The following is a 57,671-nucleotide window of genomic DNA, read 5'->3' as shown; positions in this document are numbered from 1 at the left end:
AAAAGGAGCGAGTGGCAATGTCGCAACAGAGGACGTGCTTTATCTGTGTGAGCAACTTGGTATTGAAACGGGCGTTGATCTTAACGCTGTCAATCAAGCAGGCTGGCAAATTTGCCGAGCACTAGGTAAACCCCCAGCCTCAAAAGTGGCTCTTGCACTTGGCGATCCTAGAAGCCTTTAAAATGACAATGCAGTAACTCAGGGTAATCTGGCGATGGAAGCCAGCCAACCTGGGTTACTGCATCATAGTCAGTCTAATCACAAATCTACAAATTACCCGACCCAACGACTCCAAAGTGGCTGAGTTTGTGCTAACTCTTCCGCCGCACTTGAAGCCTGCGCACTGAGGTGTGGCGTTCGATATTTCTCCATCTCAGCATAGCGATGTAATAGCGCCAACGTGTCTTGTGGTGACTGACGTAATGCCTGTTGCATGCGCTTACACCAAACCTGATGTCGCGACTGATGATAGCCTTTTGGCGACTCTACTGCTTCTCGGCGCAATTTTTCAACACACTGACCAAGCATCAGAAGCCCGAGCCCCGCGCGACCATGCTGCGGCCAGTCCAGACTGGTTTTGCGTGTCATACTCGTTAGTCTGACAACTCTGTGTTTCATGCGCGCCTGCCAAAACGGGAAAGACGTGGTATCTGAAGCTAGAGCGGAAAGAGAACGCCACATCGCCTGCATGAGCACTTGTTGTCTGCGAATCAAGTTTGTTGGAAAGATAAGCTTAAATGCCAATAGTGCCAGTGTCGGTCCGGCGATGATTGCGACGCCTTTGATAGCCATTTCGCCTGCATCAGGGGTATAAGGTAAACCTGGTGTCGAGAGCAACAAAAAGATCATCACATAATCCATCGATCCTGACATCACTTTAGGGTAAGCAAACGGAAGTGTAATGAGCAAAATAAACGGAACCATCATGACTAGCATTTGCCATTCCGAGTTCGCTAATGGCCACAACAACAATTGACAGATAGCAGTTGCAGCGACTGCAACCACTTGCCATAAGGTGATGTGTTTCATAATAAGTGCTGGACTCTCAAAGGTAGAGAACAGCGTCACCATTACAGATGTTCCGAGTAAAACGTATGCCCCAATCGGCGAGCCGGTAACTGCCCAACCTGAACCCGCGATAAGGATAAGCGCACTAGTGCGATACATAGCCTGCAAAGCACTTACCCAATCACGATGAAGTACAACGTGATAAGGCGATTGTGTGGTTGTCATTCGGCCGTGTTGATTAAATGCGTACCTACCAGATAACGCTTGTTTCAGTTCAGCCAGTCCGTGAGCGACATGAGGTATGTTACAGGCTTGAATAGCATAAGTCAGGTTAGATACAACTTGCTCAAGAGGAGATTTCAGCTCATGCGCATCAATGACTTTTTGTAAGTAATCCGCCAGCTCCTCATTGCGAAGAACAGGACGATTTTCGGCCAGTATCGTTAAGAGGGAAACATGCGCAAATACCACAGCACGCATGGATTGGACGGCACGACGAGAACGAAGTGAGCCTGCGCTGTGTGGATCTAACGCTTCTTCAATTTGTGAAGCTTCCAATAGAAGTTGTTCGACAGACTGAGAAAGCGGCTCTTGTCGAACCTGTTGCTGCAATGCACGCAACACGGATACCGTCAGAGTTCGAAGTCGCCAGATTAGCGCGTCCTCGTCACTTCGATGGGCAAACACAAGGCCGACCACAAGTGCCACAATGACACCAGTGAGAACAGTAAGCAAGCGGTCGGCACCTAGCGACCAGATACTTTGGTGGTTAACCTCGCTTAACAGCACCACCAGCGAAGCAGAATAACCGGAAAGCAAAGTACAATAACTAAACAAACCATGAATGACATTACCAGCCCCTGTACATAGACCAACCCATAATGCTAAGCCGATAACCAGCAAAAATAACTGGTCACCGCAAAGATGCATTAATGCCAACCCAACTAGCGTACCGATAAGTGTACCCAGAATACGGAATAGCCCTTTCTCTATCAGCATTCCCCGCCCTGGCTGGGAGGCTGCCCAAACAGACATCGCCGCCCAGGAAGGGTGATCTAACCCGAGTAACCATCCAATAAATAACGCCACACAAGACGCAACGGCCGTCCTAAACGCAAAACTAAGACGGCTGGTATCGAACCCCCAGTGTACTAATCTCTCCAGCATTCGGCTTCTCACTACTTAACTTTTAAAACGTGTGGTTAATTTACTCAATACTCCCAGCATAGTGTTTATCTCCTCATCAGAAATAGCAGACAGCATATCTTCTTCAATTTCTTGCAAATGGCCACGTAACACCGACACCTGCTGGCGACCCTCACTCGTTAAATAAATTCGTTTCGTCCGACGATCATGTTGGTCAGCTTGGCGAGTGATATAGCCTTTCTTTTCCAAGCTATCCAGAAGGCGAACCAGTGATGAGCCTTCGATGCCAACAGAAGATGCCAACGCTTTTTGGCTGATACCATCACCAAACTCGTCTAAGTGCAAAAGCGGTGACCAACTCACATCGGTAAAACCTACCTGAGCTAGTCGCTGGTCGATGTGTCTTCGCCATAAACGGGAGGTAATCGAAAATTGAATACCGAATTTTAATCTGCTCATAATAACTTCAATTAATATAATTTGAATTCAAACTATTTAAAATGATAACAGCATTCTTGCAGAGATCAATCTCTCTGTCGTGATCGTCGCGCTTGGGACTAACGTGCTTTGATTAAGCAGATGTAACACTGAAAACAAGAAAAATTGTTGAGCCTTGCCCTCCTCTCTATGCCACACCATGAATATTTTTCATGTGCCACATTAAGTAAAAGCGTTTTGATTCCTATCGCACGAAGGGTATAAAAAACACTCTATCTATAACTCAAAATAATATTGAATTTGAATCTCTACTCGATTTTTTGTCACTAACAACAGACATAACGTCAGAAAAATAAATTTAGAAAGTACAGAGAAAGCTAGGAATAAGTTCAGGTTTACCTTAGGTATAGGATGTCAGCTCAAAATGAATAAAGACTTTACATTTACGATTAATAGCATTTGCTTTGATGAAAATTATCAGCCTTCTGATAATACGCGTATCACAACAAACTTTGCCAACTTGGCCAGAGGAAACAGCCGCCAAAGTAATTTACGTAACACTTTAAAGATGATTAACAATCGATTTAATTCCCTGGCGAGCTGGGATAACACCGCTGGCGATCGTTATTCAGTAGAACTGGAAATAATTTCTGTTGATCTGGATATTGAAGGCAATGGTCACCCCTTCCCTTCAATTGAAGTATTGAAAACGAATGTTGTTGATCATAAAACCAACGAACGCATTGAAGGCATTGTCGGCAATAACTTTTCTTCTTATGTACGAGACTATGATTTTAGCGTATTACTTTTAGATCATAACAAGAACCAAACTCAATTCAGCATTCCGGATAACTTTGGCGATTTACATGGCAAGATATTCAAGAGCTTTGTAGATTCAGATGTTTACAAGAAAAACTTTAAAAAAACACCCGTTATCTGTCTGAGCGTTTCGGACAGTAAGACCTATCAAAGGACTGAAAATCACCACCCTGTATTAGGTTTTGAATACCAGCCAAACGAGTCTTCTTTGACAGAGCAATACTTCAGGAAAATGGGCTTACAGGTCCGCTACTTCATGCCGCCAAACAGTGTCGCTCCTTTGGCCTTTTATTTCTTTGGTGATTTGCTTAACGATTACACCAATCTTGAGCTTATTAGTACGATTAGCACGATGGAAACCTTCCAAAAAATATATCGTCCTGAGATTTATAATGCGAATTCGACAGCAGGAAAACGCTATCAACCCAATTTAAAAAACCTCGATCATTCACTAACTCAAATCGTTTATGACCGAGAAGAGCGCAGTCAATTAGCTATTGAACAGGGTAAGTTTACTGAAGAAAACTTCATCAAGCCCTATAAAACGATTCTTGAGAATTGGTCAGTTAACTACGCTTTATAATCAACGAATATAGACAGCAGCCTTTATTATGAAAAAATTATTACCTACTTCGACGTCAGGCAGTTTACCTAAACCTTCTTGGCTTGCTCAACCTGAAACACTTTGGTCACCTTGGAAATTACAAGGTGAAGAACTTACGGCCGGCAAACAGGATGCATTACGTATCTCTTTGCAAGAACAACAATTCGCAGATATTGATATTGTTAGCGATGGTGAACAAACGCGACAACACTTTGTAACGACGTTTATTGAGCATCTCAGCGGCGTTGATTTTGAGAATCGCAAAACGGTTAAAATTCGTGATCGCTATGATGCAAGCGTTCCAACCGTAGTGGGCCCTGTTTCTCGCCAAAAGCCAGTTTTTGTCGAAGATGCTAAGTTCTTGCGCCAGCAGACCGATAAACCCATCAAATGGGCATTGCCAGGTCCTATGACGATGATCGATACGCTGTACGATGACCATTATAAAAGCCGTGAAAAACTGGCCTGGGAATTTGCCAAAATACTCAACCAAGAAGCAAAAGAACTCGAAGCTGCGGGTGTGGACATCATCCAATTTGATGAGCCTGCGTTTAATGTGTTCTTTGACGAAGTCAATGATTGGGGCATCGCAGCATTAGAAAGAGCCATTGAAGGTCTGAAATGTGAAACGGTTGTCCACATATGCTATGGCTATGGCATCAAAGCCAATACCGACTGGAAAAAAACCTTGGGTTCTGAGTGGCGTCAATACGAAGAAGTCTTTCCAAAGCTGCAAAAATCTAACATCGATATCATCTCATTAGAATGTCACAACTCTCGAGTTCCTATCGAGTTACTCGGGCTGCTTCGCGGTAAAAAAGTGATGGTGGGAGCAATTGATGTCGCTACCGATACGATTGAGACCGCAGAAGAAGTCGCCAATACACTGCGCAAAGCTCTTGAGTTTGTTGATGCCGATAAGCTTTACCCTTGCACCAACTGTGGCATGGCACCGTTGTCTCGCCAGATAGCGAGAGGCAAACTTAATGCCTTAAGTGCCGGGGCTGACATCGTTAGAAGAGAACTATTGGCTTAACAGGCCTACCCGCTCAACCTAAAGTTAGGGTTACCTTTGCGACTAGATTGGATTTGCCCCCCATAGTCAAACGGGTAACCCTTAATCAAGAGAGATTGTAGGACTCTCGGGCTAGTATCAGCGAAAAATTGTTTGATATTCTCCCGTTTTTTTATTGATCACATGCTGCTCTCTCACTTGCTCGGTGCCCTTTTCATTAATGTCATCGACCCAGTAGCCGTCGTAACTATTAACGCAAGTGATTGAGTCACCACTGTTCCACGAGTCGTGTACCGACACGTTATCCACCCTCATACCGTGCCCTTTCAGGATATCGGCGTATTTTGCCCCAAAATCTAAACAAAACTTTATGCGTTCATCGATAGCAGCTTGACGTTTAGCCGCCTCTTCTTGTTCTCTTTTCTCACGCTCTAAATTTTGACGTCTTTGCTGTTCTAGTGCTACTTGCTGGGTCAGGCTATCCAACGTTGCAGTCTTATTGTTGCCACTAAACGTTCGGTGTAGATAAATCTCTGAACTCTCATCATAGGCAATGGCATACCCAGTATCATTAACACCGGCGACGCTACAGGTCAGAACACCGTCTTGAAAATCTTCAGCAACAACTGGCAATTGATTTAAAACAAGCGATGACACTGACATTGATGGTTGGAACTCTTTATCTTGGGTGACGATTAGCCTACCGAGCTCTTGACACTTTTCTACGTGCACATCCGATAAAACAGGATTACTGGTAGTTGTCGTAACACACCCTGCTAGGCTAATTAACACAGCCAAGGAGATAATTTTTTTCATATACAGTCTTTTACTCAGCGCTACTCGCACAAATATTGAAGCTCGAAGGTATTACATCAGTCTTTAGCGAAGATGTATAGTTGGCTTTCCGTTTCATACACGGTTTTTAATCAAGTCAGCCAAAGCAATCGATTCCCCGAGACAAAGAACTAAAATGCACTATAAGTCAGCAGCATTACTACCTTTGCCGATGTAATTTTACCTTCTTTACATAATCGTCGCCGTCATCTTATCAACATAGTTGCAACTTAGGGAGTACTGAACGCCATTTTTTAGCTCTAACAACCAGTTAACTTATAAAAAGAACAATATCCTACAAAATGAAATGCAAAATTGCTTTCAATGCGGCTCCTGCACTTACGATACCTCATCATCATTTGACCATTCGGAGCCAATACATTCGAAGTCAATAAATGGTTACAAGAAATTACCAGTCCCTCCGAGGGCTAAACCAAGCGTCACTAAGCTAAGTCATAAGATCAGGAATTCGCTCTCGCCAAAATAACAAAAAAGCCATGGTACTTGACCATGGCTTTGAACGAGATAAAAGTTAAACAGTAGATAAAAGTACGGCTGAAGTATTATCCCCATACACCTTCTGCCGGCTCGACTACGCTCTCGCGATAGTTGAGCGCTGGTGTTCTGTCTTCGGATAACAGCAACGGACCATCAATATCGACCCACCGAGCTTGTTGAGCGAGAAGCAGTGCCGGGGCCATGGCGAGAGAGGTACCAATCATGCAGCCGACCATCACTTCAAAACCCATCTCCTGCGCATCTTTAAGTAGAGCCAATGCTTCTGTCATACCACCAGTTTTATCCAGTTTAATATTCACCGCCTGATAACGTCCTTTCAGAGCGGCTAGCGAGGAACGATCAATACAAGACTCATCAGCCGTAATAGGTAACAACGGCGTGATCGTTTCCAGTAAGTGCTCTTCTTCGAACGACAACGGCTGCTCAACCATTTCGACACCGAGTTCAGCCAGAACTGGCAAGTACTCACACAGCTGTGCAAAGCTCCAACCGGTGTTAGCATCAATCACCAAACGTGTATTTGGTGCCGCCTCTCGTACCGAACGGACACGTTCTAAGTCACCGTCACGACCAAGTTTTAGCTTCAGAATTGGGCGATGTTTTTGCGCGGCAGCCGCTTTGCCCATTTTTTCAGCACTATCGAGTGATAAAGTGAATACCGTTGTTACTGGCTGAGGTGCGTCGCTAAAACCCGCCATTTGCCATGCAGGTTGTTGTTTTAGCTTGGTTTCCAATTCAAATAAAGCACAGTCAACGGCATTGCGTGGCGCTGCAGATGGAAGCAATTCACGTAGTTCTTCACGGCTAATGCCTGACTCTACCGCTTGAACAACAGACTCAACATCGGCCAAGACATCGTAAGGGTAATCGGGCTCGAAGACGTTCATCCGTTCACACTCGCCACGCCCTACGAGTCCATCTTGTTCAATCTCAACCACCACGACTTCACCATGCAACATTGGATCCATGCGTGAAATGACAAATGGCTCATGCAGTGGCCACCTTTCAACGCGCACACTCATCTTACGCATAGCAAACCTCTTCGATGCCATCGACGATTTTCGCCACGCCGATACGGACTGGGTCGACCACAGGTACACCAAATTGTTTCTCAAGGCGTGCGATTTCAGCGAGTGCCTCTTCTTCACTTAAATTCACCGTGTTCAGCGCTATACCGCCCAGACGAATATTCGGGTTGGTCACACGGCCCATGGTAAGGTTAATGTCGATAACCGTTTGTAAATCCGGAACGCTGAAACCTTCCATTTCATCCATTTGGGTGCGACCAGCCTCATGACATACGATGATCACATCCGCTTGAGCACCATGTAACAAGCCCAAGCTTACACCCGCGTAAGCTGGATGCATAAGTGAGCCCTGCCCTTCGATAATGTCCCAATGTTCCGGTGCGTTATCTGGAGAGAGCGTTTCAACCATGCCAGAAATGAAGTCAGAAACCACAGCATCCACAGGCACACCGCTACCTTCAATAAGAATACCGGTTTGGCCAGTGGCGCGGAACGTTGCCGGAATACCGCGTTTTTCCATCTCATGATGAATCGCCAGAGTCGTAAACATTTTGCCCACGCAGCAGTCGGTACCAACACTTAACAAACGTTTACCTGCACGAGGAAGACCCGTGCCACATACCATTGGTCCTTGTGGTACACGAACATCTAACAATTGCTGTCCAGTGCGCTCAGCAGCGGCAACCAGTTCAGGAACGTCGTTTAGACGCATGTGAAGACCGCTTGCTACGTCCATACCTGATTCCATCGCTTCAATTAGAATATCAACCCAAGCCATCGGCAACGTGCCACCTACTGGCGCGAGACCAAGAATAAAGGTTTTCGCGCCGCACGCAGCCGCCTCACGCGGTGACATTTCCGCGATGCCAAGGTCTGCCTTCGCGCCCGGAAGTCGGTATTGCGCCAGACATTTCTCTGGTCGCCAGTGAGCCACACCTTTGGCTACTTTCGCCATCAGAAGATCATTTGCATCGCCCAGAAACACCAAATAAGGCGTTTTCAATTCAATCTTGTTCATTGTGTTGATCCTTTTATAAAGTCAAACGAGCCCACAAGAGTCTTTGCTCCTGCTGCCATCAGGTTGTGGTAGGGTTGATAAATCAGGTCGTAGCGACAGTCGCTGGCTGTGTACCAGGCGCTCGCTGGATCTGATGACGATAGAGGTAACGTTCTGCCTGACGCCAGGCCATTACAAATACAGTGGCAATGACCAAATACATCGCTGCCGCCAGAAAGTACGTCGAGATATCAAAAGTCTGAGAAAATGCGCGGCGAGTTTGCCCCATCAAGTCCATCACGGTAATCACACTCGCGACCGCGCCGCCTTTAAGCATTAGAATGCACTCGTTACCCAAGGCAGGAAAAGCAATACGATACGCAAGCGGCATCACAATGTGTCGGTACAACAAACTATTATTCATACCCATTGACTTAGCCGCTTCTATCTCACCCGCGTCTACGGACTGAATCGCACCGCGCAATATCTCGGTCTGATAAGCCAGTGAGTTGAGGGTAAACACCAAAAGCGCACAGTTGACTGGATCGCGGAAAAAGCCCCACATCCCCATTTCCATTAGCCAAGGACGAAACTGGCCTGAGCCGTAATAAAGCAGAAATAACTGAGCAATCAGCGGCGTTCCACGAAAGAAAGAGATAAATAGCTGTACTGGCCAGCGATAGAACCGCGATGATTGAACACGCAAGATTGACATAGGTAATGCCAGCAAAGCCGCTATCGAAACTGAAATAAAGGTGATTTTCAGCGTCATCCATGCCCCATCGATCAACATCGGAGCCACCTTAGCAATAAAATCTGTCATAGCTTTCTCCTTAGCGACTCACTCGAATACCACGTTTTGAGTGTTGCTCCATGACTGCCAATAATCTTTCGCAGCACAAGCACACCGCCCAATAGGCCAAACAAACCGTCAGGTAGAACAAAAATGGCTTTTTAGTTGCACCTACAGCGATGTTCGCTGCACGCATCAAGTCATCGAGTGCAATGACCGACACCAGAGCGGTATCCTTTAATAAGTTGATCCACAAGTTACCTAACCCCGGCAGAGCCAAACGCAGTAACTGTGGGCGCTCGATCAGCCAGAATATTTGAAGTCTGGACAACGCGAGTGCATATCCTGCCTCACGCTGACCTTTATCCATTGCCTTCCAGGCACCACGTAGCACTTCCGCCGCGTAGCCGCTAAAAACCAGACCGAGTGCAATCACACCTGCACCAAACGGATTGAGTTCAAAAAAACCGTTACTCGGGTCAAGCCATTTAAGTGTTTTGTTAATCAGCAGACCGACGCCATGGTAGATGATAAACAGGGTTAACAACTCCGGAAGACCGCGCAGAACCGTGGTATAAACATTGGCAAACCAACGGTGGCTCTTGTGTGTACTTATCGACAGCGCGGCCACGCCCGTTCCCAAAAATAATCCCACAGGTAAAGCACACAGAGCTAATCCCAGAGTCACCACTATGCCTTTAAGCAGCTCGTCTCCCCAGCCAGTGTCACCCAGACTCAGATACATCAGATAATCCATCGCGTCGCTCTCTTTTTGATTTACTACTTAGTGGCGACATAGGCCGCCACATTTGATCTGACTTATTTCAGAGTCAGTAAGTTAATCGAGAAGAACTCATCGTTTATTTTCTGGTAAGTACCATTTTTGATGATGTTCACTAACGCCTGATCTAAACGTTGGCGAAGTTCCTGATCCTCTTTACGAAATGCGATACCCACGCCATCTCCAACGTATTGACGATCCGTGATCAGGTTGCCGGCTTTCTCACAACACGCGCCATCTTCAGAGCTTAGCCAGTCCGTCATTGGCATGATGTCGCCCGCTTGAGCGTCAATACGGCCACTAACCAGATCGAGGTTCACCGCATCCTGAGTAGGGTATAAACGCACTTCAGAATCTGGGTATTTCGCCAATAGATACTCAGCCTGTGTTGTTGAGCCCTGTGCACCAATGATCATGCCTTTCATCGCCTCTGGAGACACATCTTTAATACCTGACTGTTTATCGACAACAAACGTCATCGCAGACGCCTGATACGGAGCGCTAAAAGAAACTTGTTGTTTGCGCTCATCGGTAATAAACATGGAAGCCAGAATCATGTCGTATTTACCCGCCAAAAGCGCCGGAATAATACCGTCCCAATCCTGAGCGACGAACTCACATTCGACTTTCATCTCGCTACAGAGTGCTTTACCAATTTCGATATCGAACCCGGCTAGCTGGCCATCAGCGGTGTAGTAATTAAACGGAGGATAAGCGCCCTCTGTACCAATTTTGATTGTTTCTGCGTTAACGCCCGCTGAAGCAGCGACGGCCACGGAGGTAGCAAGCAAAGCACCTAAAAATTTTCCTTTTGACATCATGGATTCCCTTCTACTTTTGTTATCGTTTCATTCCAGATTCTCGCTCGCTAAGAAGACATCTCCCTTCTACTTCAGCAAACGGTCACAAAGACAGTAATGAGTATGTAAAAAAAGTAGTTAAAAGCCATAATGATGAATTAGTATGATATACATAGCCTATCGCTATGGGGTATTCGCTCAAGTAACCATTCAAGGAAAGAAGGACATGCTCAACCCTAAAGACCGCCTTTTACGTAATCTCGACTGGAACTTACTGTATACGTTTTTAACCATTGTTAACGAAGGTGGTATCAGTGCTGCTGCGCGCAAGTTGTCGCTCAGCCAACCCAGCGTAAGTAATGCGTTAAAACGACTTGAAGAGCACGTAGATAAACGCCTCATCCTGCGTAAAAAAGGCGTGTTCTCTCTTACTCTGCATGGGATGCGAGTTTACGAGTATGCGTCATCAGTAAGTCGTATCATCGGCAACATGGCGGATCAATTTGTTGATCAAGCGGATAATATTCAAGGCGAGTTGACGATTGAGGTAGCCAGTCATCTGCAGTGCCCGGCGTTCGATTCCACACTGATGAACTATCACGCGCTGTACCCGAATGTTATTTTTAACGTTAATACCCATCCAAGCGCTGATATCGTCAGTCACGTCGCTGACGGTTTGTTGCACATCGGATTGAGTAATAAGAAAATAGCCAAAACAGGCATTCGCTGTGACTTTCTCGGCTATGAGCAGATGGGATTCTATTGCGGACGAACCCACCCGAGCTTTGGACGCGAAGATTTAACCCTGGATGAAATTAAAGGCTTGCCCTACATCTCTTTTGAAAGTGACCAGCCTGGAGAAGGACTGGACGCTATCGCCCACTTTCGTGAACAACAGCAGTTTTGGGGTAAATTAGTTGCCGTTTCGTCCAATGTTGAGGAAGTTCGTCGCATGATCATGGCAGGCATCGGCTTCGGCGCACTGACTGTCGAAAGCGCCAAACCTTACGTTGCACAAGGACTGCTGTGGCCACTTCCTCCCTATGAATCACTGCCCGTGACCGAAATGTATCTTGTAACGCCAGAAACGGTCTCATTGAGCGATATTGAAGTGCAGTTTGTAAAGCTGCTCAAGCAACAAACTCAGGAACTGGTGCGCGATACGCTCAATGCGATTCAGAGTGCTCATCATCAACCTCAGGGAGATTAAATCGTACTACCAATCTCTATAAATATTTAAAATTAACGCAGCCCAGCTAACTGGAGTGTCATCTCTCTTGCCGATATTTCTTGGCAACCTTGCGTATTTTGGCCGCACCATAAAGGCGAGAAGTCATCCATGCCCTGGCTCTCGGCTTGTTTTCGTAGTTGCGCCATTTCAATCGAGGCGAATGGGAATTCCGGCACGGACGCGCTCATATAACCCAGTTCTCTCATTGCTCGATTGACAATGCCACGAGCTGGTTTACCAGAAAAAATGTTCGTTAATGCGGTATGTTGTGATTTCGCTTCTTTCAAAGCCTGTCTATGCAGTGGCGACGTTTGAGCTTCTTTACATAATAGATAAGCCGTCCCGACTTGTACTGCTGTCGCTCCTAGTTGCAAACAAGACTGTACTGAGCGGCTGTCCGCTATACCACCGGCAGCTATCGCAGGAACATTGACCCGGTTTACAATTTGAGGAAGAAGTGCCACCAACCCCATTTGCGTAGAGATATCTTTGGATAAGAACATTCCACGGTGACCTCCTGCTTCTATTCCTTGCGCAATAATACCATCTACTCCGCGAGACTCTAACCAAAGTGCTTCCTCTACCGTCGTCGCAGATGACACGACTTTGGTGCCCCATCGTTTGACTCGCTCTAATAAATCACTATCGGGCAGACCAAAATGAAAGCTAATGAACTCCGGAGAAAACGGTTCAATCGCATCCGCTATCTCATGGCTAAATGGCACCCTGTTCGCGCCACCAGCCGCAAGCTTCATATCTAAATCAAGTTCATCAAAAAACGGTTTTAACTCATTTTTCCAAATCGCTTGACGCTGTTGATTGAAAGGAAAAGCTTCATGACAGAAGAAGTTGAGGTTAAACGGTTTGCTCGTTGCCGCTTTAATTAACTCAATTTCACTGATGATTTGGTCAATGCTTAACATACCGCAAGGTAAAGAGCCTAGCCCTCCCGCTTCACTCACAGCAATGGCCAGATCACTTCCTTGCACACCCGCCATCGGCGACTGGATAACGCAAAGTTCAGTACCTAATAAATCTTTATATCTTGAGTTCATTATTTCCCTGCTTCTCTAGTGAAGAAAACGAAGTACACATAATGCAACCTTTTGCGCATTCACACAATCTGCGAGTATTGCTGAGGTTCAAGATTTTAGGGGTTAAGGAGCCATCCCATGAAACGAGGAGTCTGGACAGGATTGGCTAACGTTCCCGAGAGACTTTAATTTCACCATCAATATGCACATCACGTTTAGGAAAGGTTATCTCTGTACCTTTCTACTGATGACCTTATTTTTCACAAATATTGTTAAGACTATCAATAGTCGACTACTGTTAGTGATGTAAAACTTATTTCAAACGTTATTTGTAGAGCTCGGTGAGACGACCTACAGAACTACAAAAGTGATATAGAAGTTCTTGGGTGTTAACCGATAAAGGAACGCATCATGAGTGAGAACGAGAAAAACAAGCCGCAAGGGATCTATAAATATTATGAAAAAAATCCTGAGTCTGCGGATAAGAAAGTCTTTGGCCGAGTCAGTTACCCAGACAGGCGGGGCTTCTTAAAAGGTGCAGGGTTAGCCACCATGGCAGCCGTGCTTGGCGGAGCCATTCCCTTCCACCGAAATATGCCCGCAGGTATTATTCCAGCGGCTTTTGCGGAAGGGCTAGACGATGTGATGATTGAAGGTAAAGATGGTCTGACTGTACTCAACGACCGGCCCATGAATGCCGAAACACCACCTCATCTTCTTAATGACGACATCACCCCGACACGCAGACACTTTATACGCAACAATGGTATCCCACCGACCGAAGTCAAGGCCGAAGCTTGGAGCTTAACCATCGATGGTTTAGTGGACAAACCCATGTCACTGACGATTGCCGATTTGAAGAAAGACTTCGATGTTATTGAGCAACAACTCGTTGTGGAATGTGGCGGTAATGGCCGTGCGTTTTTCGATCCCAAAGCGTCTGGTAATCAATGGACTTATGGTGCGGTTGCCTGCTCAAGCTGGACGGGAGTGAGGCTAGCTGATGTTCTCAAAGCGGCTGGAGTCAAAGACGGTGCGGTTTATACGGCACACTACGGTGCAGATAAACACCTTTCTGGTCAGGAAGACAAATTACCGATATCTCGTGGCGTGCCCATTGCCAAAGCCATGGGATCGGAAAACCTTATCGCTTTCGAACAAAACGGAGAACCACTTCACCCAATGAATGGGGCGCCTTTGCGTTTGGTGGTGCCGGGCTGGCCGGGTTCCTGCTCGCAAAAATGGCTGACACGAATTCAAATCCGCGATCAGATTCACGACGGCCCTAAAATGACAGGCACCTCCTATCGCGTACCAAACCGACCAGTCGCACCTGGTGAAGAAGTCGCAAAAGAGGATTTTGAGATCATTGAACGCATGCCAGTGAAATCACTTATCACTTCACCACAAACCAACTCCCAAGTTGCAGGAAACGAAGTAGCAGTGCGCGGTCATGCCTGGTCTGGTGATCGTAAAGTGACCAAAGTCCAGCTCTCTATCGATTTTGGCGCAACATGGATGGATGCCGATCTCGCCGATCCAGCAAACGAGGGAGCATGGCAAACCTTTAATGCTAAAGTGAAATTCCCTCAGCCTGGATATTACGAAGTTTGGGCAAAAGCCACAGATGATCAGAATGTTAGCCAACCTTTTGCCATCGCTTGGAATCCAAAAGGATACCTGAACAACACCTTCCATCGCGTAGCGTTAGTGGTTAAGGGGTAAGAACGGTGAAACACAACAAAATCAAGGAGCGGGTCTTCCCGCTCTCAGTTGCGCTAATTGCCCTTTCTAATGATGTTGCTCTAGCTGACGAAGCGTTGATTGCAGCCGGCGAACAACAAGCCATGGTATGCAAAGCCTGTCACCAATTTGAGCCAGACGGAGTTACGGTTGTTGGCCCTCCGCTATGGGGACTGGCAGAGCGCACTATCGCCAGTTTTGAGGGTTTCGATTACAGCGAAGGAATCAAACAACACCAAGGAAAATGGGATGCTGAAAAGCTAGATGCATTCATAGCTTCACCAGAAGAGTTTGCTCCAGGAACCAATATGGTGTACCCGGGGGTAAAAGATCCAGGCGCGCGCGCCGCGATCATCGCTTGGCTTGCCACGAAAAACCCTTCACCTCCTGATTGGGTCACCCCTTCGTCTGGTATGGAGGTCAAATCAGCGGGCGATGGCATCTTAACACCAGGGGAAAACATGGAACTTGTGGCGGCTATATGTTCGGCATGTCACTCTTTACATATGGTCGCCCAACAGGGCTTAAGCAGAAAGCGTTGGGATAGCATGCTCGACTGGATGATAGAAGAGCAAGGTATGGAAGATCTAGCTGGCGATGATCGAGAAGCCGTGCTTGATTATTTGTCAACGTATTATGGTCAGTAGTGATTTGTCTGATTTGAGACCTCAACAAATCGCTACCTCTTCTGCCACACCATCCAGTGCTCTTTACCTTTGAACACGTCAACGCTATCGGTGACAGGTGAAGATTCAATCAGATTGAAAGACGACTCTAACCGTTGTGCTAACTCTCCGCTACGTAAACAAAAGGGAGGAAAACGCGAACGGTACTCATCATCTATGACAAAATAACCCACCAACAAACCACCACAAGTTAATAGCCTATCAATCATGGCAAAGTAATCTTCCCACTTATCTCTTGGTAACGCAGCCAAAAATGCACGTTCATAAATCACGTCAAACGTCTGGAATAACGCTTCGCTAAACACGTCTCCAAGTACGACTTTATCCTGATGTTGACCAAGCTTAGATTTTGCCAAGTTTACGGCTTCTTCACTATAATCCATCGCGATGACATCATGTCCATGTTCAACAAAGTGGGATACCTCATACGCTGCACCGCAGCCGGGAATAAACACAGATTGAACATCATCGGGGATACGGCTTAAATAACATTTCAGCTCTTCAGGAGCTTGATTTCGATCCCAAGGCATTGTGCCTTTGGTAAACAGATCATCCCAAAATTGTTCATTGATTACTGGTGAATCCGTCGTTTTCATTGTCCTTGTTCTCTCCTCTTTCAACTTGCTATCACTGCAAAAGAAAGGGATACGCGATTTATTTCGCTATCCCTTATCTCCTAGCCTTATTCTAACCTTGCTAATTACGCAAATCGTTGATCAATGGTTGTTCTGCGCTGTTTGGTACAAACTGTACCTTGCCTTTGAGCTTAGTCACAGACTGCAACGTTGCTTGAATATCATCGGCAGAAACGTGATCTTCCTGGCAACAGAAAGTAATCATATCGCTGAAACCATCGCGCTCAACTTTTAACGAGCCGGTAATTTCATGACGACGACACACTTCCTGTATCTGGTGTGGATAAACAAATAAGCCTTTAACTTTGACTGCCGAATCGGCACGCCCCATCCAGCCTTTTATGCGCGAATTAGTACGTAGTGAGTCAGACTCTCTTTCGATGTAAGCAGAGAGATCACCGGTTGCGTAGCGAATAAGCGGAAACTTTTCATCCAAAGATGTCACCACCACCTCACCGATTTCACCTGATTGAACAGGCATACCATCAGGGTTAACGATTTCGACAATGATATCCTCTGCAATCACTAAGCCTTGCTCTCCAGAAACCTGATAAGCAATCAAACCAAGTTCTGCGCTCGCATACGCTTGAGACACTGCAATGCCCAAGTCTGAAAACGCTTTTTGCATGTCTGCAGTGACCGCTTCTCCAGAAACCAGAGCCTTAGTAAGGCTCGGCTTCTCACCGTATTGCTCTTGATACTTGGTTAACAAAGTAATTAGGTAAGATGGTGTCCCGGTGTAGCCAGTTGGCTGAAGCTGTTTGATCGCTTCAATCTGCGCTTCGGTGTTGCCTACTCCAGCCGGAAATACTGCACAACCGCAGGCTCTCGCCCCGCCATCCATAATAAATCCGCCCGGAGAGAAATGGTAAGATAACGTGTTGTGGACTAAATCCCCACAGCGAAACCCTGCAGCGTGAAATGCTCGCCCCATTCGCCAGAAGTCAGATTCATCCGTTTGTGCTTCATACAAAGGACCTGGAGACTGAAACACGCGTGCCATTTGGCCGATAACGACACTATTTAAGCCACCAAACGGCGGCTTGAGTTGCTGCTGATTTGGGACATTAAACTTGCGTGTAATCGGTAGCAGAGAAAGACCTTCACGATTGACCGCGACTGAAGAATCGATATCCGCAAAAATTTTGGCATAGTGCTCGCTGTGTGTCTTCGCGTTTTCAATCAGTGTTGGCAAATGCTGAAACAGGGACTCTTCTCTCTCTACGGGAGATAAAGACTCTTTTGCATCGAATAATTCGTTCATCACTGCTCCTTATAACCAACGCTTACGACGTTTGTAAGATTTTAAGTTCTTAAAGCTTTTGCGCTCTTCATCGCCACCACCAAGGTAGAACTCTTTCACATCTTCATTGTTGAGCAGCTCATGCTTAGTGCCATCGAGCACAATTTTGCCTGATTCCATGATGTAACCGTAATCGGCTGCATGAAGGGCAAAGTTCGCGTTCTGCTCCACCAGCAACATGGTGATGCCCTGATCTTTATTAATCTTCTTGATGATGCTGAACACTTCTTTCACCAACAACGGAGACAGCCCCATAGAAGGTTCATCCAGTAAGATCATTTTCGGCCGAGCCATAAGTGCGCGGCCAATTGCGAGCATTTGCTGCTCACCGCCAGACAAATAACCAGCAAGGCCAGTGCGCTCTTTCAGTCGAGGGAAGTAGTCGAATACCATTTCGATGTCTTTCTCGACCTCGTTGTCGTTGCGGGTAAATGCGCCTAGACGAAGGTTCTCAATCACTGTCATGTCTTCGACAATTCGACGTCCTTCCATCACCTGAAAGATCCCTGAACGGACAATTTCTTCTGGGCTCTGGTTGTCAATGCGCTCGCCCATGAAGTTGATTTCACCGCGGGTCACTTCACCATCTTCCGTTTTTAACAAGCCAGAAATCGCTTTTAGTGTGGTCGATTTACCTGCACCGTTGGCCCCTAATAGCGTCACGATCTGACCTTTTGGCACTTCAAGGCTCACACCACGCAGTACCAGGATTACTTCGTCATAGACCACTTCGATATTGTTCACCGAGAGCAGAATTTCTGCTGGTTCGATATTCGTTGCTAATTCACTCATCAAGCCACTCCTTGTGCAGGTGAGAGTTACCTCTCACCTGTTCCTTTCTTGTAATTAGTAACCTAGCCAATCATCACGACGTGACAATGTAACCTGAGACACTTTCTTAATGTCGACCTTGCCGCCTTGGTTATTACCCATAAACACGTTTACAGTTGTTGTGCCGCGATGGTCTTCTGGTTGCCAGTTAGCAGGAATACACACACCCTCTAGCCCGTTCGGTACCCAGTTTTTGTGTACGTACATGCCTTTTTTGATGTTATCACCAGTAATACCGCCATTATCTTTCGCCCATTCCATCGCTTCTTTCATGTAGAACGCAGAACACACGCCACGGATGTAATGGTGAGTTCGGAACTCGCCCGGCTCAGACTCAGAGACCTTAGAAATTTCTTCAACCAGTTTCATTCCTTCTGTATCATCACCCCAGAATGCGGTCATACCCGGGAAAACGTAGTCTTTTAGACCGTCACCCGCCGCTTCAATAACCGGTTTATCACCACCCCAGATATTCGCCATGTACTGGAAATCAGTACCGACCGTGTTACACGACTTCACCAGAGAAATAACCGAACCACCTAAGTTAGCGATGTAACCGTAGTTGGTACCAGACTCTTTAAGTGACAGACATTGCGCTTTGAAATCACCCGGTTTAAGTGACACAACCACTGGGTTCTGCACTTCAAAGCCCAGCTCTGTGGCGTACTCTGCACACGCCTCTTTGGGCGCATTCGGGAACGGGTGGTTATCACCGATGTGAGTAAATTTAGGCGCGGTGGTATTGCCCTTCGATTCCCAGTCTTCCTTCGCCCATTTCACCAATGCACGACAGGCATCTGAGTAAGAAGCGCCATAGAAGAAGTTGTAGGGAGCAGGCTTGGCAGTTTTCGGGTTTTTACCTGTTGGATCAGTTAAGTGGCCCGAGTAAGAAGCCGAAAATACTGGTACTTTGTCTTTGGTGACAAAAGAGATTAACGCTTCGGTATCCGCCGTACCCCAACCTTGCAGCGCCACCATGTTCTTACGCGCAACCCAACGTTTGTAGTTCGAAATTGCAACTGGCACCTTGTACGCCATATCAACCGTTTCAAACTCTAATTCGGTACCGTTGATGCCGCCATTTTGGTTAATCCACTGCAGTGCATCGCGCACACCTGAACCATATGGCTTACTCACATAAGCAGTAGGTCCAGAGAAGTCGACAAGATGTCCGACAAATACGGAATCTTTTGCCCAAGATGCGGTAGTAAACAGTGCTGAAGATAGCACCAACGTTGTCGCTAAATGTCCTTTGTTCATAACTCGTTGTCCTTGTTATTGAGGTATATTCCAATTAAGTACACGTTAATAAGAGAACGGATAATGTTTCCAATATGCTCGAATCTGCTGCCAGCGGTGTGACAACCCCTGAGGTTCGAAAATGAGGAACAGCATGATGACCAGACCGATGGCCATCTCTTTGAAGTAAGCTAGCCCATCAATAAACGAAGTGTTATCGCTAAACGCAGCCAGCCCCGTCACGCCAAACTCTAAAACTTCAGGCAGCAATACGATAAATATCGTGCCCATTAAGGTGCCTTTTACTGACCCAAGACCACCGATGATGATCATCGCCAGGAACTGGATAGACATCATGATGGTAAAGCCTTCTGCTGAAACGAATCCCAAGTAGTGTCCGTACAATGCCCCGCCGATGCCTGCGTAGAACGCGCAGACACCAAATGAGAGCAGACGATATTTGGTCAGGTTGATGCCCATGATTTCTGCGGATAAGTAGTGATCTCGTACTGAGACAAACGCACGTCCATCACGTGAACGGATGAGGTTCGATGCCCACATGTACATAAAGATCAATGCAAACAGTGCAACATAGAAGAAGCTTTCATCGGTCGAAAATTCAAAACCAAACAGATTGATTGGGTTTGCGCTTGCCCCGTATGAACCACCACTGAACCACTCAGCGCGCGCAAAGAAATCTTCTAGAATGAACTGCGCGGCTAAAGTTGCGATAGCAAGGTACAACCCTTTGATGCGCGCCGCTGGCAGACCAAAGATCATCCCGACAATCATAGTCAGGTAACCCGCGAGCGGAATGGCAAGCACCACAGGAATGTTGTATTGGTTGTTCAGCCAGGCCGATGCAAATGCGCCAAAGCCAAAGAACGCACCGTGACCTAATGAAATTTGCCCGGTAAAACCAACCAGAATGTTCAGACCTAGTGCTGCAATACCAAGATATGCAATCTGAATAAACAGGTTGAGGAAGTAGATATCCAGAACCAGCGGCGCTGCCAGCATCGCGATAACACCCGCTATTGCTAGTCTTCTAATGGTTTTGGTTTCAAAAATCGGCGTATCACTTTTGTATGTGGTTCGAAAATCCCCACATGGGCGCATGCTAAGTTGAGCCATGTTATTTCTCCTTAAATACGCTCAATATCTTTGGTACCAAACAGGCCATATGGCTTGAAGGCAAGAATGATTAACAACACATAGAAAGGTGCGATGTTATACAGGTTACCCACTTGCAGGTATTGGCTGTCGAAGAACTCAGCCAGGTTCTCCAGAATCCCAATCGTGATGCCGCCGACAATCGCGCCAACAACTGAGTCCAGACCACCCAAAATAACCGCTGGGAACACTTTAATACCGATGATGGATAGCGCGTCAGATACGCCGTTAACGATGCCGATAACAATCCCTGCTGTCGCGGATACCATGGCCGAAATAGCCCAACTGATCGCGAACACTTTCTTAATCGAAATGCCAAGACTCTGGGCTACTTGCTGGTTAAACGCCGTCGCTCGCATCGCCAAACCCATTTTGCTGAATTTGAAGAACCAGTAGAATGCACCCATGATGATCATTGAGAAGATCAAGCTGAGGATGTAAGCAAACTCAACGTTCAAACCACCGATATTCACCACGTTTGTTTCGAATACTTGTGGGTACGATACCGCTGATACGCCAAATATCCATTTCATCAGAGCCTGGAAGAACATCGACAGACCGATGGTCACCATAATGACCGAGATGATAGGCTCACCAATTAAGGGTCTGAGCACGATGGTTTGGACAGCGATACCAAACACCATCATAAAGGCGAGGGTCAGCAAGAAGCCGATGAAAAACGGTAACTGGAGGTGCACCAGCGCCGCCCAGCATACCCATGCGCCAATCAGTAGAAATTCACCCTGGGCGAAGTTCACCACCTGAGTCGATTTGTAAATCAATACGAAGCACATGGCGACCACGCCATACAACATGCCGACGATCACGCCATTAATGACGAGTTGCAGTAATAAATCCGTATTCACTATGCGATCCTCCGTTGTTCGCTATCCACCAGTGTGAGCTCATGTTGAATAAGCGTTTCAATCACCAGCGACGTTTGAATGCGTGTCTTAGTCCCATCCTGATAAGTGATCACCGTATCGACATCGACTTTAGGTGCAGCGCTATAAATGGTTTCAATGATGTCACCGTATTTCTCCGCAACGACACCCCGACGAACTTTACGTGTGCGAGTTAACTCGCCGTCATCGGCATCCAACTCTTTATAAAGAAGAATGAATTTGCTGATTTTCTGTGCATCTGGTAGAGATTCGTTCACTTTGAGCACTTCTTCGCGAATCGCTTTATACACCTCAGGTTGCGCAGAAAGGTTGGTGTAGTTGGTGAACGCAATCCCCTTTTGCTCTGCCCATTTGGCGACGATCGCGTAGCGAATACAGATAATTGCAGAGAGCCAAGGTCTGTCTTTACCCACCACAACCGCTTCTGCGATAAATGGTGAGAACTTGAGCTTGTTTTCAATAAACTGCGGAGAGTAACGGTCGCCATGGCTGGTTTCCGACATATCTTTCAGACGGTCAATCACCACTAAGTGGCCAGATTCTTTAAAGTAGCCCGCATCGCCAGTGTGCATCCAGCCATCTTGCACATCTTCATCGTAAGCCGATTGGTTATTGAGGTAACCGGTAAACATGCCGGTACTTTTGGCAATGATTTCACCCACCCCATTGCTGTCGGGGTTAATAACTTTCACTTCCGCATTATCAAACGCCACACCGACTGAGTCATAGTCCACGTCGTCCGCTTTGTGCACGGTGTACGCACCACACATTTCGGTCTGACCATAAAGCTGCTTAAGTGGCACACCAATCGCTTGCAAGTAACGGAAAGTATCTGGGCCCATTGCCGCACCGCCTGTTGCCGCAGAAGTCAGATTCGAGAACCCCAAACGGTCACGCAGAGCGCGTAGAAGAATCCATTCCGCCAACTTCGAACGTTTGCCTTGATCCAGCGCTTTGTTCGCTAAGCTCATGCCGAGTTTGTACATCTTCTGTTTAAATGGTGTGGAGTCCATCATGCGAGCAGACACGTCTGCAACAATGTTTTCCCATACACGCGGAGCCAATAAAACGAAGTTCGGGCCAATCTCGCGTAAGTCCGCCATCATGGTTTCCTGCTCTTCGACAAAGTTGACGATTTGACGGGAAATCAACGCCTGACCCACCACATATACCTGCTCCATGATCCAAGGCAGAGGCAGTACCGAAACGTAGTTATCACCTGGAGAACGTGGGTCGGCACGCAGATATGCCGCACAGTGATCCAAAAACGTGCCGCTATGAAGCTGGGCAAGCTTCGGTTTAGAAGTCGTACCCGAAGTGGTACAAAGAATCGAAAGATCGCTGCCTTTGGTTGCCGCTACCATATTCAGATATTTGTCTGGATCGGCTTTGTCTATCAGCTGACCTTTTTTGTACACTTTCTCTACATCAATAAGTCTTGGGTCATCGTACTTGCGCATTCCGCGCGGATCACAGTAAATGATGAACTCAACGCTTGGGATCTCATTACCCAACTCAAGCAACTTGTCACATTGCTCTTCATCTTCTGCAATCACCACTTTCGCTTTGGCATAGTTAATTAAGTACGCCACTTCCTCATGCATAGAATCCTGATAGATGCCCAGTGAGTAACCTTTGATCGCGTGCGCGGCCAGTTCGCCCCACACCCATTCAGGTCGGTTGTCGCCTAAAAGCCCCACAACGTCTTGCTCACCAACACCTAAATCTTGCAGTGCAAGCGCCATCCACTTGACTCGGTTTTCATAGTCCTGCCAAGTAAATTCTCGCCAGATACCAAACTCCTTTTCCCGCATTGCGACTTGCTCTGGCCAGTGCTTGGCGTTGTGCTGCAACACTTTTGGAAAGGTATCTAAGCTGGTTATATCTGCCCAATCATTATGTTGCTGTGCCATTATGCACTCTCCTCTAATGTCGGAAGGTCTTCACCTAAGTAGGCTTGTTTCACGTGTGGATTCGCCATCACTTCTTCTGGCTCACCCATCGCGATGTGCTTACCAAAGTCCAAAACTAGCACTCGGTTAGAGATGTCCATCACGACGCCCATATCGTGTTCGATCATGATGATGGTGATGTCCAGTTCTTCGTTGAGGTCCATGATGTAACGTGCCATGTCTTCCTTTTCTTCCAAGTTCATGCCGGCCATCGGTTCATCAAGAAGGAGAAGTTTCGGTTTGAGAGCAATGGCGCGAGCAAGCTCAACACGCTTACGCAAACCGTAAGAAAGCGTGCCAGCGGTGGCTTTACGGATGTGTTGGATTTCTAAAAAGTCGATGACGTCTTCTACGTACTTGCGGTGTGCCATCTCTTCTTTTTGTGCGTTAGAGAACCAGTAAAGCGGACCTGTCACAAAGTTGTTTTTCAGCAGGTGGTGGCGGCCAACCATAATGTTGTCGAGTACAGACATATGAGAAAAAAGCGCCAGGTTCTGGAACGTTCTACCCAGACCTAACTCTGCTCGTTGACTCGGTGTACGCTTGGTGACGTCATTTCCGGCAAACACCACCGATCCTTTATTCGGCGTGTAGCGACCGGAAATACAGTTGAGCATGGATGTTTTTCCGGCACCATTGGGACCAATGATTGAAAAGATTTCCTTTTCGTTCACATGGAAGCTCACATCGGTTAAAGCTTTAACCCCCCCAAAGGCCAATGAAATATCGTTTACCTGCAAAAGAGGTGTTTCCGATACCATAGTTGATCTCCCTTTCTTTTTGAGTGCGTTCCGTGAAGCACTATTTAGCTATCAAGCCTGACGTTGATACTGGCAACTACTCACACCTATGCATCAATTCCTTTATTCAGTTTACGTAAACGTCAATGTAAAGTCAGAATAGTGCCTAGAAGTTGAAGTTGCAATCCAGTTCATCGATTAAGATTTGAACCAACGCAAACTTTAGGTAAATAAATTGTTAACAGAATTTCATTATCGGACGTTTACATATTCGGATAATTGGGTCCACCACCACCCTCTGGTGGTGTCCAGGTAATGTTTTGACTTGGGTCTTTGATATCGCAGGTTTTACAGTGAATACAGTTCGCCGCATTTATTTGTAATTCGGTCTGCTCTTCACCTTGAATGAGTTCATACACACCAGCGGGGCAATAGCGTTGCGCAGGTTCGGCATAGAGCTCTAGGTTCTGTTCAATTGGAATTCGCTGACTAGCAAGTCGTAGGTGACATGGCTGGTCTTCTTCATGGAAGATATTGGATAAATAGACCGAAGAAAGCCGATCGAAACTCAAGACACCATCCGGTTTTGGATAGGAAATCTGATGGCTCTTTTCTGCCAAAAGTAACGACTGATGATCGGCACTGTCACAACGTACATTCCACTTCGCTTTGCCTTTTAACACATTGTGTTCCAGCATGGCTAGACTGCCCCCTAACCAAGAGCCAAAGCGATGGATACCGCTTGAAAAGTTACGTGCCTGATACAGCTCTTCATACAACCAAGATTGTTTGAAGTGTTTATGATAGTCAGCAATAACTGACTGATTTGAAATTGCTTCGAATACCGCTTCAGCGGCGATCATACCGGATTTCATAGCGGTGTGTGTGCCTTTGATTTTGGCACCGTTGAGCGTTCCAGCATCGCAGCCAATCAGTAAGCCACCGGCAAATTCTTGCGTCGGCAGGGAGTGGAACCCACCTTTAGCGATCGCTCTCGCGCCATAGCTGATGCGCTTACCATTTTTAAGGTACTGTTCAATCATAGGGTGATGTTTGAACCGCTGGAATTCGTCAAACGGGCTGAGATGAGGGTTCGCATAATTGAGGTCGACGATCAGACCAACCGCGACTTGGTTACCTTCCAGATGATAGAGGTAGCTTCCCCCTGTTGCCTCACTCGCAAGTGGCCAGCCTAACCCATGCACAACTAACCCTTGTTGATGCTGTTCGGCTGGGATTTCCCATAGCTCTTTAAAGCCAATCGCATAGTGCTGAGGCGTTTTATCATCAGCCAGATTAAATTTGTTAATCAGTTGTTTACCGATATGTCCGCGTGCACCTTCGGCAAATAAAGTAAACTTAGCGCGAAGCTCAATACCCGGCTCAAAATTGGCTTTCTGTTCACCGTTTTTATCTAACCCCATGTCTCCGGTAACGACTCCGCATACGCAGTTATTCTCATCAAAGATAGCCTGACTGGCACTGAAACCTGGGTAAATTTCCACACCTAAGTTTTCCGCCTCATTCGCCATCCAGCGACATAAGTTACCTAAGCTTATTATGTAGTTACCTTCGTTGTGTAACGTATTTGGCACCGCCCACATTGGCAGCTCATGACCATTGAGTTCATTACTCAGATAGTAGGTTTTATCCTGATTTACTTTGGTATTCAGTGGGGCACCCATTGCCTCCCAATCAGGAAACAGCTCCTCCAGACTGCGCGTTTCAAACACCGCGCCAGAGAGAATGTGCGCACCGACTTCTGAACCTTTCTCGACAACACAAACTGAGATTTCTTGGTTTTTTTCCATTGCCAACTGTTTAATTCGGCAGGCAGCAGACAAACCCGCAGGCCCTGCGCCAACAATCAGAACATCAAACTCCATGCAGTCTCTTTCCATGGTTGTATTCCCTTCTTCTTTTTGCATGTTGCCAACTTGTTAAACAACAATATATTTAAAGTTGACGCAAACGTAAAGGTAAATTAACATCAATTTAAAGACGTCATCACATCGTCTTCACTGTAAACACATAGTCTTCACCGTAAAAAGGAATCTAACGTGAAAATACTAGTGCCAATTAAAAGGGTCATTGATCCTTACATTAAGGTCCGTGTTAAGTCGGACAACAGCGATGTAGAAACCAATAACGTCAAGATGACTATCAACCCTTTCTGTGAAATCGCCGTTGAAGAAGCAGTGCGACTTAAAGAACAAGGGATTGCAGAAGAAGTCATCGTTGTGAGTGCTGGTGGCACGCAGTGTCAGGAACAATTGCGTACAGCCCTAGCGCTAGGCGCAGATCGAGCTATTCATATTGAAACTGCAGACAAGATTGAGCCGCTGGTCGTATCGAAACTTCTAAAAGCGATCGTTGAGCAAGAGCAAGCTCAGTTGGTGATCACCGGTAAACAGTCCATCGACTCCGACAACAACCAAGTTGCCCAAATGCTGGCAGCTCTGCTTGACTGGCCTCAGGCGACCTTCGCTTCAGAAGTGAAGGTTGAGAATCAAAAAGTTCAGGTAGTAAGAGAAGTCGACGGTGGTTTGATGACGGTAGCAATGAGCTTGCCAGCGGTGATCAGCACTGATTTACGCTTAAATGAGCCTCGCTTTGCGTCTTTGCCAAACATCATGAAAGCCAAACGCAAACCGCTAGATACGATCACTCCCGAGAGCCTGGGCGTTGAGATTGTATTTAGCCAGACCATCTCCGAAGTCACGCCACCAGCGCAGCGAAAAGCAGGCATCAAAGTAGAGTCTGTCTCTGAACTTATTGATAAGCTACGTAATGAAGCAAAGGTGATTTGATGAAGAATCTAATTATTGCAGAACATGACAACCAACAGCTGCATGCTGATACGCTAAAAGTGGTGAATGCTGCGAGTCAGGTGAGCCAGGACAATACGTTACTTGTGGTTGGTTATCAGTGTGAAGACGTCGCCCAACAGGCAAGTCGTGTCGATGGTATCGCTAAAGTGATTTGCATTGACGACGAATCACTGATGCACCAGTTCGCTGAAAATATTGCGCCAATTGTGTCAGGGATTGCCGACGGATTTGACGGCATCTGGGCAAACTCTTCATCAAAAGGCAAAGATCTTGCGCCACGCATCGCAGCGAAATGCGGAGTTGGGCAAATCTCAGATATCGTTCAAGTGGTGGATGACAAAACATTTATCCGCCCAATTTATGCTGGTAACGCCTTCGCTAAAGTAACTTCAAACGACCCGTTGCGTGTAGTCACCGTGCGTGCTTCGGCCTTTGACCCAGTTGCCTGCAATAGCCAAGTTGACATTGAACATCAGCAAACCACCGTTCAATCTCCAGTTGTTGAATTGGTAGCAATCGACAAGACCGTTTCAGAACGACCTGAACTCACTGCCGCTGAAATCGTGATTTCTGGTGGTCGTGGTGTGGGTAGCAAAGAAAACTTCGAGCTTATCGAAAAAGTCGCCGACAAACTTGGCGCAGCGATTGGGGCGTCTCGCGCTGCCGTCGATGCTGGTTTTGTCGCGAATGACTTACAAGTTGGTCAAACCGGTAAAATTGTCGCACCTAAGCTTTATATTGCGGTTGGGATCTCCGGCGCAATCCAGCACCTTGCCGGTATGAAAGAGTCTAAAGTCATTGTTGCGATCAACAAAGATCCAGACTCCCCTATCTTTGAAGTTGCTGATTACGGGCTAGTCGGCGATCTGTTTGAGATACTGCCACAGCTCGCTGAGCAACTGTAAGTGTCTGGAACTGGGGGCGAGTATGTTGATGCTCGCCCTTTTTGATCCTTTTATATTAAAGCCACGCGCCTAAACTAGAACCCACCACTTACGTTCTGAGTTTTAGGCTCAAAAGGCTTACTGCAATTTTGTGACTCTTCAAGACTTTGTTGCTTAAATCGATGGAACTAAATCAAGAAGCTACGATCTGATCGGCTACACCCATCAATCGTCGTAGTCTCATGCCTAAACCTCGTTACAAAACAAACAACTGGAAACAGTACAACAAAGCGCTGAACAAACTTACGAGGCTAGGTATGCCTGAAACTCAGTATATTGTTTAAGAATTAAGCACAATGGCGTAAGTATGTCTTATCTCTGAATTAAGCAACAAAGCCGAAAGGAGCCGCAAGTGCGACTCCTAGACATCAATTCGGCTGGTTATAGGCACTATCAATCTTCTCTTTCTGATGTCCCTTCGAAAACAGACAAATCCAACGCATGACTTTCTCCAAGCCAATACGCATACAGAGTATGATCTTCCCATTCATCACCTGAAAGTGCATGAACTAAAATTGACAATCCATCACGGTTTTCGTCTAACCATGGAATGAGCTCATCGAAATCCTTAGACGTGAACTTGAGCTGGCAACTCCATTTCGGGTGCGGACCAACCAGTTTTTCATGGACTCGGCCCATTTTTACGCGAAACCTTTCTTCGGCTTCTCGGCATAGCCCTGTCGCAAACGCCAAAGTTTGGTGATCAAAATAGACATGGGCATGATAAGCCCGATGAGAGTTTACAGGTCGTTTAATTTCGTTCATGTTTTACTTCCATATCCTTTTTAGTTAAGGACTTATAAATATTAACTTAACTGTCTGACAGTGTAGACTATCTTAACCGCCTCCATAGATGAAGTTTATCGTTATCATTTAGACTCACGTTACTTATTAACGGTTAAGCTGCTTTCCCAGGTGGAATATCGCCACCAAAACGCTCGACTAAAAAATCAACCAATAATCTCAAACTAACGGGTTGGAATTGACGCGATAAATAAACGGCATGTATACCTAGAACTTCAGGCTCCTCTTGAGGAAGAATACTTATTAGCTTCCCATCTCTCAAATCATCACCCACATAATACGTGGGTAACATGCCAATACCCGTTCCTGAAATAACCGCCCGACGTAATACCTCAGTTTCATTCGTTTGTAAGTTACCCGCTACTTGATACTCAACTATCTCATCATTTCGTGTAAAACGATAATGGCGGAAAACACCAGCAATATGAGTAATACAGTTATGGCTCTGTAAGTCTTCAAGAGAGTTGGGATAACCATTTTCTTTAAGATAACTCGGTGCGGCACTTAGCACCGAACGACACAACGCAAGCGGTCGACTAATCAAAGTGGGATCACTTCAACGGTGGACACGGTAACGTTGGCTCACACGATGATTTCAATTTTCACCTTACTTTTATTACCGATCTAGAAACTGCGGTAGCAAAAGCCATGCAGGAAGTGCCATTTGGCTTTGGTGTTGAGATGGATAAGATTAACGCTCATACCGTAATGCTGCCGGCGTGGTATGGAGAAATTGCTCGCAAAGCGACCGAGGAGCTTCGTCCTAAATACGGTCAATACTATGGGTATGAGACAGCGGTACCCGCGAATGCACAAATGATTGCCGAGTACTTATACAGCTACCGTTAATCTAATTCTACTATTACTTTTCTTACTTTAGTTTTGGGGCTTGTTTCCGTTCTTTGGCAGCAAGCCACTTTTTTGTTTATTACTCTCTACTCCAATGTGATCTTCAGAATAGCAACTCATCGGGTCACATCAACAATGCCTATTTAGTGCTTGATCCATAGACTCAACGTGATAATCATAAATAAACAACGACAAAACAACAGGAAGTATGCATGACGTTAGAAGAATGCTTGGACTATATGCGTCAAGGCGGAGTGATTGAAGGCGGCTCTGATATCCACCTACAATGTTATGAACTCGCACAACAGGCTCTTAAAATCACCTCAAAGCTCAATAGTAGCTATCACTCTTCAGAAGAGATTAGAGAGGTCATGTCTGTACTGACAGGTAAACCTATTGCCGATAGCTTTATGATGTTTCCTCCGTTTAACACTGACTGCGGCAGAAACATCACTATCGGTAAAAATGTGTTTATTAATTCAGGTTGCTGTTTTCAGGATCACGGAGGCATTACCCTAGGTGATGGCGCACTGATCGGTCATAACGTGGTTTTAGCCACGCTCAACCACGATTTAGATCCCCGTAAACGCGGAACAACCATTCCTGCGCCGATTGTTATCGGTAATGACGTCTGGATTGGGGCCAACGCAACCATACTGCAAGGTGTCACCATTGGTGATGGCGCCGTTGTTGCTGCAGGCGCTGTGGTAAGTAAAGACGTTGAGCCAAACACTGTCGTTGGCGGTGTACCAGCTAAATTCATCAAAAATATCGAGCTTGAGGAATAATACCCATCAAGCAATACAAGGAGCCCAAATAGGGCTCTTTTAAAATCTCATTAATACCCAATAAAACAACTGACTTCGGTCTGAGCCTAAGCGCTTTCACTCATTTCAATACCAGATTCTTGCGGTCTTTTTAACGATAAGTTAAGCACAAATGCGACAAACACGATTAAGGCAGCCACCATGACCGTAACTCCCCCATCCGTAATGGCTATAGATCCAAGGTCCTAACCAAGAACCTAAGGCTCCACCAATAAAGGTAGCGCCAATACACAAAGCGTTGATACGACTACGAGCCTGGGGTGCCAGAGAAATCACCGACTGTTGAATAACGACATTAGTCATCTGGACACCCGGATCTAATAACAGGCCTGCGACGATAAATGAGGTCACAAATATACCGAATATCGGTGTTACAATGAAAGCGCAGGCAACCATAGCAATACTGACTATCGTTAACACAAAACCTTTGCCACGATCGATCATCTTACCCGCCAAAATCGCGCATGGTGGAGCAGCTAAACCAAGCAAAGAATACAATGCAACATCTGAATGAGTAAACCCAAGCAAGTCCTGTAAAGCAATTGGCACCATTGCCCAAAACAAAGTAAAAGTAGTGAATACTAAAGACATTGTACCCAAGCGTCTTTTTACCCCACGGACTGAGGTTAACAATCCTTTTTATTAATCGGCGGCTTTCCAATACATCACCCAGAGGCACCAGAAATAAAACACCGAGGCAGTAACCTATCTGGGTGATCGTGACAATAACGCCACTTGATGACGAATTTATACCTAAATCTTGAGCGATATCGAAAATAATAGGCTGGGAGTAATATAAGTTAGCCAGAATAAAGCAGCAAACCAGTGCCAGCATATATTTTAAATGCCCTGACATACTTTCTCCATGCATTAGATATTTAAATACGACTCTCGGAATAACATCAACAGATATCCTACTTCTTTACCCGCTTTTAGCTCGTCATATAGATTAATAACCCACGGTCGTCTGACTATGCACTCATTCAAACTCAGACTCTAGCAAGAAACCTAAAAGACATCAGTGAAGGTGTATACCTTTTCCGTCAAGATGGTGTTATCTATGATCCTGAAGGGAAGCCATATGACTTTAATGTAAAACAATTAGATCGTAGCTACTGGAAAGCTATTTTTAATCAAAATGAGCAATTTTATGTGTCGCCTCCATTTGTTTCAGCGCGAACCGGGAAAGAGGTTATCGCCGTCGCATATAAACTAAACCAAAATACGGCTTCTCTAGCGACCATAAACGTGGAATCTGTATTAAGTAAATTAACTCAACGCGATGACATGTTCCTTTATTCCCACGATGGCACGATCTTAATAGCGCCGTATAAAGAGTTGCTCGGGAAAAACATTTATACAGAAAGACCACTATACAAAGAGTTTAGCCAAACATCACCAGAACTTTCATATACAACAGAGATAAACGGTCGTGATGTCGAGTTTACTTCATTCTGGGGGAACATTGACTCAACAAAATGGGAGTATACTACGTTTATTAAGAACGAAATCATTGAAGCCTCGGCCCATGAACAATTAAAAAAATCGATGTTAATTGGTCTATTCAGTCTGATCATATCAATTAGTCTTGTTCTGATTATCTTAAAGAGATTAGTTCTTATACCTGTTGGTGGCATACCAAACGAAATCGCAAACTTTATGGAAACAATGGCAGCAGGCAACTTGACTCAGGAGTTGCAAATCACGGGGAAAGAAACGGGCATCTATCTGTCTCTGGTCAACTTGTCGAATAAACTGTCGATACTGATTCGAAACTCTCATTCTATTTCTGAAAATGTTGCGTCATCTTCTACTCAGCTGAGTACCATTATGAACACCACGCGTGCTAACTCTCAACTCGAACTAGAGCAAGCAGAACAGATTTCCACAGCAATCAACGAGTTATCTTCGACTTCAAATGAAGTAAGTAATAAAGCTGTAATGGCTGAAGATGCCGCCAGAACAGCGCAAGATAGCGTGAAACATGGTAAGAAAACGCTAGAAAAAAACATCACGCTTACCGGTGATATTAACAATTCTGTTAACGAGAGCGCAAAAATCATTGGAGAACTTCGTCAATATGCAATGGAAATTGGCTCAGTGATCGAAGTCATTAATGGCATTTCAGAGCAAACCAACTTATTGGCGTTAAATGCAGCTATCGAAGCGGCTCGCGCAGGAGAACAAGGTCGAGGCTTTGCAGTGGTGGCAGATGAAGTCCGAAACCTTGCTTCAAAAACACAGCAATCAACGATCAGTATTCAGGAAATCATTGAAAAACTTCAGCAGCAATCTGAAAAAGCAACCAACAACATGGCTCAAAATGTCGATTTAATCGAAGAGTCTGTGATTCTGGCCGATGGCGTGAAATCCGCATTTGAGTCGATCTCTACTGCCGTTGAATCCATATCAGAAATTAATACGCTTGTGGCGACAGCGTCGCAACAACAGTATTGCGTTACTGAAGAGATCTCACAAAGTACCACTCATACCTATGACTTAGTGAAGAAAAATGTTGTCGCTGTTGAAGAGACACTTCAAGCGGCTCACGCCTTATCAACAATGGCATCCGACCAGAAAAACGAACTTTCTTACTTCACCGTTTGAATATGAGCGCTATCTTATACAGTTCGAAACATTAAACCTATCCAATGGGAGGCATTTCTCCCATTGGACTCTCTCTGCCTTTTGTTACTCAAATCTAATTCGCTGAGCCTAACTGCGTTGCTTATGGTCTCTAAAAGCTCCAAACAGTGTCGTTAAGTCACTCACTGAATTGTAGACACTGGCTCAGCTTTCCTTCTAAACCAACGTTGACCGAATACGTTAATTATTAAGCCTATCGCGATTACGACCACACCTACTATTTGATAGAGGCTCAAGCTCTCGTCCAATAGTATCCATGCACTGAGCAAACCAAATACCGGAACCAACAAAGACAAAGGCGCAACCAAAGCAGTTGGATAACGACTCAGCAGATAACTCCAGCCTCCATAGCCGACAATAGTCGCCAAAAGTGACAGGTAAACAATTGAAAACAGATTGTGCCATTGCATGTTTAACAACGAGCTATTGATAACGTCTGGTCCCTCTATCGAAAAAGAGGCAATGGCAAAGGCGAAGGTGGGTACTAACGCGCTCCAGACGATCAGTGACATAGTCGGAACGGTGTAATTTTGCATGATCACTTTATTAGTAATATTGCCAAGCGCCCAGCAGGTTGCTGCACCTAAAATAAGTATCAAGGTCACACCAGTAAGCGATGCGGCCCCGTCATGTTGTGCCGCAGCAAGTAGGTAAACACCAAACCCTGCCGTGCAGACAGCAATGACATTGTGACGATGTACTTTTTCTTTCAGCAACAAAATTCCAAACCCAAGCGTAATGAAAGCCTGAGCTTGTAACAAGAGTGAGGCTAATCCAGCCGCCAATCCCACATTAAGCGCCCAGAAAAGTAACGCAAACTGACCAAAACTGATGGTTAAACCGTAAGCCACCAGCCACTTTAAAGGCACGTTGGGGCGAGGAATAAATAGCAACGCTGGAAACGCAACCAAAGCAAAACGCAGTCCTGCCAATAGCAGAGGTGGCATACCTTGCAAGCCAACTTTGATGACCACAAAATTGACACCCCAAACCAAAACGATGGTGAGAGCTAATAACCGATCACGTAATGACATTATGCTTCCTTTTGGGCATCCACCGTGTCACGTAATAAGGGCAGTTGTCAAAAGCAGCTTACCGATTACCTCTCGGAGGATGAGTGGGATATAGAATCGAACTACCAGACTGCCTGAAACATTGGATTAACACAAGAGTTGCATATGTTTTACTTTATCCAAAATGAAAAAGAGCCCGTGATAGGCTCTTTTAACGACCGGCTAAACACTTTCGTGCATAGGACGTTTATGACATGGCATGAGAGTGGTTGTCTTTATAGATTTTGATCCACTGGTAAATAATAACCAACAAGATACAAAGTGCGAGCGCGATACGCGTGGCTCCCAGAACACCCTGCCAACCCCAGGCCTGATAAAACGGCTCGAGGAAAAACACGCCTAAGCTCGCACCGGAGTAATAAAACAAACTGTATAACGCTTGTGCACTGCCTTTAGATTTTGTGGCTTTTCTGCCAATCAAAGTACTGGCCTGAGCATGACAGAAAAAGAATCCGACCGAGACCATCACCATACCAATCACCATGGTATAAATGTTAGACCAGCTCATTAAAAAGTTGGCCATCAACATGATAATCGCACCAAACGCAACACCAGCAATCTGGCTGTGCTTTTTCGCAAACTGTCCGGCAAGCGAAGAGCTGGTTGTGCCGCCAAGCAAAGTTAAAAACATCAGGCTGCGAATATCACTAGGCAGATTGTATGGGTGGTCACTTAGAACCATCATCAAGTAATTAGAGAGATTAACAAACGTACCGAATGCCAAACCGATGAGTAGATACAACACCACCAGCTGAGGGTTTTTAAGGTGATAGCCATACGCTTTGAGGCATTTCCCCACTCGAAGCGGTGCGGGTTTGAAATGGCGCTGCACAGGCAACAAGTAATAGATGATGGCATACAGAACCACACTGATACCGGCAATCACATAACCTGCATAGGCCCAATTACCAAGGAGTTCCGCGCTCAGACCACCCATCAAGCGACTGCAAATCCCGCCCAGTGTATTGGAAGCCACGTAGAAACCGACTGCACCTGCTAACCAACTTTTTCTTAGCTCCTCCCCCATTAGCGGAACTGCTAAGGCCGGGCACACTGCTAAAAACATCCCCTGAAGAAAGCGTAAGCTTAAGAAAACCTCGTAGCTTTTTACCAGAGGCAGAGCAATAGATACCAAAAGCCCAATAGCGGTACCCACTAATAGTACTTTGCATCGCCCGATAGCATCAGACAAGCTGGCGAAAATCAGTAAGCCTATCCCCATACCAAATAATGGCGCTGACATGGCTAAGTTTGCAGCCAGAGAGCTCACCTCGAATTCTTGCTGAAGAACGGGTAGCAATGGCTGCAACCAATAGATATTGGCAAAGGTGATGATGGAGAAGAGACAGACACAAATGACGACTCTGCTGTAATGGGCTGATTTTTTCACTGCTGACTACTTATTCTTATAAAGAACTAATGAAACTGGTTACAACGTAAGGGTATCGACCAATTGACAATAAAAAAAATATTTTGTATTTATCAGATCCATAAATAAAATTTATATACATAGATAAATCAAAGCCGTCATTGTGCGATCTAGGTAAGGATGAGTGAATATGGAATTACGTCAGTTAAGACACTTTGTTGCCGCCGCAGAGCACAACTCTATTTCCGCCGCAGCCAGGTTAATGAACTTAGCGCAACCAGCAATTAGCAGTAGTATCAAGAAGCTGGAGCAGGAACTGAAAACGCCACTGTTTAATCGCAGAGATCGCGGTATTACTTTGACCGTCGCAGGCAATGAGTTTCTTTCGCACGCTAAACAAATCTTAAAACAGGCTGATGATGCCAAACTGGCTATGCAGGCAATGGAAGGATTAGATCAGGGTTTGGTTGACGTTGCCGTACCCAGCATGCTCGGTTCTTACTACTTTCCGCCTCTTGCGATGGCATTCAGGCATCAATATCCGAATATTGATATGAATATCCTCGATACAGGCACACGTAATATTCGACGAATGTTACTTGAAGGAGAAGTGGAGCTTGGTGTCGTTGCGAGCAAAGATCTCACACCGGAATTAGAAAGCGGCCCGCTTATTCGTGAAGAAATGGTCGTTTGTATGGCCGTCGATCACCCTTTAGCAGAGAAAGAGGTGATTGAGTATTCTGATTTTCTTGCTCACGATTTAGTCCTGTTTCAAAAAGGCTACTATCACCACACCTTAATCGACCTAGTTTCTCAACAAGTTAACATGAAACCGAAAGTCGCTTTTAGCAGTAACTTATTGCCTTTAATCAAAGCAGTGATTCGCCAGGGATACGCCATTTCGCCGATGTGGAAAGTCGCAATACGAGACGACGATGAGATAGTCACCCGACCATTCGCTGAAACGTTCGAAATTGACTTGAGCCTTGCCTGGCGTAAAGATAGTTACCTTTCGCGTGCCAATCAGACATTTCGCGATTTTCTCTTATCTGAAGTCAATAAAGGTTAACCGTTCACTGTGACTGGTATTGGTTTGGAAACATCGTTTCTGTCTTACTTACGACAAATACAAACTCAGCTTGTTTTTCAAATCTAACATTACGTTACTTTGTTTCTTTTTTGACTAAGCTTTAAATATCAACAAACTACTTAAAGCCAGAGGTCAGAATGAAAAAGCAGTTGCAAGTTGTGGTAACGGGCGGCCCAGGAGGAGGTAAAACGACTGCTCTGGATCTATTTCGCAGAGAGCTAAGAGATAAAATTGTGGTTGTTCCTGAAGCGGCCACTTTGCTTTTCTCCGGTGGTGTCACACGCTCTGATAACGAACAAAGCATTAAGATGGTGCAAAAGACCATTTTCCAACTGCAAAAAAACCTCGAAGACATCCATAAGATCCAGTACCCGGATAGACTATTAGTCTGTGACCGCGGTTCGCTTGATGGTCTCGCCTACTGGCCCAATTCAGAAAGTGACTTCTTTAAGCAAATAAACTCGACGTTCGAACAAGAACTTGAACGATATGATGCCGTTATCTTTTTTGAGTCTGCTGCGGCATCAGGTCAAGACATCAGCAGCAACAATCCAACCAGAAGTGAATCCTTGGAACAAGCAGCAAAATTAGACAAAAAGCTACAGCGAATCTGGTCCAGGCACCCCCATTTCTACTTTGTGGGCAGCTCTGAATCTTTTGTTAGAAAAATCATGTTTGGAATCATGACATTAGAAAATGTGATAAACCGCTACCCAACTCACGCTCTGCAAAGCTAGAAATGAAACTATATTTCAGAGATCACGATGGTTGTGAAGAGATGGATAACGATGTCTTCATTCCAGTAAGTTTCTGGCCATCCTCCTTTGCGCTTTAATGCGTGAACAAACTGCTCAGGCGTCGGCAAAACCTCCCACACAGAAGGAAGAAACACTGCCCGGTGCCATTCATCTTCTAATAACAGCCCATCAATACCAGGACGCAAAGTTGCAAGTAAATTTGCTTCACCATGATTTGTTAAAGGCTTAAGGTCTGATAAGACGGATATATCGACGTTCAATCCAGCCCGATCGGCCGTCGTAAGTGGCAAAAATCGCGAATCCTGGAAGCCGCTGGCATACGCATTTTTACACACATTAAGCCAAAGAGGTTCATTCACTTGTAAAGACCCAATGCAGCCACGCAACTTTCCGTGATGCTGTAACGTAACAAAGCTCGCTGCTGGCTCGAGTAACGCCTTATCGTCTGGTTCTGGCGGCAGTTGCAACCCATTCCCTCTTAGCGCTTGATCAAGAACCTGCCACACCATTTGTAAAAGACGCGTTTTCTCCTCCTGACTTAATTCAAAACAAGATGAAACTGGCATAACCAACGACTCCTTCGGATAGCTCTGGGGAGCGGTTTTCATGGTGAGCCATCACATCTCCTGAGTTAGTGTAATTGATACACTTGATCTCCCAGTGTTGTTCCTTGGCGAAGTCAAGCAAGCCATTGATTGCATTACAGCCACAGGCTCGCTCCGGATGAATATTGCTGCCAAACGATAAAACTCGCTGAATAGTATCGGCATCAATCTCATTTGCTTCGCTGTAAGGATGGTAATGACTGAGATCGCTACTCACCACAATCAGGGTGTTCGGCGTTTTTGTCACGACTTCCAATATGCGCTTAACGTATCCGTGGAAGTCGCGTCCCACGACTATCGGCAAAAGCGTAAAATCATCGAGACAATATTGCAGGAAAGGAAGTTGCACCTCTAAAGAATGTTCCCAATGATGAGCTTGATCTGACGTTGCGACCAGATCTTGTGCCAGCAGCTCTTCAACACCATCGCGATCAATCTTCACTTCTCCCGTAGGGGTTAGGAAAACATCACTATCCGGAACGGCACACCCGTCTAGCGCGACATGATGACTTGGCCCGAGTAACACCACATGAGAGTACTGTTCGGTGCTATTACACAGCAGACGATACGCCTTGGCAGCGACTTCACCGGAGTAAAAGTAACCTGCATGGGGCACTATCAGTGCTTTTGGAGCCTCAGGCAAAAGTGCTTGCTCGGAGAAATAACCAGCGAGCTGGCTTGTGAGTTCATGTGCTGTTGCGGGATAAAATCTTCCGGCCACCGCGGCTTCCCGATATTTCATAGTATTCCTACTCGTATGGCATCAACTATACTTTTAGTGTAGGTCATTAGAGGGCGAATTCACTATGCAAACCTCTCCTCCTGATTATTTCCCAACTCGCTACTGGCATAAGCTAGAAGATGGTCGCGTGTGCTGTGATGTGTGCCCACGTAAATGTACCCTTAGAGAAGGAAAGCGCGGCGCTTGTTTTGTGCGTATGCATAGGCAAGGCGAAATCGTACTGACCAGCTACGGACGTTCATCAGGTTTTTGCATCGATCCCATTGAGAAAAAGCCGCTCAACCACTTCTATCCGGGATCCAGTGTTTTCAGCTTCGGGACCGCAGGTTGTAACCTCAGTTGCCAGTTTTGTCAGAATTGGGACATCAGCAAGTCACGCGAATTTGACACTTTGTGTGACACCGCAATGCCGGAAGAGTTGGCACAAACAGCACTAAAATACGGATGTAAAAGTTTAGCCTTTACCTACAACGATCCGGTCATCTTTATGGAGTACGCCATCGATGCGGCCATCGCGGCTCGTGAGCTTGGCTTGAAAAGCGTTGCCGTTAGCGCAGGCTATATCTGCGAAGAACCGAGAGAAGCGTTCTACCGCCATATGGATGCGGCGAATATCGATTTGAAAGGGTTCACTGAGCATTTCTATCACAAGATATGCCACGGCCACTTGCAGCCTGTTCTTGATACCCTAATCTATCTGAGAAAAGAAACCAACGTGTGGTTCGAAATCACGACTCTGCTCATTCCTGGAGAAAATGACAGTGATGATGAGCTCCACGCAATGTGCCAATGGATATTCGAAAATTTAGGACCTGAGGTTCCGCTGCATTTCAGTGCCTTCCATCCGGATTTCAAAATGCTAGACAAAGGCAGAACCCCGCTAAGCACCTTATTGCGAGCTCGGGAAATCGCCCTCTCACACGGGTTGTACTTTGTCTATTGTGGCAACGTTCACGATCCAAAGTCCGACGCGACCTATTGTCCTTCTTGCGGTAAACCGATCATTGAGAGAGATTGGTATCAACTCGGTGAATATACGCTAGATGACACCGGTCACTGCACTCATTGCGGATATGAAATACCCGGGCGCTTTGCAGGACCAAAAGAAAACTTTGGACCTCGACGTATCCCTGTTGCAATTCATCGACGGTGAACTCACGTATTACGACAAGCATCTGAGATAGTGGGGTTAGTCTTAAAATCAATGTCATGAAAAAAACAGGCACCAACGAATTAGTGCCTGTTTTGTTAATACGCAAAAGGCATTTTGGATGACGTATTTCTGTCATAAGTTTGCCTTTCTACACGCTATACAGTGATATCCTCTTTCCCTGGTACATGCTGATAAAATTCAGCGTCCATCGCAGGCTCAATGTAGTTACCAAGAATAATATCTGCCGCTTTTTCCGCGATCATCATCGTTGGCGCATATAAGTTACCGTTAGTGATAGCCGGGAAGATAGATGCATCAACAACACGTAAGTTTTTCACTCCATGAACTTTTAGTTCGGCATCGACCACGGCCATATCATCATAACCCATCTTACAGGTGCAACTTGGGTGGAAAGCACTCTCACCATCACGGGCCACAAAGTCCAGAATTTCTTCGTCAGTTTGCACAGACGGACCCGGAGCCAGTTCCTCGCCACGTAAATCATCAAATGCTGGTTGCTCAATAATGTTACGTGTACAGCGAATCGCCTCAACCCATTCTTTACGCTCTTGTTCCGTCGACAAATAGTTGAACAGAATGGCTGGTTTCTGCTCCGGATCATTCGACTTAATTTTCACATGACCACGTACATCGGTGTTCATCGGCCCTACGTGTAACTGGAAGCCATGCCCATCACGTGGAGCACTGCCGTCGTAACGGATTGCCAGCGGTAAGAAATGGTATTGTAGGTTTGGATAAAGAACTTCATCATTACCACGAATAAAACCGCCCGCTTCGAAATGGTTTGTTGCTGCATTACCCTTACGGCGGAACAACCAATCGAAGCCAATTTTAGGTTGGTTATACCATTTCAGTGCAGGGTATAGACTGACTGGCTTTTTACATGTGTACTGAACATAAAGCTCAAGGTGATCCTGTAGGTTTTCACCAACACCTGGCAAGTGGTGAACAGGGTTAATGCCTAACGCTTTTAGTTCTTCTGAATTACCGACACCTGACAATTGCAGTAGTTTTGGCGAGTTAATCGCGCCACCACAGGAAATAATTTCCTTACCATAAACGGTGCGAGTTTTCTTACGACGCTTGAATTCAACACCCACCGCTGTTTTGCCGTCAAAGATAATACGATTAGCAGTTGCACCCGTCAGTACCGTTAAGTTCTTACGGTTTTTAACTGGATGTAGATAAGCACGGGCGGCACTTAAGCGACGACCACGGTAAATGTTTTGGTCGAACGCACTAAAACCTTCTTGTTGATAGCCGTTTACATCATCAGTGAGAGGATAACCAGCTTCCTGAGCCGCTTTAAAAACGCATCAAACAGCGGGTTATCACAAGCGGCAGTAGAGATAGCCAGCGGACCGTTATCACCGTGGTATTTATCCGCACCTTTCAGGCGAGTCTCGAACTTGCGGAAGTACGGTAGGCAGTGCTTGTAGTCCCAGTATTCAAGGCCTTCATTGCTTCCCCACTTTTCATAATCCATCGCATTACCACGGATATAAATCATACCGTTGATACAGCTGCTTCCGCCCAGCACTTTACCTCTTGGTTGCGCTATTTTACGGTTCTGCATATGCGGTTCAGGCTCTGATTCGTACAACCAATTATAGGTACCTAAGGGAGCTTCGGCTCCCTTTTTAGCGATTGGAACTACCAAGTTTCCTTAAACAGTGCTTTTACTTGGCGATAGTTTTCAACACCTAGTTTCTCTTCAAGCTCCATTTCGAGTTCGTTCTTAATCTGCATGACTTGTTCACCAAACTGTTTACCCGATTGTGTAAGTGTGATGATTTTCTCCCTACGATTAGACGCAGAAGTCGTCAACTCTACCAAATTAAGCGATTCAAGATTCTTAACATGCTTATGAGCGGCTTGGCGACTAATGTTCATGTATCGAGCCGATTCACTCACACTCATCGCATTAAATTGAACTAGGCTAATCAGGTAGATATCCATTTCAGAAAAAGTCAGCTCAAAATGGCTTCCAATCCGCTGCATTGTTTCCTGGCGAAACTGTTTATGTTTTTCACTAATCAGATCGACAAGACCTAACGTATCCAAGTATCTATCGTTATCCATCTTCTACTCTACTAAACCAGTAAGAATGTCTACACCACAAAGTATGCCTCACCACCCCATATTGTCAATTAAGTTGACAATAAATATATCTCACTTTAATATCGTCAACTAAGTTGACGGTTTAACTGGAGAAATGAATGGGTAAGAACAAATACGAGAATTTTGTATTCTCTGTAATAATCTGTTTTTTAATGGTGTTAGGTATGACGCTGTATAATGCGCTACTCCACTCAGCCGGAGATGTGGATCTGATCAGTACGCTAGCATCGGTAAAGTTTGTGGCGATCTTCTTAGTAGCGTTCACAATAGATTGGTTTGTAGTCGCGCCGCTCGTCAAAACAATCGTCGCGAAGTTAACCAATGAAACAACGCCATTTATTAAAAAAGTGCTGCTTATATCAGGGCTGATGGTGTTATTCATGTGTGCATCAATGTCATTTATTGCGACATTAATTCAAGGCTACGAAGGCTCGCTATTAGCTGCGTATGCCAAGGTATTTGCACTTAATATTGTCGTCGCTTTGCCTTTGCAATTTGTCGTCGTTGGACCGATTGCTCGCGCAACATTCTTCAAATTATTTCCGCCAGCAGAGATTACCACAGCAGCTTAACTTTGCTTATCAACATAATTTATCCATGCTTAGCATCGCATTGAAAAGTGATCCAACTGAAAAGTGGCTCACTTTTTTGTTAAATGATTTTACTATTTTTCATAAAGTTACCTGTACGTAAGCCGTAGACAGACGTTGTCCAATTCATTAAGTTAAATTTATGTTTGCATTTTTGGCTAGTGTGCAACTCAAATAAACCGATTAGTTTTAGTAGCACGTCAATGACAACGGAGCGAAACTATGAAAGTACTGATTCAATACACGCAAGCAGGTAAATACCGAGATCAGGCATGGGAAACACCAACGCTAAAGTCTATCGGACAGGTTCAGGCGGTCACCCCGGCATGTGCGGCACAGTTAATTGAACAAAAGAAAGCAAGCTTAGTCACATCTGACGATGATCAAATCATCTTCTACACCTAGTCATTTAAACCATCGATACTTCACGATATCAGGACAAAGAGAAAGCTAGAGAACAGTTAGAGCGAATCTTGAATCACGCTAGCTGTCTTTCATCCAGCTATTATCCTCGATGAAGGCTAGCTCCTCTTGGTATCCAGAGCTTAAAAGCGGAAAGCGTTTATAGGTTTTTGGATCCAAGCTATTCAGTTCGATATGAAAGCCCGGAGCCTGACGGTCGCGTTTCCATTGATTGCGAAACAGCAACTTGAAAAATTTGACGATATATGTGGCCATAGTTTGCTTATCGATGAATTCAAATTCTTCCGTCATCGCATCAAAAATATCCCTCGGGGACATACCCGCTTCTAAGGTCAAAAAGACCATACGATCGAGCACATCATAAGGCATCAAATCATCTTCATCACTTTGTTCTTCTGGACGTAACTCCGCCGTTGGACGTTGATTATTGATATAAGAAAGTGCTTCTAGCTTCATGATCTGATTACCAGTGCAATAAAATCCTTTTTTCTCTAGCCATACCAGTAGCTTGAGAATTCGGCTTTTAGTTACGCCAGAGATAGGCGCGAGTACACCAGAAGAGTCACCATCCATTGTGCAGTAGCCTACCGCCCCTTCCGACATATTACTCGTCGTCAGCAACAGTTTATTTTCCAGATTCGCAATGAACCAGATACTCGGTGAGCGCACACGTGCCTGTACATTTTGTAGCGCGATGTCGTGATCATTCCAATTGAGGTCTAGATTAGTTGCTTTTGATATCATCGACTCGTAGTTCTTTACCACCTCAGCAACACTAAGGTTTAAAAATTTTGCACCAAATGACTGCGCCACTTTTTGCGCGGCAGTACGAGTAACGGGACCACTGTTCGCGCTGGCCTGATACGCGGTGGTGAGCATGTTCGCCATGATTGAGGACGCAGTATCCATGACGAGTTGATGGGGCTCGTCTTTATCTCCCACCTGCTTAAATTCAGCGCTTTGCTCGTCACCCAAAAATTGACGTAGATACTCTGGCAATAAACACTCAGCACCTTTCTCTGTTTTAGCAACCCGCTCACACAATTCCAGGATAACGGATGTATAAACAGCACTGGCAACTAATGCAGAATCAGCCCCGCCACTGAGTGAGAGCGCATAGCCGCCAGTACGTGTTTTCTTCAACCAGTCGCGCAGACCTATCGCAATAGCACGTAGAGCTTCTTCATGTTCCAGATATTCACTGTCTTCCCAAGGCTGATTTAAGGGCGGTATAGGTAACTTGGGAGAATTAGGAGATTTACTGAGTATGACTTTGACGACCGCCTCGGTATCAAAGTCATGTTCCTCATAATAGCGTTGACTGTTATTGATTTGACCTATCCGGCTGCGGGATAAATCAATATCTGCTGTGATGACTTCTACGTCACTCATGTGAAACCGTTCGCCTTTAGCGACCAAGCTGCCATCAACCGCAATCATTACCCCAGCATCATAAATAGCCCGCCCAGATTCACAACCAGAGAGATTGGAATACACATAACATGCCGAATAGACACGGCTCGACTCTTCCACCAGCCGCTTACGAGTGAGCGATTTACCTATCGCAAAGTGACTCGCACTTGGATTTGCAATGACTTCCACGCCCTGATTAAAGAAGCGTTCCGAAGTGCGGTCTGCAACCCAGGCATCTTCGCAGATTTCAAAACCAACTTTGACACCGTTAACGCTGTAAACCAAATTGCCAACACGCACAGGTGGTGTCCCCTCTTTGAGTACCACCGTCGCGTTTTTGTCTCGAGTCCATGGCGTAAACCAACGTTGCTCATAATGAAGACCATTTGCGGCTAAATTACGCTTTAGAGAGATACCTTGAATGCCCTCATGCGTAAGCAGCGCAACACCATTGTAAACACGATTGTTGATCATCACGGGTAAGCCAACCGATACCGCCATGCTATTAGGAATCGACTGCGTTAGGTCAGAGACACTTTTCAGTGCGCGCTCAGAGACATGAGGGCTGTGGAAGAAATCTTCACAGCCATAACCAGAAATGCATAACTCTGGCGTAATAAGAAGCTCCGCACCGGCGTGATGCGCTCTATCGATTGCTTTCTGGATGTTATGCAGGTTTCCACTCCAATCCATTGGAGTCTGGTTTAATGAGCATGAGCTAATACGCAGTTTCTTCACAATACTTCCTTTCCTCAACTTCTGGCCTTAAGCCAGTACTCAGTAAGTATTAGTGATTGAAGCGAAAATGAGCAAACGTGAGCGTGATTTAGCAACTCTAAGCAGAGCTTATTTTGATAAGCACATGGCAATATATTGGCGAAAAATTGGCTAAGACATTGCCTTCGAAACAATAACCAATGTTTCGAAATAAATTTGATATTTTGCCCAATAGATCATGTATCAATAGCCGCTCCTTGGCTAAATAATAATAATAACAACCTGTTTTTTTATTCTTTTTTGAGCGTTACGTTTGGTAGAGATAACATCGATAAACTACTCAATCTCGCTACATTTTCGGCAAGGTTTTCCAAGTTGATTTCCGCTTCGTCTAACGCTTCTGATAAGCTCATCGCACGTGACACGCATACAAATACTGCGTCAATACCACACTCATAGACTGCTTGATAGTTTCTCCCCGTGCACCCTGCAAGCGCAATTACTGGAAGGTCAAATTGCTTCGCTACTTGAGCGACCCCCATAGGAGTTTTTCCATGTACAGTCTGTTGGTCGATACGTCCTTCACCAGTAAAAACAATATCCGCATCCGATACATGTTCTGATAGCTTCACTGTTTCTAAAACGATCTCGATACCAGGTTTCAAACTGGAGGATAGATAGCCAATTAATGCTGCCCCCATTCCACCTGCTGCACCAGCACCTTTTTCCGTCAGAACATGCCTTCCCATGACTTGTTCCGTTAGATCTCCAAATTTTCTCAGCGCACTATCTAGCAGATCTATATCTTCTTGAGTAGCACCTTTTTGTGGTCCAAATACATTCGACGCCCCTTCTTTGCCACACAAAGGGTTATCCACGTCGCAAGCCACTAAAATCTCACACTCAGCTAAACGCGCATCAAGACTAGAGTGTTCAATGGATGCTAACTCAACCAACCCCGCACCATCAGGCGTAATTTCCTCACCAGATTGATTTAAAAACCTGACGCCCAGTGCTGCGAGCATACCAATACCACCATCATTCGTTGCACTGCCGCCTATCCCAATAATAAAACGCTGAATACCTTTATCCAGTGCATCGAGAATCAGTTGACCTGTACCGAAGCTACTCGTCCTTTTAGGGTCTCGCAGGTCTTGTGGAACGAGATGCAAACCACTCGCTTCTGCCATTTCGATCACAGCGGTTTCACCGTCTCCGAGAACACCGTAATGAGCGTTTACTTCATCACCTAGTGGCCCTTTCACTGAAACCATAACTAGCTCACCTTGAGTAGCATCAACTAACGCCTGAACAGTCCCTTCTCCACCATCAGCAACTGGTACAGTGACAAATTCAGCGTCTTTCCAGACACGCTGTAGCCCTCTTTTAATCGCATCGCTGACTTGCTTCGCAGTCAAACTCTCTTTAAATGAATCCGGGGCAATCACCACTTTCATTTTATTCTCCTAAGGCATTAGGCTTCTAGACTACACAAAGGTAATAAAGAAACCCATATTGAATTTTCCAATATGGGTTTCTGGATTTATTGTTTGTTTTTGTTAGGCAACCGACTCTACTGAGTTTGTTTTACTGCTTTTGATTTTTAGCGCAATAATAACGGCTGCAAGTACAGCTACTGGTACTAGTGGGTCGATGTAAGTACCACCTTTACCAAACATTAAGTTTAGCACCATGATGATTGATGCACCGATAGCCCAAGCAATCGTTGACGATACCGACCAAATTTTCAATTGATCCGTTAGCTCTGTAATGCCTAACGTACGGTTGATGATGTGGAAGTAAGAGTCATTTAGGTGTGAGAAGCCTACCGGGCCTACGGCACACGCTAGCGCTACAAAAACAGGATCCAAACCAAGAGTCTCAACTAAAGGCAATGTCATTGTTGCCGCCACCATCATAGAGGCGGTAGCAGAGCCTTGGATTAAGCGCAGCATTGATGCAATGGCCAGTGGAACTAATAGTGGTGGAATACCACTACTTGCAATTGCTTCAGCAACCTGTGGACCCGCACCAGACGCTTTTAGTACTGCACCCATTGCGCCACCACAACCTGTTACTACAAGGATTAAACCCGTTGTCGATAAGGCATCGTCCATTGAGCCAACCATATCTTTGCGTTCAATCTTACGAGTTAAACCATAAAGTGCCATCAGAACACCAAGACCAACTGCAACCACTGGGTTACCCAATAGAGAAAGTGTGGTATGTAATGCTGAATCCCCTTTGCCAATTAGCGTGTTGATTAGGATAAGTGCGATTGGAACTAGGATAGGACCGAACGATAAGAAGTTACCAGGTAGATCTTTGTCATCTGAAGCTTTTACTTTTTCAAGGTTCGCCCAATCCGCTTGGTTAGTGATCCAAGACTCGCCATTTGGAACTCGGTAGTATTCATTACCTACACGGCGAATATAAATCATCGATAGCAGCATCATTGGGATTGATACCATTAAGCCCCAAAGCATGTATTCACCAAGGTCAACGCCAAGAATACCAGCAACTGCAACTGGGCCTGGTGTTGGCGGCACAAGAGCGTGAGTGATCAGTAGACCTAGGGCAAGAGTGACACCTAAACCAACCGCAGACTTACCCGTATCACGTGAAATTGCGCGAACGAGAGAGTGTAAAATGATATACGCAGAGTCACAGAATACAGGGATTGCCACGAGCACGCCGGTAAAACCAAGCGCAAGATCCTCACGACCTTTACCACAAATTTTCACGAAGGTTTTCGCCATACGAACCGCAGCGCCAGAGCGTTCAAAACACGCGCCCATGATAACGCCAAATGCGATGATTAAACCGATACCGCCCAGTACGCCACCAAAGCCAGCTTTGATCGCGTTAATTAGATCGGTTGGGGCCATGCCTGCAAATAAGCCCATAATGATACTGGCAATAACCATTGCGAGTGCTACTGGGATACGTGTTTTTACTATCATCCCCATCATGGCAATGATGCCAATCACAATTCCTATTAATGCTCCGTCCATTTTTGTTTCCTTTGTCTCGTGTGTAGGGTTTGTGCTATGGGCAATCAAGTTATGCCCAAAGCACTTATTGTTATTTATGACACTTAATCTTTTTGACTAAGTTATCTTTATTTTTCATCTGGCTTCGCTCAGCAAAGCCCTCTTATATCTTTATTCTTTACAGGTACGGCTTGACCCAATTGAGTCCTTGCTCTGTGGTGTTTCTTGGGTTGTATTCACAACCGATCCAGCCCTGATAACCTGAGTCGTCTAAAACATCGAACAGATGCGGATAGTTCAGTTCTCCTTCAGAAGGCTCGTGTCTTTCTGGGACTGACGCGATTTGAATATGACCCGTGTACGGCGCAACCTCACGGATAAGGGTGCTTAAATCACCGTCCATAATTTGTGCGTGGTAAAGATCCAGTTGCAGCTTCACATTTGGTCGGTTGACTTGCTTAATTAACTCGACAGCTTCACGCTGATGAGCGATAAAGTAGTTGGGAACATCACGGCTATTTAACGGCTCGATCATGAGCTCAATGCCATGCTCAGCAAACTTGTCTGCTGCATAACGAATGTTGGCGATAAACGTTTCTACATGTTGCTCGCGAGTAAATTGCTTATCAACGATGCCAGACATTGCGTGGACCTTTTTGCAATTCAACTTGTCGGCATACATTAACGCGGTGTCTACACTGGCTTTAAACTCATCTTCGCGGTCAGGGATTGCGGCAAAGCCTTTTTCGCCAGCATCCCAGTCACCAGGAGGCATGTTGAACAGGGCTTGTTCGAATCCAAATTGCTGCATTTTGTCTGCCAGTTCCTGTGGCTCGTATGCGTAAGGGAAAAGATATTCCACCGCTTTAAAACCCGCCTGGTGTGCTTTTTCAAAACGTTCCAGAAATGGTACTTCTGTAAATAACAGAGTGAGATTTGCTGCAAACTTAGACATTATTTACCTCTCCCTTTCAGGTCTTGGACTTCTTCATCAGTTAAGTAGCGGATTTTTTTATCTTTGAGAATGAACGCCAGCTTCGCTGTTTCTTCAAGTTCCTCGGCATTATCCACTGCATCTTCAAAGTCTTCGCCAGTGATAACAGGACCGTGATTTGCTAATAAGAATGCGCGATAATCGCCTGCTCGCTTTGAAAGTTCCTCGGCAATTTGAGGATCACCTGGGCGAAGGTAAGGAATAACAGGCAACTCACCAATACGCATCACATAATATGGAGTAAACGCTTTTATTGCGTTGTCACGATCCAGCCCTTCCAGACAAGACAGCGCAGTCAAATAAGTAGAGTGCAGGTGCACAATTGCGTTGCACTCAGATTTACTACGGTAAATTGCCAAATGGAATGCCACTTCTTTTGAAGGCTTCTTACCTGAGATATGATTACCATCGATATCCACTACGGATAACTCTTCTGCTACAAGGCGGCCAAATGAAGAACCAGTCGGTGTTGCCAGAAAGTGACCATTGGGTAATTTTATTGACAGGTTGCCCGCACCACCAGTGGCATAGCCGCGCTCAAACATAGAACGCGCCAGTGTTACCATTTCTTCTCGAAGCTGTTGCTCCGTCTTAGAATTGTTGCTCATTCGTACCTCACTCACGCAAAGAATGATTGGGCTTTAGCGAAAAAGTTTTCGTCGCCAAAGTTGCCAGATTTAAGTGCCAGAGAAAGCTCGCCTTCTACCGATTTAACCCAAGGCACACCAGGTGCGATTTGAGGGCCAATATGGAAGCCTTTTACTTTCAGGCTTTGAGTTACAACACCTGAGGTTTCTCCTCCTGCGACAATAAAGTTCCTCACACCATTTGATTGAAGCTTGACGGCGAGTTGGCTGAAGAACTGCTCTACCGCGTGACTTGAAGCCTGAGCGCCATATTGCTCTTGAATCGCTTTCAGAGCGCTCGCATCCGCGGTCGCGTAAACTAAAGGTGCGAATTCACTTGCGATATTTGTCATTACCCAATCAAAAACGACATCTGAGTAATCCTTATTAGTCAGACAGGCCTCAACATCGATAGCAAAATGAGGGGCTTGTTGCTTATAAACTGAAACTTGTTGATTGGTCATCACAGAGCATGAGCCAGAAAATACCACCGTTGGTGCTTTTACGGGGTTACCAGCTTGCTTCGCATCAGTCTGATCTTCGAGCTGTTCAACCCAGTTTTTAGCAAGCCCTGCAGCCAGACCTGAGCCACCTGTCACGAGTTTTAGTGACTTAGCGGCTTCGCCTAGTGTGACGAGATGCTGGGAGTTAAATGCATCCGTTACCGCGTAATGATGACCTTTCTCTTTTAGTTCAGAAAAACGCTGTACTACTGTTTGAACACCTTGTTCAATCGTTTGGAAATTCACCAAGCCAGTTGTACCTTTTGACTGAGCGTTCATCATGCGAAGCAGGCTTGAATCAGTCATCGGTGTCACTGGGTGATTACGCATACCAGAGTCGCTGAGCAGATCCTCGAATACAAACAGATGCCCGTTGTAGACCGTACGACCATTTACTGGCAGAGCAGGACAAACGATCGTGAAGTCTTCACCAAGTTCAGCCAGTAATGCGTCAGTAACAGGGCCAATATTGCCTTCTGGTGTACTGTCAAATGTAGAGCAGTACTTGAAATAGAACTGCTGGCAACCTTGTTCTTGCAGCCACTGAAGTGCTGCGACAGAGTCTTGGATTGCTTCGTCAACAGGGCATGAACGAGATTTCAGACTGATCACAACCGCATCCGCGTTTACGTCAATCTCTGTTGCTGGGATTCCGTTTAATTGCACAGTTCGCATGCCGTTTTCAACCAGAAAACCTGCAATATCGGTTGCGCCAGTAAAGTCATCCGCGATAACGCCTAATAACATACTTACTTCTCCACTCTAGTACGCTTACTTATCTACGCCAGGTAATTCGATGCCATCAAAAATTTTGATAACAGCGCTGTCATCTTCTTGACCAAAGCCTGCATTGCTCGCACTGACAAACATGTTCAAAGCTGTACTTGAAAGCGGCAAAGGAAACTTAAGGTCTTTCGCTGTGTCTGAAACGAGGTTGAGATCCTTAACAAAGATATCGACCATCGATTTTGCTGAGTAATCACCATCAACCACATGCTTCATACGGTTCTCAAACATCCAAGAGTTACCCGCAGCGTTTGTCACCACATCGTACATAAGATCAAGAGGGATGTTTGCACGCGCCGCGAGTGCCATAGCTTCTGCACCTGCCGCAATATGAACCCCTGCTAATAGCTGGTGGATGATCTTGACTGTCGCGCCAAGGCCAATCGCTTCACCGATGTTGTAAACTTTGGCTGCGGTTGCTTTGAGTACCGGATCCAGTGCATCAAATGTACTTTGCGCACCAGATGCCATGATTGTCATTTCACCAGCTTCAGCTTTTACTGCGCCGCCAGATACAGGTGCATCCAGCATGATCAGGTTGTGCTCAGCAAGCTTTGTTTCTATTTGCTTAGCGTCTTCTGCAGAAATGGTTGCTGACACCATGACTGGCGTGTTTGGTTTCAATGCTGCTGCAAGGCCAGTCTTAAACAATACGGTGTTCACTTGTTGTGCATTTACGACCAGAACCAGAACGGAATCTAATTTATCTGCAAGCTCTACAGCGTTGGTTGACACAGCTTTCGCACCAAATTCTGCAAGCTCTTCAAGAGCTTTGGGATTTAAGTCAAAACCATACACATCAAGGCCTGCACGCACACAAGATTTTGCCGCGCCCATACCCATTGAGCCTAAACCGATCACACCGACAGATTGAACTTCACTCATAGTAACAATGCCTTCTTGGTAAATATTGAACTGAATTTTGTTAATTCTTGTTTATTGATTGTGATTATATGTGAATCTAAACATCTAGACTCCGCTTTAAGTCACATTTTTAACAAATATTAACATTCAACTGATATTTCACTTGTTATAAGTGTAGTAACACCGTTGTTTTGAGTGAGTTCACATCCTTAACACCGTGAACGCAACATATATTCACAGATGTTCACAAGCCAGAGAAAGATTGTTAGGATACTGAAAAACAAAAACATGAAGTTAAATAATGATTCCAGCAGAACGTCAAAGAACAATTTTGTCCCTTCTATCACATCAAGAAGTTCTCAGTATCTCCGATTTAACAGAGCATCTCGGTGTGTCACATATGACGATTCGTCGTGATATTGTGAAACTAGAGTCTTCGGGAAAAGTGGTCTCTGTTTCCGGCGGGGTGCAGCTTGCTCAGGTACTGCATAGTGAATTGTCACACGATGCGAAAGTAGAACAACAGGCTGATGAAAAGGCGCACATTGCTCAAATTGCCGCGACGTTAATTGATAAAGATGCCACAGTATATTTGGATGCAGGCACAACGGCGTTAAGTATTGCCCATCGAATCGTCGACCGAGAGGATCTACTGGTAATCACCAATGACTTTTCGATAGCGGCTTACCTAATGACCCATAGTCAATGTGAGCTATACCATACAGGTGGAAAGGTTGATCGCGAAAACCAATCGAGTATTGGCGGAAAGGTTGCTGAGTTCCTCGCGGGGATGAACATTGATATCGCCTTCATATCGTCTTCATCTTGGAGTCTAAAAGGATTATCTACACCCAATGAAGGCAAAGTGTGGGTAAAAAAAGCCATAGCAAAAGCGGCGCAAACAAACTACCTGATCACCGACTCTACAAAATATGGTCGTGTCGGTAGTTTCCACGCGTTAGATATTGAGGAGTTTGATGGCATCATCACCGATCAGAACCTATCGCAAGTCGTTAAAGTAGAGCTTATGGATAAAGGTTTGACCGTGCTTGATAAATTACCCTCTCTGGGCTGATAAAAGAATCATCGAATGGCAATCCTACCCTCATGTTGGTTAGCGGGTGCAGGAAAGGCTTTGTCTAGCTCTCGAATATCCTCATCGGTCAATACGATTTTTGCTGAATCTAGATTCTCTTTCGTCCTTGCTATCGAGCTGGATTTAGGAATTGCAATCACGCCCTTTTGTCGAGTGAGCCAGGCTAATGCAATTTGAGCTGCGGTCGCTTGATGACGTTCCGCGATATTCATCAAATCTGGATGGTGTACCAAAGCACCTTGATCAAGCGGGCAATAAGCCATCATCGCCATGTGGTGTTTGTCGCAAAACGGTTTCACCGCCCATTCAGGTTCACGATGCGACAGGTTATAGAGCACTTGATCTGTTGCGCATAGTCCAACCTTATCAGCCGCGCAGAAATCTTCCAGCTCATCGATATCAAGATTACTCACCCCATAGTCACGAATTTTGCCTTGGGTTTTTAGCTGATAAAGTGCTTCCAGCGTTTCCTCAAACGGGACGGTACCTGACCAATGAAGCAGATAAAGATCCAAATAATCCGTATTTAATCGAGTAAGACTTCGTTCACAAGCCGCAATAACACCCTCTCGGGAAGCGTTATGAGGATAAAACTTGCTGACCACATACAATCTGTCACGATAACCAGCCATTGCTTCTCCAGCAATACGTTCGGCTTCACCTTCGCCATACATCTCTGCGCAGTCGATTAACTTCGCTCCATATTCAATACCAAAGCGTAACGCGTCGATTTCCTGTTGTCGCGATCGTGGGTCCTCGCCCATGTACCAACTTCCCAGCCCCAACTGTGGTATCACATTACCACTGGGTAAAATAAATTCAGCCATCCCACCTTCCCTACGCTTGATATTTTGTGTCGCTCGACATTAATCCGTGCAGTCTGCGAATCACTTGATTTTGGTTACACATATAGAAATGTAGGCGTGTTATCGTAGCTCGTAAACAAACAATTCCATCCATCATCACCACTTTGCTATCACGTCAAGCCAATGCACCACTTGAGGTCAAATATTCTATATCATTCACCAGTTTGGTTCGTATAACGCTCCTATAGCGGCAAAAATAAATGCCATAAGTCAGCTATCTATCTAGATTCCACAAGCTGGCATACTTCTGGCTTAGTCACTTTGCTTTTAATGGTTTTCGGTTGTTACATACACTACTCTATTGACAAGGGCTTACGCAGATAAGTCAAAAACCATGAGTATCAAACATATTCAATGGAGTGACTTATGAACCACAAATCGAACGTTCTATACTTAAAGAATACTGAACCATTTTCTTCTGACTCGATGCCGAAAACAATGGCGATCCGTGCGAGCTTGCTCCACTTTCTCGAAGATCCCGCCAAGGTCACCAACCCCAAACACGCTTTTCAATATTTTGAAGACGGTCTGTTAGTCGTTGAAGATGGTCTCATCAAAGACGTGAAAGCGTTCAGCGATTCAGATACAACTCAATATGCCGAAATCGTGGATTATCGCGGCAAACTTATCGTGCCGGGCTTTATTGATACTCACATTCACTACCCTCAAACAGAGATGATTGCTTCGTATGGCAAGCAGCTACTTGAATGGTTAGAGAATTATACCTTCCCAACCGAGAAGCAGTTTGAAGACAAAATACATGCAAAAGTGATCTCCCGATTCTTTATTAATGAGCTGCTAAAAAACGGTACCACCAGCGCTTTAGTGTTTGGTACGGTTCATCCCGAATCCATCGATGCCCTGTTTGAAGAGTCGCTTGAGAAGAACATGCGCATTATTGCCGGTAAAGTGATGATGGATCGTAATGCACCGGACTACTTACTCGACACGCCAGAGTCTAGTTACAGTGATAGCAAGGCACTGATTGAGAAATGGCATAATCACAAACGTCTTCAATACGCCATTACCCCAAGGTTTGCTCCTACGTCGTCGCGTGAGCAATTAACGGCAGCTGGCAAACTCAAAGCAGAGTTCCCCGATGTTTACGTTCAAACTCACCTCTCTGAAAGCAAAAATGAAGTGGAATGGGTGAAGTCTCTTTTCCCTGAACACGAAGACTATTTTTCTGTCTACCAACACTACGGTCTGGCTGGTGATCGCTCCGTCTTTGCCCATGCGATTCATCTCACTGAACGGGAGTGGGATGCTTTTGACGGTACGGATTCTGTAATCTCGTTCTGTCCTACCTCGAATCTGTTTCTTGGTAGCGGGCTTTTCGACTTAGAGAAAGCAGAACAGAAGAATGTTCGTGTGGGATTAGGGACTGACGTCGGTGCTGGCACCAGTTTTAGCCAGTTTCAGACGTTAAATGAAGCTTATAAAGTCATGCAGCTACAAGATAAAAAACTGTCCCCATTCAAAGGATTGTACCTCGCGACTCTTGGCGGGGCGAAATCACTCAGTATCGACGACAAAGTTGGTAACTTTGAAATAGGCAAAGAAGCTGATTTTGCAGTCTTAGACTGGGCCGCAACAGACTTACAACACCTTCGACAGCAACATGCGAAAAGTTTAGAAGATAAGCTGTTCGCGCTGATGATATTAGGGGATGATCGAAACGTAGATGCCACCTACGTTGATGGTAAGCTGGTCTACTCCTCCACCGATCACTTAGTGACAACACTAACCTAAAGCGAAATCCCCCACGTACCTGATGGGGGATTTTATTACTCGGCTTCCCTGATACGCAGAGATGTTTGCGGCGCTCGATTTACGTTGAGTGTAAATATGTCTGGGCGAGAGTAATGGCCTGCAACGTCGAAAGAACGCCGAGCCGCCGCCACTTTATCAGTATCAATATCGCAATACAGTATGCCTTCCTCTGCATGCAGCGGAGCAACTAACGTTTCACCGCCGGGAGCGATAACGGTAGAGTCTCCGCCGTTAATCCACTCGTCTTTATCAGGATAGAGGGTTTCTTTTTCTGGGAAGAAGTTAATCACTTTTGCATCAGCGATCTACGGCAGCAAACCCTATCTAGAACATTTAAAGAAAACGGGCGACAAGCCAAATTGGATCGGTACTGAGTGCTGCGACTTTCACCGCGCCTGGACGAAAGAGGTTTGCCCGGAAGGAAAGCACGACTTCACCGTTGATGATACGGGATTAGCGCATATGGCGATAAAACAAGGTGTCGGACTCTCTTTCTTACCTTGCTTTATCGGTGATTATGATGACGATTTGGCTCGATACGATGAACAATTCTCTGCTTTCTACGGTCTGGATTTGTGGATGTTGCTTCACGAAGACCTAAGACATACCGAGCGCGTACGAGCGTTTAGAAACTTTGTCATTGAAGAAGTTGAAAAGCAGCGCGACAAACTAGAAGGTCGTTTGAGAAAAATTTAATCCAGCAATATCTCGTAATGGCGTTCTACATTCTTGGTCACTTTGCCCCAATGTGACTCCTTCACCCTTACTTGGTGAGCCTCGAACGCAGCCTCGTCGACGAACTCTTCGTACACATCAAATCGCAATGAGTTTTCTGCACTTTGGATAACACGAAACGTAATGCAACCAGCTTCTAGCAAGGTCAGGCGTGTATGGTTTTCTAGTTCCTTCTTTACCACCTGCAATTCCGATTCTGGCACCAAAATGTATCCTTTCAAGATCACTTTCGACATGGATTAACCTAATTACAATAACTTGTAGAAGTAGACTGTCGCTTCGAGTTCTCCACTAGAGCTACGCGCGAATTGAGGAATTTGCCCTGCTTCGTTATAGCCAATAGCGCGATATAATGAGGATGCGATATCACCGAGTCGTGTGTCTAATACCAGTAAAGACAAGCCGATTTCTTCAGCTGAACTTTCCATCAGCGACATCAATTTTTTACTTACACCTTGCCCTCTCGCACTGGTTTTGACCATGAGCTTTTCAACTTCACCTCGGTGTGAACCGTTGGCTTTTGAGCACAGAGAAAGCTGGACTGCGCCAATAACGCTTCCGTTGTCGTAAGCTAAAAAGATCTTTCTGGAACCAGCCTGAATATCCGCCTCTACCGATTGCCAATAAGCATCGACTTCCTGCTCATCAACCGGTGTTAAAAATCCGACTGACGCATCACTTTCTATGCAATCAGTAAGAAGCGCATGTAATTGAGCAACCAAACCAGAGATTGAACTGACTTCTTTTATTTCCACTTAACTTTCCTTGTTTAGACGAGCATGCTCCGTTTAAGTAACAAACCAAGCTGTCAACGTGTACTAACTCTCTTCAATACTGTTCTGATACTTTAACGCGCACGCTTTGCAAATACATGCTTTTCTTCTTTTTTCTTCAGGAACTTGGGAAAGGAGCCCTTCGGGAAATTTTATCGACGGGTCGTTACACCAACACGATTTCGTGATGTCTTTATCACCTAAATTGAGACAGGAGTTCGGCTGTCCACACAGAGGGCAAACAAGCGGGTCTGGAGTGACGGATTTGATTTTCAATTGATACCTTGTAATCTTATGTCTTATTGGCGATAAACCAGCTATTAGGTACTTTGACCGCGGTCACCTGACTAGTACAACAGAGAACGTCACCAGAATAGAGTTCGCAGTTCACTGTCATCTTATTTCCGTTGATTTCTTCTACGATCGCCACCA

Annotated in this window: 60 protein-coding genes and 1 pseudogene (2 of these 61 running past the window's edge); 19 read left to right on the top strand and 42 right to left on the bottom strand. The window is 45.5% G+C overall.

Annotation, left to right across the window (positions count from 1 at the left end):
* Window positions 1-181 carry the 3' portion of a hydroxymethylglutaryl-CoA lyase gene (locus OO774_RS20865; protein ID WP_264906414.1) on the top strand. It extends 722 nt beyond the left edge of the window, so 181 of the gene's 903 nt are visible here — the last part of the coding sequence; its start codon lies beyond the left edge, outside the window; the stop codon is at window positions 179-181.
* 92 nt (window positions 182-273) lie between these two features.
* Here OO774_RS20865 and OO774_RS20860 read toward each other — a convergent pair whose 3' ends face one another.
* Both OO774_RS20860 and OO774_RS20855 read right to left on the bottom strand, forming a co-directional pair.
* The gene (locus OO774_RS20860; RefSeq protein WP_264906412.1) at window positions 274-2,175 is read right to left on the bottom strand and encodes an FUSC family protein; all 1,902 of its coding nucleotides are present in this window, start codon (window positions 2,173-2,175) and stop codon (window positions 274-276) included.
* 15 nt (window positions 2,176-2,190) lie between these two features.
* Window positions 2,191-2,613 (bottom strand): MarR family transcriptional regulator, encoded by a 423-nt coding sequence (locus OO774_RS20855; protein ID WP_264906410.1) that lies wholly within the window; start codon window positions 2,611-2,613, stop codon window positions 2,191-2,193.
* A gap of 403 nt (window positions 2,614-3,016) precedes the next feature.
* On the opposite strand from OO774_RS20855, the gene OO774_RS20850 reads away from it, so the two are divergent.
* On the top strand, window positions 3,017-3,994 hold the full coding sequence (locus OO774_RS20850; RefSeq protein WP_264906408.1) for a DUF1852 domain-containing protein: 978 nt from the start codon (window positions 3,017-3,019) through the stop codon (window positions 3,992-3,994).
* Between the two features lie 28 nt (window positions 3,995-4,022).
* Entirely contained in the window at window positions 4,023-5,051 is a 1,029-nt protein-coding gene (locus OO774_RS20845) for a methionine synthase (protein ID WP_264906406.1), read from the top strand.
* Window positions 5,052-5,168: 117 nt separating this feature from the next.
* Here the strand turns inward: OO774_RS20845 and OO774_RS20840 are convergent, their stop codons facing one another.
* The 6 genes from OO774_RS20840 to OO774_RS20815 all read right to left on the bottom strand — a co-directional run bounded on the left by OO774_RS20840 (window position 5,169) and on the right by OO774_RS20815 (window position 10,803).
* Window positions 5,169-5,846: a hypothetical protein gene (locus OO774_RS20840; RefSeq protein ID WP_264906404.1), complete on the bottom strand. Its 678-nt coding sequence runs from the start codon at window positions 5,844-5,846 to the stop codon at window positions 5,169-5,171.
* Window positions 5,847-6,427: 581 nt separating this feature from the next.
* On the bottom strand, window positions 6,428-7,414 hold the full coding sequence (gene dgcA / locus OO774_RS20835) for an N-acetyl-D-Glu racemase DgcA (protein ID WP_264906402.1): 987 nt from the start codon (window positions 7,412-7,414) through the stop codon (window positions 6,428-6,430).
* On the bottom strand, window positions 7,407-8,429 hold the full coding sequence (gene dgcN / locus OO774_RS20830; protein WP_264906400.1) for an N-acetyltransferase DgcN: 1,023 nt from the start codon (window positions 8,427-8,429) through the stop codon (window positions 7,407-7,409). Before dgcN ends, dgcA begins: the two co-directional genes overlap by 8 nt.
* Window positions 8,430-8,511: 82 nt before the next feature.
* Window positions 8,512-9,231, bottom strand: a complete 720-nt coding sequence (locus OO774_RS20825; protein ID WP_264906399.1) for an ABC transporter permease — start codon at window positions 9,229-9,231, stop codon at window positions 8,512-8,514.
* A 10-nt stretch (window positions 9,232-9,241) separates the two neighbouring features.
* Window positions 9,242-9,958, bottom strand: coding sequence for an ABC transporter permease subunit (locus tag OO774_RS20820; protein WP_264906398.1), 717 nt, complete (start codon window positions 9,956-9,958; stop codon window positions 9,242-9,244).
* A gap of 62 nt (window positions 9,959-10,020) precedes the next feature.
* A complete protein-coding gene (locus OO774_RS20815) occupies window positions 10,021-10,803 on the bottom strand; it encodes an ABC transporter substrate-binding protein (protein ID WP_264906396.1) in 783 nt (260 codons plus the stop codon).
* A gap of 142 nt (window positions 10,804-10,945) precedes the next feature.
* Between OO774_RS20815 and OO774_RS20810 the strand changes: the two genes are divergently transcribed.
* The gene (locus OO774_RS20810; RefSeq protein WP_264906394.1) at window positions 10,946-11,992 is read left to right on the top strand and encodes a LysR family transcriptional regulator; all 1,047 of its coding nucleotides are present in this window, start codon (window positions 10,946-10,948) and stop codon (window positions 11,990-11,992) included.
* 32 nt (window positions 11,993-12,024) lie between these two features.
* Here OO774_RS20810 and OO774_RS20805 read toward each other — a convergent pair whose 3' ends face one another.
* Window positions 12,025-13,068, bottom strand: coding sequence for a nitronate monooxygenase (locus OO774_RS20805; RefSeq protein ID WP_264906393.1), 1,044 nt, complete (start codon window positions 13,066-13,068; stop codon window positions 12,025-12,027).
* 390 nt (window positions 13,069-13,458) lie between these two features.
* On the opposite strand from OO774_RS20805, the gene OO774_RS20800 reads away from it, so the two are divergent.
* Window positions 13,459-14,772: a molybdopterin-dependent oxidoreductase gene (locus tag OO774_RS20800; RefSeq protein ID WP_264906392.1), complete on the top strand. Its 1,314-nt coding sequence runs from the start codon at window positions 13,459-13,461 to the stop codon at window positions 14,770-14,772.
* 5 nt (window positions 14,773-14,777) lie between these two features.
* Entirely contained in the window at window positions 14,778-15,437 is a 660-nt protein-coding gene (locus OO774_RS20795; RefSeq protein ID WP_264906391.1) for a c-type cytochrome, read from the top strand.
* A 32-nt stretch (window positions 15,438-15,469) separates the two neighbouring features.
* Here the strand turns inward: OO774_RS20795 and OO774_RS20790 are convergent, their stop codons facing one another.
* From OO774_RS20790 to OO774_RS20750, 9 genes are all read right to left on the bottom strand, one after another.
* Window positions 15,470-16,072: a TPMT family class I SAM-dependent methyltransferase gene (locus tag OO774_RS20790; protein ID WP_264906390.1), complete on the bottom strand. Its 603-nt coding sequence runs from the start codon at window positions 16,070-16,072 to the stop codon at window positions 15,470-15,472.
* Between the two features lie 100 nt (window positions 16,073-16,172).
* Window positions 16,173-17,375 carry an AMP-binding protein gene (locus tag OO774_RS20785; RefSeq protein ID WP_264906389.1) on the bottom strand — a complete coding sequence of 401 codons (1,203 nt, stop codon included), beginning with the start codon at window positions 17,373-17,375 and terminating at the stop codon, window positions 16,173-16,175.
* Between the two features lie 9 nt (window positions 17,376-17,384).
* Window positions 17,385-18,206: an ABC transporter ATP-binding protein gene (locus OO774_RS20780; protein WP_264906388.1), complete on the bottom strand. Its 822-nt coding sequence runs from the start codon at window positions 18,204-18,206 to the stop codon at window positions 17,385-17,387.
* A gap of 54 nt (window positions 18,207-18,260) precedes the next feature.
* Window positions 18,261-19,505 (bottom strand): ABC transporter substrate-binding protein, encoded by a 1,245-nt coding sequence (locus OO774_RS20775; RefSeq protein WP_264906387.1) that lies wholly within the window; start codon window positions 19,503-19,505, stop codon window positions 18,261-18,263.
* A gap of 45 nt (window positions 19,506-19,550) precedes the next feature.
* A complete protein-coding gene (locus OO774_RS20770) occupies window positions 19,551-20,618 on the bottom strand; it encodes a branched-chain amino acid ABC transporter permease (RefSeq protein WP_014233946.1) in 1,068 nt (355 codons plus the stop codon).
* Window positions 20,619-20,629: 11 nt separating this feature from the next.
* Window positions 20,630-21,523, bottom strand: coding sequence for a branched-chain amino acid ABC transporter permease (locus OO774_RS20765; protein ID WP_264906385.1), 894 nt, complete (start codon window positions 21,521-21,523; stop codon window positions 20,630-20,632).
* Window positions 21,523-23,475, bottom strand: coding sequence for a long-chain fatty acid--CoA ligase (locus OO774_RS20760; protein WP_264906384.1), 1,953 nt, complete (start codon window positions 23,473-23,475; stop codon window positions 21,523-21,525). Before OO774_RS20760 ends, OO774_RS20765 begins: the two co-directional genes overlap by 1 nt.
* Window positions 23,475-24,275: an ABC transporter ATP-binding protein gene (locus OO774_RS20755; protein WP_264906383.1), complete on the bottom strand. Its 801-nt coding sequence runs from the start codon at window positions 24,273-24,275 to the stop codon at window positions 23,475-23,477. Before OO774_RS20755 ends, OO774_RS20760 begins: the two co-directional genes overlap by 1 nt.
* 242 nt (window positions 24,276-24,517) lie before the next feature.
* Window positions 24,518-26,155, bottom strand: coding sequence for an electron transfer flavoprotein-ubiquinone oxidoreductase (locus tag OO774_RS20750; RefSeq protein WP_264908676.1), 1,638 nt, complete (start codon window positions 26,153-26,155; stop codon window positions 24,518-24,520).
* 159 nt (window positions 26,156-26,314) lie between these two features.
* Between OO774_RS20750 and OO774_RS20745 the strand changes: the two genes are divergently transcribed.
* Both OO774_RS20745 and OO774_RS20740 read left to right on the top strand, forming a co-directional pair.
* Complete coding sequence (locus tag OO774_RS20745) at window positions 26,315-27,064, top strand: electron transfer flavoprotein subunit beta/FixA family protein (protein WP_264906382.1); 750 nt, start codon at window positions 26,315-26,317, stop codon at window positions 27,062-27,064.
* Window positions 27,064-27,990: an FAD-binding protein gene (locus tag OO774_RS20740; protein ID WP_264906381.1), complete on the top strand. Its 927-nt coding sequence runs from the start codon at window positions 27,064-27,066 to the stop codon at window positions 27,988-27,990. The genes OO774_RS20745 and OO774_RS20740 overlap by 1 nt, the downstream gene beginning before the upstream one ends.
* A gap of 432 nt (window positions 27,991-28,422) precedes the next feature.
* On the opposite strand, the gene OO774_RS20735 is transcribed toward OO774_RS20740, so the two are convergent.
* Both OO774_RS20735 and OO774_RS20730 read right to left on the bottom strand, forming a co-directional pair.
* Entirely contained in the window at window positions 28,423-28,794 is a 372-nt protein-coding gene (locus tag OO774_RS20735; RefSeq protein WP_264906379.1) for a DOPA 4,5-dioxygenase family protein, read from the bottom strand.
* Between the two features lie 133 nt (window positions 28,795-28,927).
* Window positions 28,928-29,344, bottom strand: coding sequence for a substrate binding domain-containing protein (locus OO774_RS20730; protein WP_264906378.1), 417 nt, complete (start codon window positions 29,342-29,344; stop codon window positions 28,928-28,930).
* 137 nt (window positions 29,345-29,481) lie between these two features.
* Here OO774_RS20730 and OO774_RS20725 point away from each other — a divergent pair, with 137 nt between their 5' ends.
* Window positions 29,482-29,682, top strand: a complete 201-nt coding sequence (locus OO774_RS20725; protein ID WP_264906376.1) for a hypothetical protein — start codon at window positions 29,482-29,484, stop codon at window positions 29,680-29,682.
* A gap of 212 nt (window positions 29,683-29,894) precedes the next feature.
* Entirely contained in the window at window positions 29,895-30,470 is a 576-nt protein-coding gene (locus OO774_RS24015; protein ID WP_269469172.1) for a DapH/DapD/GlmU-related protein, read from the top strand.
* Between the two features lie 141 nt (window positions 30,471-30,611).
* Here OO774_RS24015 and OO774_RS20710 read toward each other — a convergent pair whose 3' ends face one another.
* Window positions 30,612-31,100 (bottom strand): MFS transporter, encoded by a 489-nt coding sequence (locus OO774_RS20710; RefSeq protein ID WP_264906375.1) that lies wholly within the window; start codon window positions 31,098-31,100, stop codon window positions 30,612-30,614.
* Window positions 31,101-31,661: 561 nt separating this feature from the next.
* On the opposite strand from OO774_RS20710, the gene OO774_RS20705 reads away from it, so the two are divergent.
* On the top strand, window positions 31,662-33,116 hold the full coding sequence (locus OO774_RS20705) for a methyl-accepting chemotaxis protein (RefSeq protein WP_264906374.1): 1,455 nt from the start codon (window positions 31,662-31,664) through the stop codon (window positions 33,114-33,116).
* A 161-nt stretch (window positions 33,117-33,277) separates the two neighbouring features.
* On the opposite strand, the gene OO774_RS20700 is transcribed toward OO774_RS20705, so the two are convergent.
* Window positions 33,278-34,189 carry an EamA family transporter gene (locus OO774_RS20700; RefSeq protein WP_264906373.1) on the bottom strand — a complete coding sequence of 304 codons (912 nt, stop codon included), beginning with the start codon at window positions 34,187-34,189 and terminating at the stop codon, window positions 33,278-33,280.
* A 226-nt stretch (window positions 34,190-34,415) separates the two neighbouring features.
* Window positions 34,416-35,618 (bottom strand): MFS transporter, encoded by a 1,203-nt coding sequence (locus OO774_RS20695; RefSeq protein ID WP_264906371.1) that lies wholly within the window; start codon window positions 35,616-35,618, stop codon window positions 34,416-34,418.
* Between the two features lie 169 nt (window positions 35,619-35,787).
* Between OO774_RS20695 and OO774_RS20690 the strand changes: the two genes are divergently transcribed.
* Window positions 35,788-36,666 (top strand): LysR family transcriptional regulator, encoded by an 879-nt coding sequence (locus tag OO774_RS20690; protein WP_264906369.1) that lies wholly within the window; start codon window positions 35,788-35,790, stop codon window positions 36,664-36,666.
* A gap of 158 nt (window positions 36,667-36,824) precedes the next feature.
* Window positions 36,825-37,424 (top strand): ATP-binding protein, encoded by a 600-nt coding sequence (locus OO774_RS20685; RefSeq protein WP_264906367.1) that lies wholly within the window; start codon window positions 36,825-36,827, stop codon window positions 37,422-37,424.
* Window positions 37,425-37,432: 8 nt separating this feature from the next.
* Here OO774_RS20685 and amrA read toward each other — a convergent pair whose 3' ends face one another.
* Together amrA and amrB are read right to left on the bottom strand one after the other, a co-directional pair.
* Entirely contained in the window at window positions 37,433-38,011 is a 579-nt protein-coding gene (gene amrA / locus OO774_RS20680) for an AmmeMemoRadiSam system protein A (RefSeq protein ID WP_264906365.1), read from the bottom strand.
* Entirely contained in the window at window positions 37,989-38,792 is an 804-nt protein-coding gene (gene amrB, locus OO774_RS20675) for an AmmeMemoRadiSam system protein B (protein ID WP_264906363.1), read from the bottom strand. Before amrB ends, amrA begins: the two co-directional genes overlap by 23 nt.
* 64 nt (window positions 38,793-38,856) lie before the next feature.
* Here amrB and amrS point away from each other — a divergent pair, with 64 nt between their 5' ends.
* Window positions 38,857-39,945: an AmmeMemoRadiSam system radical SAM enzyme gene (gene amrS, locus OO774_RS20670; protein ID WP_264906361.1), complete on the top strand. Its 1,089-nt coding sequence runs from the start codon at window positions 38,857-38,859 to the stop codon at window positions 39,943-39,945.
* A 155-nt stretch (window positions 39,946-40,100) separates the two neighbouring features.
* Here amrS and OO774_RS24045 read toward each other — a convergent pair whose 3' ends face one another.
* From OO774_RS24045 to OO774_RS20655, 4 genes and pseudogenes are all read right to left on the bottom strand, one after another.
* On the bottom strand, window positions 40,101-40,907 hold the full coding sequence (locus OO774_RS24045; protein ID WP_346015263.1) for a GMC oxidoreductase: 807 nt from the start codon (window positions 40,905-40,907) through the stop codon (window positions 40,101-40,103).
* A 24-nt stretch (window positions 40,908-40,931) separates the two neighbouring features.
* A pseudogene (locus OO774_RS24040) lies at window positions 40,932-41,219 on the bottom strand (GMC family oxidoreductase N-terminal domain-containing protein); the annotation flags it as partial.
* Between the two features lie 11 nt (window positions 41,220-41,230).
* Window positions 41,231-41,542 carry a GMC family oxidoreductase N-terminal domain-containing protein gene (locus OO774_RS24035; protein WP_346015261.1) on the bottom strand — a complete coding sequence of 104 codons (312 nt, stop codon included), beginning with the start codon at window positions 41,540-41,542 and terminating at the stop codon, window positions 41,231-41,233.
* 77 nt (window positions 41,543-41,619) lie between these two features.
* Window positions 41,620-42,048 carry a MarR family transcriptional regulator gene (locus OO774_RS20655; protein WP_264906360.1) on the bottom strand — a complete coding sequence of 143 codons (429 nt, stop codon included), beginning with the start codon at window positions 42,046-42,048 and terminating at the stop codon, window positions 41,620-41,622.
* Between the two features lie 137 nt (window positions 42,049-42,185).
* Between OO774_RS20655 and OO774_RS20650 the strand changes: the two genes are divergently transcribed.
* Both OO774_RS20650 and OO774_RS20645 read left to right on the top strand, forming a co-directional pair.
* Complete coding sequence (locus tag OO774_RS20650) at window positions 42,186-42,659, top strand: DUF2798 domain-containing protein (RefSeq protein ID WP_264906359.1); 474 nt, start codon at window positions 42,186-42,188, stop codon at window positions 42,657-42,659.
* A gap of 240 nt (window positions 42,660-42,899) precedes the next feature.
* Entirely contained in the window at window positions 42,900-43,082 is a 183-nt protein-coding gene (locus OO774_RS20645) for a hypothetical protein (protein WP_264906357.1), read from the top strand.
* A gap of 78 nt (window positions 43,083-43,160) precedes the next feature.
* Here OO774_RS20645 and nadE read toward each other — a convergent pair whose 3' ends face one another.
* The 7 genes from nadE to ltnD all read right to left on the bottom strand — a co-directional run bounded on the left by nadE (window position 43,161) and on the right by ltnD (window position 52,017).
* On the bottom strand, window positions 43,161-45,251 hold the full coding sequence (nadE, locus tag OO774_RS20640) for an NAD(+) synthase (protein WP_264906356.1): 2,091 nt from the start codon (window positions 45,249-45,251) through the stop codon (window positions 43,161-43,163).
* A gap of 269 nt (window positions 45,252-45,520) precedes the next feature.
* The gene (locus OO774_RS20635; protein ID WP_264906354.1) at window positions 45,521-46,687 is read right to left on the bottom strand and encodes a glycerate kinase; all 1,167 of its coding nucleotides are present in this window, start codon (window positions 46,685-46,687) and stop codon (window positions 45,521-45,523) included.
* Window positions 46,688-46,789: 102 nt separating this feature from the next.
* On the bottom strand, window positions 46,790-48,244 hold the full coding sequence (locus OO774_RS20630) for a GntP family permease (protein WP_264906352.1): 1,455 nt from the start codon (window positions 48,242-48,244) through the stop codon (window positions 46,790-46,792).
* Window positions 48,245-48,401: 157 nt separating this feature from the next.
* The gene (gene otnI / locus OO774_RS20625) at window positions 48,402-49,178 is read right to left on the bottom strand and encodes a 2-oxo-tetronate isomerase (protein ID WP_264906350.1); all 777 of its coding nucleotides are present in this window, start codon (window positions 49,176-49,178) and stop codon (window positions 48,402-48,404) included.
* Window positions 49,178-49,825, bottom strand: coding sequence for an aldolase (locus OO774_RS20620; protein ID WP_264906348.1), 648 nt, complete (start codon window positions 49,823-49,825; stop codon window positions 49,178-49,180). Before OO774_RS20620 ends, otnI begins: the two co-directional genes overlap by 1 nt.
* A gap of 11 nt (window positions 49,826-49,836) precedes the next feature.
* Complete coding sequence (gene otnK, locus OO774_RS20615) at window positions 49,837-51,093, bottom strand: 3-oxo-tetronate kinase (protein WP_264906346.1); 1,257 nt, start codon at window positions 51,091-51,093, stop codon at window positions 49,837-49,839.
* A 24-nt stretch (window positions 51,094-51,117) separates the two neighbouring features.
* Complete coding sequence (ltnD, locus tag OO774_RS20610; protein ID WP_264906344.1) at window positions 51,118-52,017, bottom strand: L-threonate dehydrogenase; 900 nt, start codon at window positions 52,015-52,017, stop codon at window positions 51,118-51,120.
* Between the two features lie 280 nt (window positions 52,018-52,297).
* On the opposite strand from ltnD, the gene OO774_RS20605 reads away from it, so the two are divergent.
* A complete protein-coding gene (locus OO774_RS20605; RefSeq protein WP_264906342.1) occupies window positions 52,298-53,071 on the top strand; it encodes a DeoR/GlpR family DNA-binding transcription regulator in 774 nt (257 codons plus the stop codon).
* An 8-nt stretch (window positions 53,072-53,079) separates the two neighbouring features.
* Here the strand turns inward: OO774_RS20605 and OO774_RS20600 are convergent, their stop codons facing one another.
* Window positions 53,080-53,919 carry an aldo/keto reductase gene (locus OO774_RS20600; protein ID WP_264906341.1) on the bottom strand — a complete coding sequence of 280 codons (840 nt, stop codon included), beginning with the start codon at window positions 53,917-53,919 and terminating at the stop codon, window positions 53,080-53,082.
* Window positions 53,920-54,324: 405 nt separating this feature from the next.
* Between OO774_RS20600 and guaD the strand changes: the two genes are divergently transcribed.
* Complete coding sequence (gene guaD / locus OO774_RS20595; protein ID WP_346015260.1) at window positions 54,325-55,710, top strand: guanine deaminase; 1,386 nt, start codon at window positions 54,325-54,327, stop codon at window positions 55,708-55,710.
* Window positions 55,711-55,745: 35 nt separating this feature from the next.
* On the opposite strand, the gene OO774_RS20590 is transcribed toward guaD, so the two are convergent.
* Window positions 55,746-56,021 (bottom strand): hypothetical protein, encoded by a 276-nt coding sequence (locus tag OO774_RS20590; RefSeq protein WP_264906340.1) that lies wholly within the window; start codon window positions 56,019-56,021, stop codon window positions 55,746-55,748.
* A 172-nt stretch (window positions 56,022-56,193) separates the two neighbouring features.
* On the opposite strand from OO774_RS20590, the gene OO774_RS20585 reads away from it, so the two are divergent.
* The gene (locus OO774_RS20585; protein WP_264906339.1) at window positions 56,194-56,427 is read left to right on the top strand and encodes a hypothetical protein; all 234 of its coding nucleotides are present in this window, start codon (window positions 56,194-56,196) and stop codon (window positions 56,425-56,427) included.
* Here the strand turns inward: OO774_RS20585 and OO774_RS20580 are convergent.
* The 4 genes from OO774_RS20580 to OO774_RS20565 form a co-directional block, all read right to left on the bottom strand.
* Entirely contained in the window at window positions 56,424-56,702 is a 279-nt protein-coding gene (locus tag OO774_RS20580; RefSeq protein ID WP_264906337.1) for an antibiotic biosynthesis monooxygenase, read from the bottom strand. The two genes, OO774_RS20585 and OO774_RS20580, sit on opposite strands and share 4 nt — an antisense overlap.
* A gap of 12 nt (window positions 56,703-56,714) precedes the next feature.
* Window positions 56,715-57,221: a GNAT family N-acetyltransferase gene (locus OO774_RS20575; RefSeq protein WP_264906335.1), complete on the bottom strand. Its 507-nt coding sequence runs from the start codon at window positions 57,219-57,221 to the stop codon at window positions 56,715-56,717.
* 63 nt (window positions 57,222-57,284) lie between these two features.
* Window positions 57,285-57,515: a cysteine-rich CWC family protein gene (locus OO774_RS20570; RefSeq protein WP_264906333.1), complete on the bottom strand. Its 231-nt coding sequence runs from the start codon at window positions 57,513-57,515 to the stop codon at window positions 57,285-57,287.
* 16 nt (window positions 57,516-57,531) lie between these two features.
* Window positions 57,532-57,671, bottom strand: partial view of a PaaI family thioesterase gene (locus OO774_RS20565; RefSeq protein ID WP_264906331.1) — the end only. Its footprint extends 343 nt past the window's final position; only the last 140 of its 483 coding nucleotides appear in the window; the start codon falls outside the window, past its right edge; its stop codon occupies window positions 57,532-57,534.

Source organism: Vibrio sp. STUT-A11 (assembly GCF_026000435.1).
Taxonomy (GTDB): domain Bacteria; phylum Pseudomonadota; class Gammaproteobacteria; order Enterobacterales; family Vibrionaceae; genus Vibrio.
Note: the sequence above shows the minus strand (reverse complement) of the source record. Positions and strands in the feature narration are given on the sequence as shown.

What these genes read in the sequence shown, in the direction of transcription:
- OO774_RS20850 (WP_264906408.1), top strand. Translation starts at nt 3,017, where the DNA reads ATGAATAAAGACTTTACATTTACGATTAATAGCATTTGCTTTGATGAA.
- amrB (WP_264906363.1), bottom strand. Translation starts at nt 38,792, where the DNA reads ATGAAATATCGGGAAGCCGCGGTGGCCGGAAGATTTTATCCCGCAACA.
- OO774_RS24015 (WP_269469172.1), top strand. Translation starts at nt 29,895, where the DNA reads ATGACGTTAGAAGAATGCTTGGACTATATGCGTCAAGGCGGAGTGATT.
- OO774_RS20780 (WP_264906388.1), bottom strand. Translation starts at nt 18,206, where the DNA reads ATGAGTGAATTAGCAACGAATATCGAACCAGCAGAAATTCTGCTCTCG.
- OO774_RS20755 (WP_264906383.1), bottom strand. Translation starts at nt 24,275, where the DNA reads ATGGTATCGGAAACACCTCTTTTGCAGGTAAACGATATTTCATTGGCC.
- ltnD (WP_264906344.1), bottom strand. Translation starts at nt 52,017, where the DNA reads ATGAGTGAAGTTCAATCTGTCGGTGTGATCGGTTTAGGCTCAATGGGT.
- OO774_RS20845 (WP_264906406.1), top strand. Translation starts at nt 4,023, where the DNA reads ATGAAAAAATTATTACCTACTTCGACGTCAGGCAGTTTACCTAAACCT.
- OO774_RS20725 (WP_264906376.1), top strand. Translation starts at nt 29,482, where the DNA reads ATGCAGGAAGTGCCATTTGGCTTTGGTGTTGAGATGGATAAGATTAAC.
- OO774_RS20750 (WP_264908676.1), bottom strand. Translation starts at nt 26,155, where the DNA reads ATGGAAAGAGACTGCATGGAGTTTGATGTTCTGATTGTTGGCGCAGGG.
- OO774_RS20860 (WP_264906412.1), bottom strand. Translation starts at nt 2,175, where the DNA reads ATGCTGGAGAGATTAGTACACTGGGGGTTCGATACCAGCCGTCTTAGT.
- OO774_RS20685 (WP_264906367.1), top strand. Translation starts at nt 36,825, where the DNA reads ATGAAAAAGCAGTTGCAAGTTGTGGTAACGGGCGGCCCAGGAGGAGGT.
- OO774_RS20585 (WP_264906339.1), top strand. Translation starts at nt 56,194, where the DNA reads ATGGCGATAAAACAAGGTGTCGGACTCTCTTTCTTACCTTGCTTTATC.
- OO774_RS20855 (WP_264906410.1), bottom strand. Translation starts at nt 2,613, where the DNA reads ATGAGCAGATTAAAATTCGGTATTCAATTTTCGATTACCTCCCGTTTA.
- OO774_RS24035 (WP_346015261.1), bottom strand. Translation starts at nt 41,542, where the DNA reads ATGCAGAACCGTAAAATAGCGCAACCAAGAGGTAAAGTGCTGGGCGGA.
- OO774_RS20580 (WP_264906337.1), bottom strand. Translation starts at nt 56,702, where the DNA reads ATGTCGAAAGTGATCTTGAAAGGATACATTTTGGTGCCAGAATCGGAA.
- OO774_RS20620 (WP_264906348.1), bottom strand. Translation starts at nt 49,825, where the DNA reads ATGAGCAACAATTCTAAGACGGAGCAACAGCTTCGAGAAGAAATGGTA.
- OO774_RS20810 (WP_264906394.1), top strand. Translation starts at nt 10,946, where the DNA reads ATGATATACATAGCCTATCGCTATGGGGTATTCGCTCAAGTAACCATT.
- OO774_RS20655 (WP_264906360.1), bottom strand. Translation starts at nt 42,048, where the DNA reads ATGGATAACGATAGATACTTGGATACGTTAGGTCTTGTCGATCTGATT.
- OO774_RS20775 (WP_264906387.1), bottom strand. Translation starts at nt 19,505, where the DNA reads ATGAACAAAGGACATTTAGCGACAACGTTGGTGCTATCTTCAGCACTG.
- OO774_RS20600 (WP_264906341.1), bottom strand. Translation starts at nt 53,919, where the DNA reads ATGGCTGAATTTATTTTACCCAGTGGTAATGTGATACCACAGTTGGGG.
- OO774_RS20800 (WP_264906392.1), top strand. Translation starts at nt 13,459, where the DNA reads ATGAGTGAGAACGAGAAAAACAAGCCGCAAGGGATCTATAAATATTAT.
- OO774_RS20760 (WP_264906384.1), bottom strand. Translation starts at nt 23,475, where the DNA reads ATGGCACAGCAACATAATGATTGGGCAGATATAACCAGCTTAGATACC.
- guaD (WP_346015260.1), top strand. Translation starts at nt 54,325, where the DNA reads ATGAACCACAAATCGAACGTTCTATACTTAAAGAATACTGAACCATTT.
- OO774_RS20605 (WP_264906342.1), top strand. Translation starts at nt 52,298, where the DNA reads ATGATTCCAGCAGAACGTCAAAGAACAATTTTGTCCCTTCTATCACAT.
- OO774_RS20790 (WP_264906390.1), bottom strand. Translation starts at nt 16,072, where the DNA reads ATGAAAACGACGGATTCACCAGTAATCAATGAACAATTTTGGGATGAT.
- OO774_RS20645 (WP_264906357.1), top strand. Translation starts at nt 42,900, where the DNA reads ATGAAAGTACTGATTCAATACACGCAAGCAGGTAAATACCGAGATCAG.
- OO774_RS20825 (WP_264906399.1), bottom strand. Translation starts at nt 9,231, where the DNA reads ATGACAGATTTTATTGCTAAGGTGGCTCCGATGTTGATCGATGGGGCA.
- OO774_RS20815 (WP_264906396.1), bottom strand. Translation starts at nt 10,803, where the DNA reads ATGATGTCAAAAGGAAAATTTTTAGGTGCTTTGCTTGCTACCTCCGTG.
- OO774_RS20785 (WP_264906389.1), bottom strand. Translation starts at nt 17,375, where the DNA reads ATGAACGAATTATTCGATGCAAAAGAGTCTTTATCTCCCGTAGAGAGA.
- amrA (WP_264906365.1), bottom strand. Translation starts at nt 38,011, where the DNA reads ATGCCAGTTTCATCTTGTTTTGAATTAAGTCAGGAGGAGAAAACGCGT.
- OO774_RS20740 (WP_264906381.1), top strand. Translation starts at nt 27,064, where the DNA reads ATGAAGAATCTAATTATTGCAGAACATGACAACCAACAGCTGCATGCT.
- OO774_RS20635 (WP_264906354.1), bottom strand. Translation starts at nt 46,687, where the DNA reads ATGAAAGTGGTGATTGCCCCGGATTCATTTAAAGAGAGTTTGACTGCG.
- OO774_RS20820 (WP_264906398.1), bottom strand. Translation starts at nt 9,958, where the DNA reads ATGGATTATCTGATGTATCTGAGTCTGGGTGACACTGGCTGGGGAGAC.
- OO774_RS20840 (WP_264906404.1), bottom strand. Translation starts at nt 5,846, where the DNA reads ATGAAAAAAATTATCTCCTTGGCTGTGTTAATTAGCCTAGCAGGGTGT.
- otnK (WP_264906346.1), bottom strand. Translation starts at nt 51,093, where the DNA reads ATGTTATTAGGCGTTATCGCGGATGACTTTACTGGCGCAACCGATATT.
- OO774_RS20805 (WP_264906393.1), bottom strand. Translation starts at nt 13,068, where the DNA reads ATGAACTCAAGATATAAAGATTTATTAGGTACTGAACTTTGCGTTATC.
- OO774_RS20650 (WP_264906359.1), top strand. Translation starts at nt 42,186, where the DNA reads ATGGGTAAGAACAAATACGAGAATTTTGTATTCTCTGTAATAATCTGT.
- OO774_RS20770 (WP_014233946.1), bottom strand. Translation starts at nt 20,618, where the DNA reads ATGGCTCAACTTAGCATGCGCCCATGTGGGGATTTTCGAACCACATAC.
- OO774_RS20700 (WP_264906373.1), bottom strand. Translation starts at nt 34,189, where the DNA reads ATGTCATTACGTGATCGGTTATTAGCTCTCACCATCGTTTTGGTTTGG.
- dgcA (WP_264906402.1), bottom strand. Translation starts at nt 7,414, where the DNA reads ATGCGTAAGATGAGTGTGCGCGTTGAAAGGTGGCCACTGCATGAGCCA.
- OO774_RS20735 (WP_264906379.1), bottom strand. Translation starts at nt 28,794, where the DNA reads ATGAACGAAATTAAACGACCTGTAAACTCTCATCGGGCTTATCATGCC.
- otnI (WP_264906350.1), bottom strand. Translation starts at nt 49,178, where the DNA reads ATGTCTAAGTTTGCAGCAAATCTCACTCTGTTATTTACAGAAGTACCA.
- dgcN (WP_264906400.1), bottom strand. Translation starts at nt 8,429, where the DNA reads ATGAACAAGATTGAATTGAAAACGCCTTATTTGGTGTTTCTGGGCGAT.
- amrS (WP_264906361.1), top strand. Translation starts at nt 38,857, where the DNA reads ATGCAAACCTCTCCTCCTGATTATTTCCCAACTCGCTACTGGCATAAG.
- OO774_RS20710 (WP_264906375.1), bottom strand. Translation starts at nt 31,100, where the DNA reads ATGTCTTTAGTATTCACTACTTTTACTTTGTTTTGGGCAATGGTGCCA.
- OO774_RS20630 (WP_264906352.1), bottom strand. Translation starts at nt 48,244, where the DNA reads ATGGACGGAGCATTAATAGGAATTGTGATTGGCATCATTGCCATGATG.
- OO774_RS20690 (WP_264906369.1), top strand. Translation starts at nt 35,788, where the DNA reads ATGGAATTACGTCAGTTAAGACACTTTGTTGCCGCCGCAGAGCACAAC.